General features: G+C 68.0%; 50 protein-coding genes, 1 tRNA gene and 2 pseudogenes (1 of these 53 cut by a window edge). 25 read left to right on the top strand and 28 right to left on the bottom strand.

What is annotated here, in order from left to right; all coding sequences use genetic code 11:
* Positions 1-356 precede the first annotated feature (356 nt).
* From L942_RS29385 to L942_RS29405, 5 genes are all read right to left on the bottom strand, one after another.
* A complete protein-coding gene (locus L942_RS29385) occupies positions 357-1,133 on the bottom strand; it encodes an SDR family NAD(P)-dependent oxidoreductase (protein WP_051166332.1) in 777 nt (258 codons plus the stop codon).
* 123 nt (positions 1,134-1,256) lie between these two features.
* Positions 1,257-1,559, bottom strand: coding sequence for a hypothetical protein (locus L942_RS44515; RefSeq protein ID WP_158684553.1), 303 nt, complete (start codon positions 1,557-1,559; stop codon positions 1,257-1,259).
* A 181-nt stretch (positions 1,560-1,740) separates the two neighbouring features.
* Positions 1,741-3,084, bottom strand: a complete 1,344-nt coding sequence (locus L942_RS29395) for an MFS transporter (RefSeq protein ID WP_235079474.1) — start codon at positions 3,082-3,084, stop codon at positions 1,741-1,743.
* A 118-nt stretch (positions 3,085-3,202) separates the two neighbouring features.
* A complete protein-coding gene (locus L942_RS29400) occupies positions 3,203-4,375 on the bottom strand; it encodes an MBL fold metallo-hydrolase (protein WP_235079476.1) in 1,173 nt (390 codons plus the stop codon).
* A gap of 134 nt (positions 4,376-4,509) precedes the next feature.
* The gene (locus tag L942_RS29405; RefSeq protein ID WP_037366851.1) at positions 4,510-5,457 is read right to left on the bottom strand and encodes a LysR substrate-binding domain-containing protein; all 948 of its coding nucleotides are present in this window, start codon (positions 5,455-5,457) and stop codon (positions 4,510-4,512) included.
* Between the two features lie 117 nt (positions 5,458-5,574).
* Here L942_RS29405 and L942_RS29410 point away from each other — a divergent pair, with 117 nt between their 5' ends.
* The 7 genes and pseudogenes from L942_RS29410 to L942_RS46375 form a co-directional block, all read left to right on the top strand.
* Positions 5,575-6,384, top strand: coding sequence for a cyclase family protein (locus L942_RS29410; protein WP_037366853.1), 810 nt, complete (start codon positions 5,575-5,577; stop codon positions 6,382-6,384).
* Between the two features lie 15 nt (positions 6,385-6,399).
* On the top strand, positions 6,400-8,034 hold the full coding sequence (locus tag L942_RS29415; protein WP_037366854.1) for a thiamine pyrophosphate-binding protein: 1,635 nt from the start codon (positions 6,400-6,402) through the stop codon (positions 8,032-8,034).
* Between the two features lie 22 nt (positions 8,035-8,056).
* A complete protein-coding gene (locus L942_RS29420) occupies positions 8,057-9,244 on the top strand; it encodes a thiolase family protein (protein WP_051166333.1) in 1,188 nt (395 codons plus the stop codon).
* A gap of 74 nt (positions 9,245-9,318) precedes the next feature.
* Positions 9,319-9,576 carry a hypothetical protein gene (locus tag L942_RS29425; RefSeq protein WP_037366858.1) on the top strand — a complete coding sequence of 86 codons (258 nt, stop codon included), beginning with the start codon at positions 9,319-9,321 and terminating at the stop codon, positions 9,574-9,576.
* Positions 9,573-11,174 (top strand): ATP-dependent acyl-CoA ligase, encoded by a 1,602-nt coding sequence (locus L942_RS29430; protein WP_037366859.1) that lies wholly within the window; start codon positions 9,573-9,575, stop codon positions 11,172-11,174. Before L942_RS29425 ends, L942_RS29430 begins: the two co-directional genes overlap by 4 nt.
* A gap of 75 nt (positions 11,175-11,249) precedes the next feature.
* Positions 11,250-11,504, top strand: coding sequence for a hypothetical protein (locus tag L942_RS29435; protein ID WP_037366860.1), 255 nt, complete (start codon positions 11,250-11,252; stop codon positions 11,502-11,504).
* Positions 11,505-11,831: 327 nt separating this feature from the next.
* Positions 11,832-11,951: pseudogene (locus tag L942_RS46375) on the top strand (muconolactone Delta-isomerase family protein); the annotation flags it as partial.
* A gap of 92 nt (positions 11,952-12,043) precedes the next feature.
* On the opposite strand, the gene L942_RS44520 reads toward L942_RS46375, so the two are convergent.
* The 5 genes from L942_RS44520 to L942_RS29460 all read right to left on the bottom strand — a co-directional run bounded on the left by L942_RS44520 (position 12,044) and on the right by L942_RS29460 (position 18,122).
* Complete coding sequence (locus tag L942_RS44520; protein ID WP_158684554.1) at positions 12,044-12,193, bottom strand: hypothetical protein; 150 nt, start codon at positions 12,191-12,193, stop codon at positions 12,044-12,046.
* Between the two features lie 484 nt (positions 12,194-12,677).
* Complete coding sequence (gene mhpA / locus L942_RS29445; protein WP_037366861.1) at positions 12,678-14,183, bottom strand: bifunctional 3-(3-hydroxy-phenyl)propionate/3-hydroxycinnamic acid hydroxylase MhpA; 1,506 nt, start codon at positions 14,181-14,183, stop codon at positions 12,678-12,680.
* On the bottom strand, positions 14,180-16,069 hold the full coding sequence (locus L942_RS29450) for an acyl-CoA synthetase (protein ID WP_037366862.1): 1,890 nt from the start codon (positions 16,067-16,069) through the stop codon (positions 14,180-14,182). Before L942_RS29450 ends, mhpA begins: the two co-directional genes overlap by 4 nt.
* Entirely contained in the window at positions 16,066-17,001 is a 936-nt protein-coding gene (locus tag L942_RS29455; RefSeq protein WP_037366863.1) for a fumarylacetoacetate hydrolase family protein, read from the bottom strand. Before L942_RS29455 ends, L942_RS29450 begins: the two co-directional genes overlap by 4 nt.
* Entirely contained in the window at positions 16,998-18,122 is a 1,125-nt protein-coding gene (locus L942_RS29460; RefSeq protein ID WP_037367063.1) for a VOC family protein, read from the bottom strand. The genes L942_RS29455 and L942_RS29460 overlap by 4 nt, the downstream gene beginning before the upstream one ends.
* A 119-nt stretch (positions 18,123-18,241) precedes the next feature.
* Between L942_RS29460 and L942_RS29465 the strand changes: the two genes are divergently transcribed.
* Positions 18,242-18,898 (top strand): TetR/AcrR family transcriptional regulator, encoded by a 657-nt coding sequence (locus L942_RS29465; RefSeq protein WP_037366865.1) that lies wholly within the window; start codon positions 18,242-18,244, stop codon positions 18,896-18,898.
* 362 nt (positions 18,899-19,260) lie between these two features.
* Positions 19,261-19,545, top strand: coding sequence for a hypothetical protein (locus tag L942_RS44525; RefSeq protein WP_158684555.1), 285 nt, complete (start codon positions 19,261-19,263; stop codon positions 19,543-19,545).
* Positions 19,546-19,845: 300 nt separating this feature from the next.
* On the opposite strand, the gene L942_RS44530 is transcribed toward L942_RS44525, so the two are convergent.
* Together L942_RS44530 and L942_RS29470 are read right to left on the bottom strand one after the other, a co-directional pair.
* The gene (locus L942_RS44530) at positions 19,846-20,013 is read right to left on the bottom strand and encodes a hypothetical protein (RefSeq protein WP_158684556.1); all 168 of its coding nucleotides are present in this window, start codon (positions 20,011-20,013) and stop codon (positions 19,846-19,848) included.
* 464 nt (positions 20,014-20,477) lie between these two features.
* Positions 20,478-21,137, bottom strand: a complete 660-nt coding sequence (locus L942_RS29470; protein WP_037367064.1) for a TetR/AcrR family transcriptional regulator — start codon at positions 21,135-21,137, stop codon at positions 20,478-20,480.
* A gap of 111 nt (positions 21,138-21,248) precedes the next feature.
* Here L942_RS29470 and L942_RS29475 point away from each other — a divergent pair, with 111 nt between their 5' ends.
* The 4 genes from L942_RS29475 (at position 21,249) to L942_RS44535 (ending at position 28,332) form a co-directional block, all read left to right on the top strand.
* Positions 21,249-23,927, top strand: coding sequence for an MMPL family transporter (locus L942_RS29475; RefSeq protein WP_037366867.1), 2,679 nt, complete (start codon positions 21,249-21,251; stop codon positions 23,925-23,927).
* Entirely contained in the window at positions 23,927-25,915 is a 1,989-nt protein-coding gene (locus L942_RS29480) for a YhgE/Pip family protein (protein WP_037366869.1), read from the top strand. Before L942_RS29475 ends, L942_RS29480 begins: the two co-directional genes overlap by 1 nt.
* Positions 25,912-26,883, top strand: a complete 972-nt coding sequence (locus L942_RS29485; RefSeq protein WP_037366871.1) for an amidohydrolase family protein — start codon at positions 25,912-25,914, stop codon at positions 26,881-26,883. The genes L942_RS29480 and L942_RS29485 overlap by 4 nt, the downstream gene beginning before the upstream one ends.
* Positions 26,884-27,285: 402 nt before the next feature.
* Positions 27,286-28,332 carry a zinc ribbon domain-containing protein gene (locus L942_RS44535; RefSeq protein WP_158684557.1) on the top strand — a complete coding sequence of 349 codons (1,047 nt, stop codon included), beginning with the start codon at positions 27,286-27,288 and terminating at the stop codon, positions 28,330-28,332.
* A 151-nt stretch (positions 28,333-28,483) separates the two neighbouring features.
* On the opposite strand, the gene L942_RS44540 is transcribed toward L942_RS44535, so the two are convergent.
* The 3 genes and pseudogenes from L942_RS44540 to L942_RS45595 form a co-directional block, all read right to left on the bottom strand.
* Positions 28,484-29,281: a hypothetical protein gene (locus tag L942_RS44540; protein ID WP_158684558.1), complete on the bottom strand. Its 798-nt coding sequence runs from the start codon at positions 29,279-29,281 to the stop codon at positions 28,484-28,486.
* Positions 29,282-29,320: 39 nt separating this feature from the next.
* Complete coding sequence (locus tag L942_RS29500; protein WP_158684559.1) at positions 29,321-29,701, bottom strand: hypothetical protein; 381 nt, start codon at positions 29,699-29,701, stop codon at positions 29,321-29,323.
* A gap of 845 nt (positions 29,702-30,546) precedes the next feature.
* A pseudogene (locus tag L942_RS45595) lies at positions 30,547-30,785 on the bottom strand (IS3 family transposase); the annotation flags it as partial.
* Between the two features lie 113 nt (positions 30,786-30,898).
* Here L942_RS45595 and L942_RS44545 point away from each other — a divergent pair.
* Both L942_RS44545 and L942_RS44550 read left to right on the top strand, forming a co-directional pair.
* Positions 30,899-32,281, top strand: a complete 1,383-nt coding sequence (locus L942_RS44545; protein WP_158684560.1) for a PIN-like domain-containing protein — start codon at positions 30,899-30,901, stop codon at positions 32,279-32,281.
* Positions 32,282-32,454: 173 nt separating this feature from the next.
* On the top strand, positions 32,455-34,011 hold the full coding sequence (locus L942_RS44550) for a hypothetical protein (RefSeq protein WP_158684561.1): 1,557 nt from the start codon (positions 32,455-32,457) through the stop codon (positions 34,009-34,011).
* Positions 34,012-34,173: 162 nt separating this feature from the next.
* Here the strand turns inward: L942_RS44550 and L942_RS46230 are convergent, their stop codons facing one another.
* Together L942_RS46230 and L942_RS29510 are read right to left on the bottom strand one after the other, a co-directional pair.
* Positions 34,174-34,890 (bottom strand): helix-turn-helix domain-containing protein, encoded by a 717-nt coding sequence (locus L942_RS46230; protein ID WP_106965080.1) that lies wholly within the window; start codon positions 34,888-34,890, stop codon positions 34,174-34,176.
* 40 nt (positions 34,891-34,930) lie between these two features.
* Positions 34,931-35,203 (bottom strand): zinc finger protein, encoded by a 273-nt coding sequence (locus L942_RS29510; protein ID WP_051166335.1) that lies wholly within the window; start codon positions 35,201-35,203, stop codon positions 34,931-34,933.
* Between the two features lie 385 nt (positions 35,204-35,588).
* Between L942_RS29510 and L942_RS29515 the strand changes: the two genes are divergently transcribed.
* Complete coding sequence (locus L942_RS29515) at positions 35,589-37,016, top strand: helix-turn-helix transcriptional regulator (RefSeq protein WP_081655284.1); 1,428 nt, start codon at positions 35,589-35,591, stop codon at positions 37,014-37,016.
* Here the strand turns inward: L942_RS29515 and L942_RS29520 are convergent.
* The 3 genes from L942_RS29520 to L942_RS29530 all read right to left on the bottom strand — a co-directional run bounded on the left by L942_RS29520 (position 37,005) and on the right by L942_RS29530 (position 39,415).
* On the bottom strand, positions 37,005-37,355 hold the full coding sequence (locus L942_RS29520) for a hypothetical protein (protein WP_037366874.1): 351 nt from the start codon (positions 37,353-37,355) through the stop codon (positions 37,005-37,007). The genes L942_RS29515 and L942_RS29520 overlap by 12 nt on opposite strands.
* The gene (locus tag L942_RS29525; RefSeq protein ID WP_037367069.1) at positions 37,352-38,896 is read right to left on the bottom strand and encodes a hypothetical protein; all 1,545 of its coding nucleotides are present in this window, start codon (positions 38,894-38,896) and stop codon (positions 37,352-37,354) included. Before L942_RS29525 ends, L942_RS29520 begins: the two co-directional genes overlap by 4 nt.
* Before the next feature lie 138 nt (positions 38,897-39,034).
* The gene (locus tag L942_RS29530; RefSeq protein WP_037366876.1) at positions 39,035-39,415 is read right to left on the bottom strand and encodes a helix-turn-helix domain-containing protein; all 381 of its coding nucleotides are present in this window, start codon (positions 39,413-39,415) and stop codon (positions 39,035-39,037) included.
* Between the two features lie 157 nt (positions 39,416-39,572).
* On the opposite strand from L942_RS29530, the gene L942_RS43250 reads away from it, so the two are divergent.
* From L942_RS43250 to L942_RS43255, 6 genes are all read left to right on the top strand, one after another.
* Positions 39,573-39,749, top strand: coding sequence for a helix-turn-helix domain-containing protein (locus tag L942_RS43250; RefSeq protein ID WP_081655285.1), 177 nt, complete (start codon positions 39,573-39,575; stop codon positions 39,747-39,749).
* Positions 39,749-40,072, top strand: a complete 324-nt coding sequence (locus L942_RS29535) for a WhiB family transcriptional regulator (RefSeq protein WP_037367070.1) — start codon at positions 39,749-39,751, stop codon at positions 40,070-40,072. The genes L942_RS43250 and L942_RS29535 overlap by 1 nt, the downstream gene beginning before the upstream one ends.
* Positions 40,069-40,398: a hypothetical protein gene (locus L942_RS29540; protein WP_037366878.1), complete on the top strand. Its 330-nt coding sequence runs from the start codon at positions 40,069-40,071 to the stop codon at positions 40,396-40,398. The genes L942_RS29535 and L942_RS29540 overlap by 4 nt, the downstream gene beginning before the upstream one ends.
* The gene (locus L942_RS29545) at positions 40,395-41,090 is read left to right on the top strand and encodes a hypothetical protein (RefSeq protein WP_037366881.1); all 696 of its coding nucleotides are present in this window, start codon (positions 40,395-40,397) and stop codon (positions 41,088-41,090) included. Before L942_RS29540 ends, L942_RS29545 begins: the two co-directional genes overlap by 4 nt.
* Complete coding sequence (locus L942_RS29550) at positions 41,083-43,167, top strand: cell division protein FtsK (RefSeq protein WP_051166336.1); 2,085 nt, start codon at positions 41,083-41,085, stop codon at positions 43,165-43,167. Before L942_RS29545 ends, L942_RS29550 begins: the two co-directional genes overlap by 8 nt.
* A gap of 147 nt (positions 43,168-43,314) precedes the next feature.
* Positions 43,315-45,066: a recombinase family protein gene (locus tag L942_RS43255; protein ID WP_081655286.1), complete on the top strand. Its 1,752-nt coding sequence runs from the start codon at positions 43,315-43,317 to the stop codon at positions 45,064-45,066.
* Here the strand turns inward: L942_RS43255 and L942_RS29555 are convergent.
* The 6 genes from L942_RS29555 to xsc all read right to left on the bottom strand — a co-directional run bounded on the left by L942_RS29555 (position 45,048) and on the right by xsc (position 52,122).
* Positions 45,048-45,131 (bottom strand) — tRNA-Leu (locus tag L942_RS29555). The genes L942_RS43255 and L942_RS29555 overlap by 19 nt on opposite strands.
* 259 nt (positions 45,132-45,390) lie before the next feature.
* Complete coding sequence (locus L942_RS29560; RefSeq protein WP_037366884.1) at positions 45,391-46,110, bottom strand: sulfite exporter TauE/SafE family protein; 720 nt, start codon at positions 46,108-46,110, stop codon at positions 45,391-45,393.
* A gap of 31 nt (positions 46,111-46,141) precedes the next feature.
* Positions 46,142-46,888, bottom strand: coding sequence for a sulfite exporter TauE/SafE family protein (locus L942_RS29565; protein WP_037366885.1), 747 nt, complete (start codon positions 46,886-46,888; stop codon positions 46,142-46,144).
* A 204-nt stretch (positions 46,889-47,092) separates the two neighbouring features.
* Positions 47,093-48,454: an amino acid permease gene (locus L942_RS29570; protein ID WP_051166349.1), complete on the bottom strand. Its 1,362-nt coding sequence runs from the start codon at positions 48,452-48,454 to the stop codon at positions 47,093-47,095.
* A 295-nt stretch (positions 48,455-48,749) separates the two neighbouring features.
* Positions 48,750-50,114, bottom strand: a complete 1,365-nt coding sequence (locus L942_RS29575) for an aspartate aminotransferase family protein (RefSeq protein WP_037366891.1) — start codon at positions 50,112-50,114, stop codon at positions 48,750-48,752.
* A 199-nt stretch (positions 50,115-50,313) separates the two neighbouring features.
* The gene (gene xsc, locus L942_RS29580; RefSeq protein ID WP_037366893.1) at positions 50,314-52,122 is read right to left on the bottom strand and encodes a sulfoacetaldehyde acetyltransferase; all 1,809 of its coding nucleotides are present in this window, start codon (positions 52,120-52,122) and stop codon (positions 50,314-50,316) included.
* A gap of 144 nt (positions 52,123-52,266) precedes the next feature.
* Between xsc and L942_RS29585 the strand changes: the two genes are divergently transcribed.
* The 3 genes from L942_RS29585 to L942_RS29595 are packed head-to-tail and all read left to right on the top strand — an operon-like array spanning position 52,267 to position 55,746.
* Positions 52,267-53,112 (top strand): IclR family transcriptional regulator, encoded by an 846-nt coding sequence (locus L942_RS29585; RefSeq protein ID WP_037366896.1) that lies wholly within the window; start codon positions 52,267-52,269, stop codon positions 53,110-53,112.
* Positions 53,113-53,125: 13 nt separating this feature from the next.
* A complete protein-coding gene (locus L942_RS29590; RefSeq protein WP_037366898.1) occupies positions 53,126-54,070 on the top strand; it encodes an AAA family ATPase in 945 nt (314 codons plus the stop codon).
* A complete protein-coding gene (locus tag L942_RS29595) occupies positions 54,067-55,746 on the top strand; it encodes a cobaltochelatase CobT-related protein (RefSeq protein WP_037366901.1) in 1,680 nt (559 codons plus the stop codon). Before L942_RS29590 ends, L942_RS29595 begins: the two co-directional genes overlap by 4 nt.
* Here L942_RS29595 and L942_RS29600 read toward each other — a convergent pair.
* Entirely contained in the window at positions 55,743-57,182 is a 1,440-nt protein-coding gene (locus L942_RS29600) for a sodium:solute symporter family protein (protein ID WP_037366902.1), read from the bottom strand. The two genes, L942_RS29595 and L942_RS29600, sit on opposite strands and share 4 nt — an antisense overlap.
* Positions 57,176-57,208, bottom strand: partial view of a DUF3311 domain-containing protein gene (locus L942_RS29605; protein ID WP_037366905.1) — the 3' portion only. 207 nt of this gene lie beyond the right edge of the window; 33 of the gene's 240 nt are visible here — the last part of the coding sequence; its start codon lies beyond the right edge, outside the window; its stop codon occupies positions 57,176-57,178. The genes L942_RS29600 and L942_RS29605 overlap by 7 nt, the downstream gene beginning before the upstream one ends.

Raw genomic sequence — 57,208 nt, forward strand, 5'->3', positions numbered from 1 at the left:
CGCCGTGGCACTCGTCGGCGGCGTCGTGACTGTCCGGTACGCGATCGAGACCAAAGGCCAGGTACTCGAACAGCTGTCACCGTGAATCCGTTGTGGACGGTGCGGGCTTCGGAACGAGGGGACCCGGCGATCAGTCCGCTGGCTGGTGCGTCCTGGTTTGCGCAGGACGGTGTCTTCGCACCTTTGCGCACGAAGTTTTCTGGGGAACCCGGCGTAGAGGTAGCGAACGCTCGGCTCTGCCTCCTTAGGGTGCGGCTTAGACTCCTTTTCTGATGTGCAGGCCCCTCGGTCAATGCGGTGAGTGTCATTGTCGCCTGAGCGCCAGGCCATGCGCCGAATTCCTGCTGCGCCCCGGGTCAGCGCGCGGTGTAACCGCCGTCGACGTACAGCACGGTGCCAGTGGTGTAGGCCGACTCGGCGGAGAGCAACGGCAACACCATGTGCGCGATGTCGGCCGGCGTACCCCAACGGCCGACGGGAATACTGTCGGTGAAAGCATCCGGCGCCGGCGCGCTCGTTTCCGCGGGCGCGGTGTTCATCGGAGTACGGACCGGCCCCGGGGCGATGCAGTTCACGGTGATTCCGGCACCGGCCACCTCGAGGGCGACGGAACGGGTCAGCGCTGCGACAGCGCCTTTGGTGGCCGCGTAGCCACTCCGTTCGGGGGCGCCTGTGGCGCCCAGTACGGAGCCGATGGTGACGATCCGGCCGAACCCGTCGGCGAGCATGCCGGGGAGCACTGCCCGGATCGCGAGCCAGGTGCCGATCACGTTCGTCTCCAGCGCCGCCCGGAGGTCTTCGAGGGACAGGTCAAGCGCTGAACCCCGCGCGAGGCGGCCAGCGGAGGTGACGAGTCCGCTGACGGATCCCCAGCGCCGGGCAGCGTGGTCCACTGCGGCCGCGAGCGATTCGGGATCGGTTGTGTCGCAGGGAAGCACTGCGTGATCCGGCCCGATTCGGGCGAGTGCTTCTTCAGCCGCGCGGCGGTGTGCGGCATCACGCCCGACGGCCACGACCGGTCTGGCCGATCGTGCCACTGCTTGCGCCACGGCGAGGCCGATCCCGCTCGTGCCGCCCGTGACGAGCACAGCACCGTCCTGAAAGGACTTGTTGGAATTCATCCCGTTGAGCATCCGCGTTCGCGGGCCCGTGCGCCAATCTCATGGTCCGTTCAGCGAAACAGGGAGACCGGAATTCCCGGTCCGCGGGAGGATCCCGACACGCGACCGGCTGGTGGCCGCGCGATGATCGATCTGTCAGCCGCCGCGGCCGATCCCGCCATCCGCGTGGCACGACTGAGCCAGCGATTGGCAGTCCGTACAGAGACGGGTGCCGGGATCGACCGTCGGGCGGCTGCACTCGTCGCACACGCCCAGTCCGACGGCGGTGGACAGGAAACCGCACTCGAAGCACAGGATTGCCGGTTCGTCAGAGTTTTCCCGGGTGGTGACTTCGAGGAGGGCCTCTTCTCCGCACCACGGCGATGGGCAGGTGCTGATCGACCGGCTGTCCCCGCGGATGTTGTCGGCGTAGTGCTGGGCGATGTTCCAGCCGTACACCTTCCACCATGGGGTTCCGCAGAAGCGGCAGATGCCTTCTTCGCTGTCCCGGGTGAAGGTCCAGGCCAGTTGCCTGCAGTCGGGACAGTGGATGACGAGCCCGGGCCACTTGTCGAGGGACGGTGGTGGCGCGCTGCGATCGGGTTCGTCGTGTGCGGCTGCGGGAATCGGGAATTCCATGCTATCGCTGCTTGATGTCTTCGCGGCGACGCCGCCGGGCCCGCCCCACTGTCTCGGGCGCGAGGGCGACGGCGAGCACGCTGAGCACCCCGAGCGCGGCCAGGTACAGGGCGACCGGCCAGTATGAGCCTTGCCAGGCCAGCAGCGCGGTCGCGATGAACGGCGCGAAACCTCCGGCGAAGACCCCGGATACTTCGTGTCCCAGCGCCAGTCCGCTGTACCGGACCTTGGTGGTGAACAGTTCGGTGAAGAAGCTCGGCTGAGTCCCGATCATCGCGCCGTGGCAGACGCCGACGGCGACGATCACCGCGACGCACACGAGGAGCGGATTTTTGGTGTTCAGCAGCCAGAAGAACGGGAAGGCCCACAACACGAGCCCGCCGGCGCCGAGGAGGTAGACGGGGCGTCGGCCGATGCGGTCCGACAGTGCCCCGAACCCGACGATGGTCGCCGTTTCGACGATGTTGGCGATGATGACCGCGGTGAGCATCACCCCGGTGCTGATGCCGATCCGGGTGCCGTACGCCAGCGAGAACACCAGGAGCACGTACGAGCCGCCGTTCTCGGCCATCCTCGCGCCGATCACCAGCAGCACCGATCGGTACTGCTCCTTCAGGACCTGCACCACCGGAAGGTGGGGACGCTGTTCGGCCGATTTCTTGGCCTGTTCGAATTCCGGGGTTTCGGCGATCCGGGTGCGGATGAGCAGGCCGACGGTGACCAGGACGATGCTCAGCAGGAACGGAAGACGCCATCCCCAGGCCATGAAGGCGTCCTGGGGGAGTGCGCCGAACGCGGCGAACACGGCGGCGGAGACGACGAATCCCAGTGTCACCCCGGTCTGGCTGAAGGCCGAATAGAATCCGCGGCGTTTGCTGGTGCTTTGTTCGCTGATCAGCAGGACCGCGCCGCCCCATTCGCCGCCGACCGCGATTCCCTGTGCGATGCGGACGATCACCAGCAGCACCGGAGCCAGCATGCCGACCTGGTGGTAGGTGGGAAGGACGCCGATGAGAGCGGTGCTGGCACCCATGATGACGAGCGTGATGACCAGCATCGCCTTGCGCCCGACCCGATCGCCGAAATGGCCGAAGATCACGCCGCCGACGGGGCGTGCGACGAAACCGACCGCGAAGGTCGCGAACGCGGCCAGGGTTCCGATCGTCGGGTTTGTCGCGGGGAAGAACAGCTTGTTGAGCACGAGCGCGGCCGCGGTGCCGTAGAGGAAGAAGTCGTACCATTCGAGCGCGCTGCCGATGAGGCTGGCGGCCGCGACCCGGCGGATCGACCGGGCCCGGCCAGTTTGTTGCTCGGCCGGCACGGCTGGTGTTTTGCTGCGAGACACGCGTTCCTCCTTGAGGGGAAGGGTTCTGCCGCTGTGGTGGTGCGGAGTGCCGACGACCTCGTTGCGGCGGTGGGGCGGCGCCCGGCGGGACCGAAAGCGAAGACGGGTGCGGAAACTGTCAGCGAGCGAGCGGGCCGATGCCGAGGATGTCCAGATCGCGTCCGACGACGAGCTTTCCGGAATACCCTCGCTGCGCTCGCAGCCAGGTGTGCTCCGGCCGGTTCCCGGGCACGAGGTGGTTGAGCACGAGCGTCGGCACACCGGCCGCCTCGGCGATGGCGCCGACCTGTTCGATCGTGGTGTGCGCGTTGATCAGGTGATGGAACCGGGCTTCCGCGGAAGTGTCTCGCGGCTGCGGGAAAAGCTGTTCGGCCCACGCGCGGTCCATCACCTCGTGCACCAGAATGTCGGCGCCGCGCGCGAGTTCGATCAGGTTGTCGCTCGGTCCGGTGTCCCCGGAGAAGACGACGGACCCGTCGTCGGTGTCGAACCGGAACGCGAGGGCAGGGAAGACCGGTGCGTGCTGGACCAGCGTGGCGGACACGCGGATCCGGTCGTCCTCGTAGAAGGGGACCGGGCTCATGCGGGGGTGCGGATTGCCGTTCGGATCGGCCAGGAAGCGTTCCGGGATGGGCACGTCGTGCCCGGAGAACAGGGCCGAGGGCGGAGGCTTGCGGCTGTCGAAGACCCGGTCGTTGATGTCGGTGGCGAATGCGCGGACCATCAGCGCGATCATCTCGGCGGTGCCGGGAGTCGGATTGTCCGGTGCGGTCACCGGGGGAGCGGGAGGGGAACCGAACAGCGGCGGCAGTGCGCCCCGGTTGCCGGGCCCCCACACTTGCACCGGCTCGGGAACGCGTTGCAGGCCGTTGGACACGCCCTCGATCAGCACGTTGTCGAGGTCGATCGTGTGGTCGGAATGCAGGTGGGTCAGGAAAATCGCGCGGAGTGCGTTCAGCGGCCCGTCGGTGTCGTGGGACCAGTCGCCGAGCCGGGCGTCCCGGATCTGGCGGCCCGCCTGGTGCCCGGCGTCGACGAGATAGAACCGGTCGCCGACGGACACCGCGGAGGCGGTGCCTGCCCTGGTGGTGCCTGGCCACCACGGCGGTCCGCCGGAGGTGCCGAGCAGGATCAGCCGGGTGCGGTGGCCGTTTCCCCATTGGCGCGCACCGCCGGGTGCGGCTTCGGCCGGCCGGGCGGTCACGCCGGCGATCGCGGCCGCGCCGACGCCGGTGACCAGTGAGCGTCGGGTGAGGCCGCGGCGCAGGGCGGCCGACAGGAGGTCTCGCATCGTCTACTCCCCGGGTGCGGAGCCGGCCGGCGGAATCCGGCCTTGACTGGCCATCCTGAACGCACGGGGCGACGGGGGCTAATGCCGTTCTCGTCCGGGCTATAGCCGAGGGGCTATGGAAGGGCCCGGAGCGCTCACGACTCCAGGCCGAGTTCGACGGTGATGTCCCGCGCGGTGCGCTGGACCTGGTTGAGGAGTTCGCGCGCGTTCTCGCTCGCGGCGGCGTCCGCGAGAGACGCGAGCCCGATCGGCGCGGCCACGGCGGCCAGCGGAGCCGACAGCACCGCGAGCTGGTCGTCCCGCTTCGCGATGAGCAGCGGCAGCGGGGCGATGGCGTCGGTGGCCAGCAGGATCTCGCGAATGGTGAGGAAGGTGCTGCATTCGATGAGGTCGGCGGGCAGCGGGAGGTCCCGGGAGCTGAACTCGGTGTCGAGGGCGAGGCGCAGCTGGGTGCCGGGGCCGGGGAGGATCCACGGGTAGTTGACCAAGGCCTCCATGGCGGGTTCCGGGGAGCGGGCGGCGGGATGGCCGCGCCGCACCGCGAGCCGGACCGGTTCGTCGTAGAGGGGCAGCTGCCGCAGATCCGCGGCGGCCGAGAGGTCCTCGGTGAGCCTGCCGACGACGAAGTCCGCCTCGTTCCGGCGCAAGGCTTTGATCAGGTCGTCGGCCGTTCCCTCGACGACGGTCACCAGCGTTTGCGGCCGGGCGCGTTTGAACTCCGCCAGCGCGCGCGGAAGCAGCCCGGACGAGCCCGCGAGGTTGGTGCCCACGTGCACGGGCCGGCCGCCGCCCCGCCGGAGGTGTTCGATGTTTTCGCTGACCCGGCGCAGATTCGCGAGCACGGCGCGGGCGTGCTCGAGCACCATGTCGCCGAACTGCGTCGTCCGCACGCCCCGCGGGCCGCGGGTGAACAGCGCGACTCCGAGAACGTCCTCGACCTCGCGCAGGCTGCGCGTGACCACGGGCTGAGTGACGTGCAGCGCTCGCGCGGCGGCGACGAGACTGCCCTCTTCGGCGATGGTGGTGATCAGGACGAGATGGCGGATCTTGAACCGTCCGTCGAGAAGCTTGTCGAGACTCACCGGGGCTCCTCTCGGTCGCGCGCAGCCTAACCAGCCGTCGAGGTATGTGCCAACGGACATGGCTTGGCAGAAGTTGGCATTGGCCAGGCATGGCAGTCGGGACGCACCATGATTCCCATGCCGCCTCTCCCCGCCGCCGGATCGCCGCCGGCCTCGCTCGCGCAACTCTTCGGCCGCGGCCAGGTCGACGTTGTCGACCTCACGGCCACGCTGTCCGAAGCGACGCCCGTGCTCCCGCTTCCTCCGGAAATGGCCGCGATCCCGCCCTTCCGGCTGGAGCGGCTCGCCCACTACGACGACCCCGCGGAGATCTCGCTGCAGCACGCCATCCACACCGGCGAGCATGTGGGCACGCATTTCGACGCGCCCCGGCATTGGTGGAGCGGCCGCGACGGGGAGGACGTCGCCGGAGTTCCCGTCCGTCGGCTGGTCGCCCCCGCGGTCGTGCTGGACGCCGCCGAGGCGTGCCGGCGGGACCCGGACTTCCTGCTCGAGGTCGAGCACGTCCGATCCTGGCAGGACCGGCACGGCCCGCTGCCCGACGGCGGCTGGCTGTTGTTCCGCACCGGCTGGGACGCCCGGTCCCACAGCCAGGAACTGTTCCTCAACGCGGATCGCGAAGGCCCGCACACGCCGGGCGTGTCGCCGGAATGCGCCCGGTGGCTGGCCGAGGAGACGGGCATCGCCGGTTTCGGCGTGGAAACGGTCGGCACCGACGCCGGGCAGGCGTTCCGGTTCGACCCGCCCTTCCCCGCGCACCGTTACCTGCTGGGCACCGGCAAGTACGGCGTGACGCAGCTGCAGAACCTGGCGCTGCTGCCCGCCACCGGCGCGGTGCTCGTGGTGGCCCCCTTGAAGATCGCGGGCGGGTCCGGCAGTCCGGCCCGCGTGCTGGCCCTGGTCCCGACGTCCGCCGCCTTCGGCTGAACGGAGAACTCTTCGATGTACGTCCGCGACATCATCGGACAAACCCTGCACCAGCTCGGCGTGCGGACGGCGTTCGGCGTGATCGGAAGCGGCAACTTCCACTACACCAACGCTTTCGTGGCCGCAGGCGGTCGTTTCGTGGCGGCCCGGCACGAGGGCGGCGCCGCGAGCATGGCCGACGCCTACGCCCGGATGAGCAACGAAGTCGCCGTGCTTTCCCTGCACCAGGGATGCGGCTACACCAACGCGTTGACCGGCATCACCGAAGCGGCCAAGAGCCGGACGCCGTTGCTCGTGGTCACCGCCGAGGCCACCGAACCGACCTCGAACTTCTTTGTGGACCAAGCCCGCATCGCCGAGAGCGTGGGCGCGGCCGCCATGCGAGTGAGGTCGGCGGAAACTGCGGCGGAGGACGTGGTGCGAGCCTACGAGACGTGCGCGGCGGAGCGGCGCACCGTGGTGCTCAACGTCCCGATCGACGTGCAGGACATGGCTTTCTCCGGCAAGGCGGCGACCGTGCGGCGAGTTCCCGCGGGCTTCCCCCGCCCGGCGAACGTCGAGGCGTTCGCGGACCGGTTGCGGTCGGCGCGGCGGCCGGTGTTCGTGGCGGGCCGAGGCGCGCGAACGCCGGGCGCGCCGCACGCGATCGCGGAACTCGCCCGCCACACCGGCGCGCTGCTCGCGACCTCCGCCGTGTCCCGCGGCATGTTCCGCGATGACCCGTGGAACATCGACGTGGCAGGCGGATTCTCCACGCCCTTGGCCGCGGAACTGATTTCCGGCGCGGACCTGATCGTCGGCTTCGGCTGCGCGCTGAACATGTGGACCATGCGGCACGGAAAACTCATCGCCGACGACGCGACGGTGGTCCAGGTGGACGTCGACCGGTCAGCCATCGGCCGCACCCGCGACGTCAACCTCGGGGTGTGGGGCGGCACAGCCGAAACCGCTCGCGACACGCTCGCCGCGCTGCGCCGGGACGGCGTCCCCGTGCGTCCCGGGTACCGCGCTCAGCACCTCGCCGACCGCATCAAGCGCGAAGGCAGCTGGACCGATGTCCCCTTCGCCGACCAGAGCGGGTCCGGCCGGGTCGACCCGAGGGCCATGACCGCCGAGCTCAACCGGTTGCTGCCCCCGGCTCGCGTCGTCTCGGTCGATTCCGGGAACTTCCTCGGCTATCCCAGCATGTACCTCGACGTGCCCGACGAGTACGGGTTCTGTTTCACCCAGGCCTTCCAGTCCGTCGGGCTGGGCCTCGCGACCGCCGTCGGCGCGGCCCTCGCCCGGCCGGAACGGATTCCCGTGGCCGCTTGCGGCGACGGCGGTTTCCTGATGGGCGTCTCGGAGCTGGAAACCGCGGTACGACTGCGGATTCCGCTGCTGGTCGTGGTCTACAACGACGCGATGTACGGCGCCGAGGTGCACCACTTCGGCGAAGCCGAGGACCTGTCGGGCGTCACCTTCCCGGACGTGGACATCGCGGCTGTGGCGCGCGGCTACGGATGCCGCGCGCTCACCGTGCGCCGCGTCGAGGATCTGCTGCCCGTCAAGGAATGGCTCGACGACGAAGCTGCCGTCCCGCTCGTGATCGACGCGAAGGTGACTTCGCAGGAGGCGTCGTGGTGGCTTGCCGAGGCATTCGGCCACTGAGCACATCGGAAGGACTTACGCGATGACGAAACACAGTCCAGCGCAATCCGGTCCCGGCCGCGGGGGAAGCGGTGTGTCGGTGGCCGGCGCGGCCGAGACCCCCTACACGCGGCATGCTCCCGCCGGGACGACGACCGCGGGGCTTCTGGCGCGCGCGGTGCTGACCGCGGTGCGCGGCGCGGGCTTCGGACTCCGCGACGTCGACGGTCTGGGAGTAGCCAGCTTCACCCTCGGCCATGACCACGCCATCGACCTCGGGTGGCGGATGGGGCTGAGGCTCGGCTGGCTGATGCAGGACACCAACGGTGGCGCCTCCGCAGGCGGCCTGCTGCAGCACGCGGTGCGCGCGATCCAGGCCGGCGACGCTTCGGTGATCGTGCTCGTCGCCGGCGACCACATGGACAAAGCGGCACACGAAACGCTGGTGCGGAGTTACAACTCGGCGACCGCCGACCATCTCACCCCGCTGCCGATGTCCGGGCCGAACGCGTTGTTCGCGATGCTCACGTCGCGGCAGATGGACCAGCTGGGCTTGACCCGGGAAGACTACGGACGGCTCGTCGTCGCGCAGCGGCGCTGGGCGGAACGCAATCCCGGTGCGGTGTACCGGGATCCGTTGACGCTGGAGGACTATCTCGCCGCGCCGCCCGTCGCGGACCCGCTGCACCGCTACGACTGCGTTCCTCCGGTCAGCGGAGCGAACGCGGTGGTCGTCGCGGCGGACGACCGGTGGGGCAACACTCCCCGTGCGCGCGTCCTGTCGGTCACCGCGTCGTACAACTCCGACGACCAGCTGGGCTCCGGGCTGCACACCGGATTGGTCCACTGCGCGCCCCAGGCTTGGGACCGGGCCGGGGTCGGACCAGCGGACCTGGACGTCGTCAGCTGTTACGACGACTACCCGGCGGTCGTCCTCGCCCAGTTGCGCGATCTCGGCGTCATCCCCGCCGGCGCCGACGTGCCGGGCTTCCTCCGGGAGCTCGCGCAGGACCGGACGGTACCGGTGAACACCTCGGGCGGTCAGCTGTCGGCCGGGCAGGCCGGCGCCGGGGGAGGGATGCACGGATTGGTGGAAGTAGTCCGGCAGCTCACCGGAGAGGCCGGCCAGCGGCAGGTGCGGGCGCGGCTGGGCGCGGTGAGCGGGTACGGCATGGTGCTGTACCGGCACGGCGCCTGCGCCAACGTGACGGTATTGGAGGCAGCGGCGTGATCATGGTGCAGCGATGCCGGAACTGCGGGCGGCGTTACTTCCCCGCTCGATTGCTCTGCGCGGAGTGCGACGACATGGACTTCACGACGGTCGAACTCGCCCGTGCGCGCGTGGAAACGTCCACAGTGGTGCACGTCGGGCAGGCCGCCCGCCTGGTGACACTGGCCGACGACGACCTGGTGCTGATCGGGGCGCTGCACGGAGAAGCCGAACCCGGCGACCACGTGCCGCTGCACTCCCGGCCCGTTCCCGGCGACGGCCCGATCGCCGTGGTGCCCGGAACGGAACCGGCCTCGCCCGAGCACGCTCTCCGGAAGGAGTCCTCCCGATGACCGACGTGCCCGCCACCGCGGACCGGCCGCTCAGCCGCGCTACTGTGCCGGCCATGCTCGCGGATCGGGCCGCCACGGGAGCCGATCGCCCGCTGCTTGTCGTCGGCGAGCGTTCGTTCACGGCGGCGCAGGTCCGTGACCGCGTCGCACGGGCAGCGGCCGCACTGCGAGCCCGCGGCGTGCAGCCCGGCGACCGCGTGCTGCTGTTTTCCGGAAACCGTGTGGAACTGCTCGACCTGATCCTCGGCTGCGCCTGGGCCGGCGCGATCGCGGTGCCGGTCAACACCGCGTGGAAAGGGCAGCAACTGCACCATGCCCTGGCCAACTCCGGCGCCCGCTTGCTCGCGGCGGAAGCGGAACTGGCCGAGAGGCTGTCGGACCTGCCCGACGTCGCGGAAGTCCAGGAAGTCTGGATCATCGACGGCGATCCCCCGGCGCTTCCCGTGCGGGCCGCGCGCCTGCCGGATTACGCCAGCGAGTCGCATCCGGTCGAGCCCGCGCACCCGGTTCGTCCCGGCGACACCGCCGCGCTCCTGTACACCTCCGGCACCACCGGGGTGTCCAAAGGCGTGCTGTGTCCCCACGCCCAGTTCTACTGGTGGGGGTTCAACGTCAGCCGTCAGCTGGGAATCACGCCGGACGACGTGCTCTTCACCTGCCTGCCGCTCTTTCACACCAACGCGCTCAACGCGTTCAGCCAAGCCCTCGTCAGCGGCGCGACTTACGTGCTGGGAGACCGGTTTTCGGCCTCCCGATACTGGTCGCAGGCGGCGGCCCGCGGCGCGACGGTCGGCTACCTTCTCGGCGCGATGGTCTCCATCCTGGCCGGGCGACCCCCGTCGGCGGACGACCGCGCGCATCGAATGCGCATCGCGCTTTCCCCGGCGACGCCCGCGTCCCTGCTGGCCGAATTCCGTTCGCGATTCGGCGTAACGCTGCTCGACGGATGGGGTTCCACCGAGACGAACGCGGTTTTCGCGAGCACGCCCGCCGAACAGCGGCCGGGGTACTGCGGCCGGCTGCAGCCCGGGTTCCAGGCCCGCGTCGTCGACGAGCTTGGGGCGGAGGTCCCGCCGTCCGTGCCGGGCGAACTGCTGATCCGCAGCACCCAGCCCTACGCGTTCGCGACCGGGTACTACCGGATGCCGGACAAAACCGCCGAGGCTTGGACCGACCTGTGGTTCCACACCGGAGACCGGGTCGTCGTCGAGGAGAACGGCTGGATGCGCTTCGTGGACCGGATCAAGGACGTGATCCGGCGGCGGGGAGAGAACATCTCCTCGGCCGAGGTCGAAGACGTCCTGCGGCAACATCCGAGCGTTCGCGACGCCGCGGTGTGGGCGGTCGATTCCGAACTCGGCGAGGACGACGTCATGGCGGGACTGATCCTCGAACCCGGGACCGCACCGGCCTACCCGGACATCGTCCGGTTCTGCGAGCCGAGACTGGCTTACTTCGCGGTCCCGCGGTACTTCATCCGCCTCGATGAATTCCCGGTCACGGAGAACGGAAAGGTCCGCAAGGCCGACCTGAGGCGGCTCGGTCCGGCGGCCGCCGAGTGGGACCTGGAAGCCGCCGGTTACCGCCTCCAGCGGTGAGAGCGGCCGCGAAGGGGTTGCGATCTCGAAGACCCGTGTTCGCGGGGAGCGTTCGCCGCCGAGGACTCGATCGCCGTGATCGGGCCGGGCGTGCACCTGTTGAACGCGCACACCGGCAAGGGACAGCAGTTAGATTCGGTGGGTGTCCCGGGCTTCGAGGGCTTTCGCATTCCCGACGGTCGGGCTGAGTCAGAGCCGGAATTGCGCGAAGAGCTTCACGTGGGTCTGGTGATGCTGTCTCACGCTCGGCACGGCGTGGTGCTCAGCGGAGCCGCCGAGCGGCTCTCCGAGCGCGGCAAGCCGTACCAACCTGACGTGAGCAGGCGGTAGGACCGGGCGACCTCAACGCGCCCCCTGCAGCGCAGGAACTGGAAGTCCACATCAGCGCCACACGTTGCCGCTGGGCGAGCCGTCACACCTCGCCCGAAGGTGCCCGGGTGAGGATGGGAGCGGAGAAAACGGGGCAGCGCGGGGCTGGTCGCCATAGTGACGTTCGGCCATTCGTTCGCTCTCATGGACGTAAGCCTGCCGCCCGGTCTGGATCCGGCGGAGCGTGACGACATGATCGCGCGGGAGGAGGCCCACAGCTAGAAGCTGTTATGGGAGGGCAAGAGGCCGCACCTGTGGCGGATCGCGGGCTAGCACGCCAACTTCTCCGTCCTCGACCTCGCCGACCACGACGAGCTGCACGCGCTGCTGTCTGGGCTGCCGCTGTTCCCGTACATGGACATCGCGGTCGTGCCGCTGGTAGTGCACCCGTCGAAGATCGGCGGCTGAGCCTCCGTCCGCACCCGACAAAAAAGGCGGTGCCGAGTGGCATGGGGTTCGGCAAGTCGTGATCACGGGCACGGGGTGCGGCAGTGTGCTCGTCAGCTCAGCGGGATGTGCGCTTCGATGTCTGGTTTGATCCGGGTGCCGGCGCTGTTGAGAACTCCGGCCAGCATCGTGTAGTGGCCGGCGAGCATCATCGTCTCGATCGCTCCGGCTGTTCCGTACCGGCCGGAGAGAGAGTCGTCCACTGCGCTTCGGAGAGTGCGTGATCACGCACCACGAAATCGACGGCTTCCAGGAGTTCGGCATCCGGCCCCGGCCACTCGCCCAGGTCGGCGGTGGTGATCCGGCGGAGCTCCTCGGCGGAAATCCCGCAGTCCCGGCCGATTTTCGTGTGGTGGGCCCGTTCATAGGGGCTGCGGCAGTGCCAGGAGGTGCGGAGGACGACCAGTTCCCGTTCGCGGGAGGGGGAGATTCCTTTCGGTGAGGAAGCTGAGGCCGAATGGCTGGCAGCGCACGGCGAGTGCCGGGTGGTGCAGGATCGTGAGGCCGACGTTCACGGCCCCGCCGGTCACCTCGCCGAGTTGGTCGAGTGCTTCGGGAGCGAGGTGGGGCAGGACGAGGTCGTCGGTGATCCGCGTCGCGTGAGTTGTTCCCGCAACGGGGTCCTTCCTGTCGATCGTCGGTTCCGGGCGCCGTCGACCGGTGCGGCCGCGCTGTCGCGGCCACGTTTCAAGGGGTTGCGTGGTAAGGAGGTATCGCCGCGCAGAGGGCGGTCAGGTCGCGGCCGGCGCTGTGGACTGTCGCATCGGGACGGACGACAGCGGCGTGGGCGAAGCCGCGGCGCAACCAGCGGTGCAGGGCGCTCCCGGGTAGGGCCATCACGAGCACGGCACCGCGTTGTTCGATGTCGGCGCGCTGTGCGGGCGACGGTTCGGCGGTGCTGATGAACGCGAATCGGCCGGCTGTCACGTCGTCGAGCCGTCGCCCGCCGCCGATCGGTGCGTTGGGGCATTGCCGGCCGGCCAGGGAATGCCGGAGGAGCGGGCGTGCCACCAGCGCGGAGCGGTGCAGGGCCGGGGTTGCGGTTTCGAGCACGCGCTTGCGCAGGCCGGGCACGAGGTGCAGGCGCGGTGCGGCGACGCGGCGGAGGAGGTTGCCGAGTTCGCCGCCTTCGGTCATCGCCGTGCCCATCAGCTTGGCGAGCCGGATCATGGTGGTGGCGTGTGGTTTGCGTTCGGTCTCGTAGCTGGCGAGGACGGTTTCGGGGAGCGTGCCGTCGAGCACGCCGGCGAGTTTCCAGGCGAGGTTCATGGCGTCGCGCATCCCGGCGCCCATGCCCTGGCCGATGAACGGCGGGGTGAGGTGGGCGGCGTCGCCGAGGAGGAAGACCCGCCGGTCGCGCCAGCGGTCGGCGACCTGGGCGCGGAAGGTGTATTCGGCGACGCGGACGATCTCGAGGCGGTCGGCCGGTGTCTCCCCGGTCCATGGCTTGAGCAGGGGGACCAGTGCGGCCGGTTCGCGGTAGTCGTCTGCTGTTTCGCCGTCTGTCAGCTGGAATTCCCAGCGGTAGCGGTTCTTTCCGATGCGCATGTAGGTGGCGGCGCGGGTCGGGTCGGAGACCTGGTGCACCCCTTCCCAGGCGTCGAGTTCGGCGTCGGTGCGGATGTCGGCGACGAGCCAGCGCTGGGTGCACCCGAGGTCGCGCATGACGGCGCCGATCGAGGTCCGGGTCAGGCTGTTCGCTCCGTCGCAGCCGAGTACGTAACGCGCGAGCACCGAGTCCGGTCGACCGGACTCGGTGAACGCGACCCGCACGCCGCCGACCTCCGGGGCGAGCGAAGTGACCTCGGCGCCGCCGCGCAGCGTGACCACGCTGTGCCGCTTGAGGCCCGAGCGCAGGAGCGCTTCCAGTTCGGGCTGGTGGAACATGCTGGCCTCGGGGTAGCCGTGCCTGCCGTGCGCCGCGTCGCGCCGGAACTCCGCGAGCACGCGCATGTCCCGGTCCACGAGCCGCAACCCGTTACAGCGCCAGGAAATCCCCGAGAACTCCGCGAAGAGGCCGAGCCGGCCGAGGATGCGGCAGATCTCGTCGTCGAGGTGGACGGCGCGGGGCTGGGGGTAGATCGTTTCCCACCGGTCGAGGACGAGGGACTCGACGCCGTACTGGGCTAGCAGAGTGGCGGCGGTGAGGCCGGTCGGGCCCGCGCCGACGATGACCACGGGTACCTCGGTCACGAGGCACCTGCCAGGCGCCAGTCGATCGCGTAGCGGCCGAGGACCGCCTTGACCGCCGGCTCGTCGGCGTCGCCCGAAGTCCGCACCACCGCGATGACCGAGCCGTCGTCGATCTCGGCGTCGACGTCGAGGACGCCGGGCAGGCCGGCCAGCGCTTCGGTGAGCTCGCGCCGGGTGGCGTCGGCGCGCAGCGCGGGTTTGTACGGCTTGCCCAAGTCGGTGAGCGGCAGGGCATCGAACACCGTGACGGTCTTCGGCGCGGCGGCGGGCTCGGGGACCTGGTCGCGGGCCCAGTCGGCCAGGTCCTGCTCGGCGACCGTCGAGCCGGGAGCGAGCGTCACGTAGGCGACGGGGACCTCGCCGGAGTGGGCGTCCGGCCGCCCCACCGCGCCCGCGGCGGTGACCGCGGGATGGGCGAGCAGGGCGTCCTCGACGATCGCGGGGTCGATGTTGTGGCCACCGCGGATGATGAGGTCTTTGGCGCGGCCGGCGAGGTAGACGAACCCGTCGGGGTCGAGGCGGGCGAGGTCGCCGGTGTCGAGCCAGCCGTCGACGAGCTTGCCGAGGCCGTCGAGGACGTGGCCGTGCTCGTCCTGGCCGGTGACGTAGCCGGGGAACACCGCGGGCCCGCTGATCGCGAGCACGCCGGTGTGGCCGGGCGGGAGGTCTTCCCAGGTGCCGTCCTCGCGGACGCGGACGGTTTTCATCCGCTGGTAGGGCAACCGCTGGCCGACCGAGCCGGGCCGAGGCGCGTCGGGGAAGCTGCGCGCGCTGGCGCAGGTCGCTTCGGTCAGGCCGTAGCCTTCGACGAGCGTGATGCCGGTGCGGGCCTGGAAGTTTTCGCGGACGGCGGCCGGCAGGGGCGAGGCCCCGACCATGGCGAAGCGCAAGCTGCTGATGTCCGCGTCGACCGGGCACTGCGCGAGCACCGCGTACACGGTGGGGACCGCGCTCATCGTCGCGATCCGGTGGTGCTCGACGATTTTCCAGAACTCGCCGTAGAGCGGGACGTCGCGATAGCCCAGCGGCCCTGCCCATACCGTGGCCTGTCCCCTGAACAGCGGCGTGAGCAGGGTGACGACCAGCGCGTTGACGTGGAACAGCGGCAGCGCGGCGAAGAGCGTCGCGTTGTCGTCGAGCAGCGAGTTGGCGGCCAGCGTCCAGGCGTCGGCGATCTCGATGGCGTGCGTGTGCGCGGCCAGCTTCGGCGCGCCGGTGGTGCCGCCGGTCGGGAAGAACGCGGCCAGGTCTTCCGGGCGGGGCGGTTCGCCGATGAACACCGCGGAGTCTTGCCCGGCCGCCAGCTTGCCGAGGTAGCCGACGCGGATCCCGGGCAGGCTCGGCAGGTCCGGGGCCGGCTCGGCGGCGCCGGTGGGCCGCAGGACCAGGAGGGAGTCGACGTGTCCGTCCTGGGCGAGGGCGTGTGCGGTTTCCCAGACGGCGGGGGACAGCTCGGGACCGGCGGTGACGAGGACCCGCGCGCCGGATCGGCGGAGGAGCTGGGCGAGGTGCTGGTGTGAAAGGCCGCCGTTGAGGGGCGCCGCGATCCCGGCGAGCTGCGCGGCGAGGGTGGCGGGCACCAGTTCGGCGGTGTTGGGCGACATCAGCGCGACCGCGTCGCGTCGGCGGATGCCGATTTCGTGCAGCAGGTTCGCGTATCGGTGGACGTCGCCGAGCAGCCCGGCGAAGGTGCGCTGCTCGGCTTCTCGCCAGCGCGCGGCGTCCGGCAGCACAGTGAGCGCGGTGCGATCCGGCCAGGTGGCGGCGGCGCGAACCAACAGGGCGTAGGTCGACGCGGGAAGTCCGCGTGCCGCCAGCGGCACGGCTTCGATTGCGGAGAGGTCGGTGGGGCCGGCGTACTTCGGCCACTGCAGATCCGCGTTCATCGGGCATGCCTCACCGTCGTGCGCTGGGTGCCCAGATCGATCGCGCCATCGTCGGTGGCCACTCCGGCCTCCATGACGTCGCCGTCCTGGAGGTACCGGGGATTTCGTGCCTGGCCGCGGAAAAACAGCTTCCACTTGAGTGCCGGCGGCAGGAGCGAGCCGATGATCTCCACCGGTTTCGGCGGGGCGGACAACGCCGTGCCCACGGGGGTGCCGGTCAGGACGAGGTCGCCCGGGTCCAGCCGCTGGAAGCGGGCCAGCGCCCGGAGGGCCTCGGCGGGACGGTGGATCATGTCGGCGACCGTCCGGTCCTGCCGGGTTTCGCCGTTGACGCTCAGTCTCAGCCGCAGGTCGGCGAATCGCTTGAGCTCGTCGGCGTCGAGCAGGACCAGCGCGGGTCCGGTGGGGGTGAACGTCGGGTAGGACTTGGCCTCGTAGAACTGGGTCTGGGGCAGCTGGATGTCCCGCGCGGAGACGTCGTTGGCCACCACCAGTCCCGCGACGTACTGCGAGAGGTCGTCGCCGATCTCGGTGCCGACCGGGATTTCCGTGCCGATGACGAGGCCGATCTCGACTTCGTAGTCCAGGAGCCGCACGTGGGCGGGCCGCACCACGTCGTCGTGCGGGCCGCTGATCGAGCCGGACGACTTGCGGAAGAACGTCAGCGGCACGGTGTCCGGGTTCCCGCCGGTGTCCTCGACGTGCGAGGCGAAGTTGGTCATCTGGGCGACCACTCGGCACGGGGCGGTGACCGGCGAGACGAGCTCAAGCGTCTCCACGCCGACCGCGCGGCCGCTGGCCGCCGCCGCGTCGAGAGCTTTCCGGTCGGCCAGCAGTTGTGCGGTGGTCGCGGCCCGGGTGGCCACTCTGGCCGCTCCGGCGGGGGTAGCGACCCACCAGGCGTCGGCGGTACGGAGGACGGAAATGCTCATGACACAGCTACTTTCAGCAGGCCGCGCAGGCGGTCGAAGTCGAATTCGTTTTCCTCGCGCAGCGCGCCGACGATGGCGCGCAGCTCCCCGAACGCTTCCCGGCCGGGTTTGACGCCGAGGAAGTCCTTGGTGGCGGGCGGGCCCCACTGGGCCAGTCCCGACGCGGTCATCGGCGCCCAGCCGGGCTCGAGCGAACAGTCGAACAGGTCGCCGTCGCTGAAGTGCTCGACGAGGAATCCGTCGGGGTCGCGCCAGTAGTCGAACAGCTGGCTGCCCTGGACGTGCCTGCCGATGCCCCACGAGCGCCGGTAGCCCCGCTCGAGCAGGTACTCGCCGCCGGCGGCGAGCGAATCGAGGTCGGGCACTTGGTAGGCCGAGTGCACGTACCGGTCCGCCGGTCCGAGCACCATCGCGAGGGTGTGGTGGTCGGTCGGGGTGCCACCGCGGTCGCAGCGGATGAAGCTCATCACCGGGCCACGTCCGCGCTGGCCCGGGTAGTAGAGGAAGTCGCTCACGATCAGGCCCAGGTGGGCCAGGTACCAGTCGAGCGTTTCGCGGTACCTCCGCGTCTGCAGCACGACATGGCCGAGCCGCTGCACCTTGACCGGCTCCCGCCGCGCCCGCTGGGGCGTGTTCACTCGCCGGACCTCGTGCCCGAAGTTGAAGGTCAGCGGCACCTGCCCCGGCAACGCCGGGAGCTCGTGCGTGCCGGACACGACCCGCACCCGGGCGCCGCTCGGGTCGCGCAGGTCCACGGTGGCCCCGCCGAGGCTCTCCGGCAGGCGGACGACCTGGTGCCCGGTCCTCTCCGCCAGCCGAAGCACGTCCGCCGGGTCGGCGGCCCGGAACGCCGGTCCGGTGAACCGCGAGCGCGGGCCGCGGCGGATCAGGACGCAGGGTGCGCCGGGTTCGGTGCCGCGCAGCTGCAGTTCGTCCGCAGTGCGCAGCGACGTGGTGAACCCGAAGGCGTGGGCGAACAGTTCGGCCTTGGCCAGGTCGGGCTTCTCGAACTCCAGCCACGCCAGGTCGTGCACCTTGATGACCGGATTGCGCGCCCTCCCCGGGTGTTCGCCGGGCAACGCGCCTTGCTCGCTGTGCAGGTCGGCGTGGGGATCGGTCATCGCCCCTCCCATCTTGTTGACGATATCGTCACCTGCGAGCATATCGTCAGTCCAGAGATTCTGACGATTTCCTCATTTCTGAGACGGTCCGCTAAGGTGGCTCCCGGGAGGTGCGGGGCATGACCGAGGAGACAGCCGGCGACCGGTCGGCGCGGCGCAAGGCGCGGACTCGCGCGGCACTGCTCCGGGCGGCCCAGGGGTTCATCGCGGCTGGGAACACGAACGTCCCGATCCTGGAGATCACGCAGGCCGCCGACGTCGGGATGGGGTCGTTCTACAACCACTTCGAGAGCAAGGAGCAGCTCTACCAGGCTGCGGTCGAGGACGCGCTGGACCGCTACGGCGCCTTGCTCGACGAACTGACCGCGGGTCTGGAGGATCCGGCGCTGGCGTTCGCGCAGAGCTTCCGGTTGAGCGGCCGCCTGCACCGGCTGCGTCCCGAGCTGAGCCGGGTGCTGCTGAACAACGGGCTCGCCCTGGCCACAGCCGAGCGCGGGCTGGCCCCCCGGGCGCGCCGGGACATCGAGGCCGCAATCGACGCCGGCCGGTTCACGGTGCGCGACCCTGAGCTCGCCATGGTCACGGTGGCCGGCGCCATGTTGTGTCTCGGCCAGCTGCTGCACGACCAGCCCGGTCGCGACGCTGCGGAGGCGACCGACCAGGTCGCCGAGGATCTGCTGCGCATGCTCGGCCTGTCCGCCGACGAAGCCCGCGAACTCTGCCGGCGTCCCTTGCCCGACGTCGGTGCGGCCGGTTCCCGCGACTCCGCCGCGTAGCTCAAGTTCGCTCATCCGTCTGAACGGTGTTCTGTCGAGCCCTCTGGGGGCGGGAATGAGAGCGACGATGTTGGCCGGGGTCGGCTTGGTGCTGGTTCTGGCGACGGCAGCTTGCGGTCAGGCCGCGGGCGTGGCCTACCGGCATCGCCTCGGCGGTGGACGCACGGCCCAGGAGCTGGCGCGCTCCCTGGTGGCAAAGACCGGCCGGAAGACATCGCGCTCACCTACGGCTTCTCCGCGGCCGCTCAGCACCTGACCGGGAAGCGCGAGGTGCGCTATTCCGGTTGGGACAGCGCGATTTCGACGACGACGACCGTCCCCGGCGAACCCGCTGAGGTCCGGGTCGTCGACAAACCGGGTACGTGAAACTGCCGAATGCGGCGCGTGCGCGCGTGGGCGGCAAGACCTGGGTCAAGGTCACCGCCGACAGCAAAGCCGGCAAGGTGGTCAGCGCCTACCTGGACGCGGCCGAGCTGGGCGATCCCAGTCTGCTGATCGCACAGAACCAGAAGTCCGGCAAGGTCGTCGAGACCGGAGGGGGTCACCCGCTGGGGTGCCGAAGTCGGCATCCAGGCGCCGCCCGCCGGTCAAGCCAGCCAACTCTGAGCCGCTTCCATCCGACATCACAGAGAGGCGCACCGGGATGAAATCACTCCCACTCCGGTGTGTGCTGACGGCGACCGTCGGGCTCCTCGCGACCGGATTGCTCGGTGGCTGCAGCACGGACCTCGTCGGCACCACGGCCGGCAGCGGAGCAACATCGGCGAATACGGCACCATCCGGCCGCGCGGGACAGTTCACGGTTGCCGCGGACAAGGCGGGGAATCATCAGTGGGCCGCCGCCTCGACGGCCACGATCAAGCCCGGTGTGCAGACCTGCACCAAGGGTTCAGCCAGTGCGCGGCGAACTGCGTCTTCGTCGACGGAGCAGGCGCCGTTTATCTCGGTCAAGCCGCGCACTGCGCCAGTACCGGCGACGGCAACGAGAACAACGGCTGCAGTGCGGGCAGTCTCCCGCTCGAGACGGCGGCGACCTTCAACCGTGGCGGCTCACCGGCGGCCAGCAGCACGGTCATCGGGACCGGACGGCTGGCGTACAGCAGCTGGCTGGCCATGCGCAAGATCGGCGAGAAAGACCAGAACGCCTGTGCCTACAACGATTTCGCGCTGGGTGAAGGTCGCGGAGAAGGGCTACGGCAAGGTCGCTCCGAGCCTGCCGTACTGGGGCGGCCCGGTCGACGTCAACACCACGGGCGCCCAGCCCGGCGACCGCGTCTACGGCAATTCCAGTCTCCGCATGGGGATCTCCGTGCTTTCCTCGCAGAGGCCAGCTCACGCAGAGTCAGTCTGGGCCCACGCCCTGGCCGCTCCTGCTCCCGGAGTGCCCGGCGACAGCGGCAGCGCCTTTCTCGATCCTGCCGGGAACGCCCTCGGCACTCTGTCCACGCTGGGCCTGTCCCTGCCCGGCGTCAACAACAATTCGCGACATCGGACACGAACCGCTTACGCCCAGGCGCATTCCGGCATCGCGGGGCTCAAGCTCGTCCTCGGCGCCAGCCGTTCACCGCGAACCGCTGAGCTACCGGCCCGGAGCGATCAAGGCCGTGAAGAGCCGGGGGAGCACGTCGGTCAGATACCGGCTGTCGGCCTTGTCGGGGAGTCCGTCGAGGATCGCGCGTTCCAGCATGGTCTCGTAGAGGGCCACGATCGTGACGACGGCACTGCGCTGATCGACGGTCAGCCGCATGTCCAGCCGGTCGAGCAGGTTCTGCAGGATTTCCGCGAGCGCGTCGTGGAACCGGCCCTCGGCGGCAGCGGTCGGCTCGCGCAGTTCCGGTTGCCGCATGGCCTGGGCACGGAACTCGGCGTTGAGCAGATACCACGTCTCGTCGGCGGCGAGGGACTCCAGGAACAGCAGGCCGGCTTTCTGCAGTACCTCGTCGACGGAACCGGGCGCGGCCTCCTCGGCCGCCCGTTCGACGGCGGCGCGCAGCCGCTCGGCGCGCTCCCGCATCTCCGCTTCGTAGATCGCCAGGAACAGCTCTTCCTTGCTGGCGAAGTTCGAGTAGAACGCGCCGCGGGTGAAGCCGGCGCGTTCGCAGATCAGCTCGACCGGGGCATCGCGGATGCCCAGCTCGGTGAACACGTCGTAGGCCGCCGCCATGACCCGCCGCCGGGTCTCCGCGCGCCGCCGGGTCATGCCCTTCGGGGTGCTGAGACCCGCGCTGGTGGTCGCCATGCCGTTCACCTTACTTTCCCCGCCTCACCCAGCGGAGTGACGGGATGCACTATGCATCGGATACATGCTGTATTACGATACACGACGTATCCAACCTGGTCAGGAGTCTTCGTGTCGTCGTTCCTCTACCGGCTGGGCCGCGCCGCCGCCCGTGCCCGGGTGCTCGTGCTGGCGCTGTGGGTGGTGGTGCTGGCGGTCGCCGGCGGGGCGGCACTGGTGTTCAACCACGGGACCGACGACGCGTTCGCCATCCCCGGCTCCGAGTCGCAGGACGCGCTCGACCACCTCGGCCGGGTTTTCCCGGAGGTCAGCGGCACGTCGGCCCAGCTGGTCCTGGTCGTCCCGGACGGTACGAAGGCCGACACCCCGCAGAACCGCGTGGCGGTCGCGCGGGCGGTGACCCGGATCGGCAAGCTGGACCAGGTCGCCACCGTCGTGAACCCGTTCGACAAGAACGTCGACGGCGCGGTGTCGAACGACGACCGGGCCGCCTTGATCGCCGTGCCGCTGAAGGTGCAGCTCGCACAGGTCGACCCGACCACGAAGACCCAGCTCTCCGCGATCGCCGCGAATCTGGCGACCGCCACCGGCGCGAAGGTCTACACCGGGGGCGACGCGTTCTCCAACCGGGTCCCGAAGCTCAGTCCCACCGAAGGCATCGGCCTGCTCATCGCGCTGCTGGTCCTGGTGCTGATGTTCCGGTCCCTGATCGCCGCGGTCATGCCCCTGATCACGGCGGTTCTCGGCGTCGGCGTCGCCGTCGGGCTCATCTTTCTCGCCACGGTGGTCACGCCCATTTCCTCGACCGCGCCGATGCTGGCGGTGATGATCGGGCTCGCGGTCGGCATCGATTACGCCCTGTTCCTCCTGTCGCGGCACCGCGACCAGCTCGGCGAAGGGCTCGACGTGGAGGAGTCGATCGCCCGGGCCACCGCTACCGCCGGGTCGGCGGTCATCTTCGCCGGGCTCACGGTCGTGATCGCCCTGCTCGGCCTGGCCGTGGCGGGGATCCCGTTCCTGACCACGATGGGCGTCGCCGCCGCGGTCGCTGTGGCCCTGGCGGTCGCGATCGCCGTCACGCTGGTGCCTGCCCTGATGTCCTTCGCGGGCAAGCGGTTGCGGACGCGCACCCCGAAACCGCGGAAGACCCGGCCCCGCCGCAAGCCCCAGATCGCGCGTTGGTGGGTGCGCACCGCGACGAAGGCGCCCCTGGTCACCGTGCTGGTCGTGGTCGCCGGGCTGGCCGTGTGCGCGATCCCCGCGACTTCGCTGCGACTAGCGCTGCCGGACAACGGAACCGAGGAACACGGCAGCCCGGCCCGCGACACCTACGAGGTGGTCAGCGAACACTTCGGGCCCGGCTACAACGGCCCGCTCATCGTCACCGCCGACATCATCACCAGCACCGACCCGATCGGCCTGGTGAACAAGATCGCCGACGAGATCCGCCGCGTCCCCGGCGTCGCTTCCGTTCCCCTGTCCACCCCGAACCCCAAGGGCGACACCGGAATCATCCAGGTCGTCCCGACGACCGCGCCGGACTCCGCGCAGACCGACGAACTCGTGGCCCGGCTGCGCGGCCTGGAGCAGCACTTCCGGGACAGCTACGGGACGCAGACCGCGGTCACCGGCATCACCGCTGTCGGCATCGACGTCTCCGCCCAGCTCGGCAGCGCCCTGCTGCCGTTCGGGATCCTCGTCGTCGGGCTCTCGCTGATCCTGCTGGCCATGGTGTTCCGGTCGATCTGGGTGCCGATCAAGGCCACCGCCGGCTACTTGCTCTCGGTCGCCGCGGCCTTCGGGGCGACGTCGTTCGTGTTCGTGCAAGGACACCTCGCGGACGCCTTGAACGTGACCCACACCGGCAGCGTGATCAGCTTCCTGCCGATCATCCTGATGGGTGTCCTTTTCGGACTCGCGATGGACTACGAGGTCTTCCTCGTCTCGCGGATTCGCGAAGACTTCGTCCATCACGGCGATCCGCACCACGCGATCGAATCCGGCTTCGTCTCCGCCTCGCGGGTGGTGGTCGCGGCGGCGGTGATCATGTTCGCGGTGTTCGCCGCGTTCGTGCCCGAAGGCAGCGCCACCATCAAGCCGATCGCGTTCAGCCTCGCCGTCGGGGTCTTCGTCGACGCTTTCATCGTGCGGATGACCCTGGTGCCCGCGGTCCTGGCGCTGCTGGGCCGCCGCGCGTGGGGGCTGCCGCCGAAGCTCGACCGGATGCTGCCGGTGTTCGACGCCGAAGGCGACGCTCTCGTGCACGAACTGCGGCTCGCCGACTGGCCCGGCGTCGACGAGGCGGTCAGCGCTCGCGGCCTGCGGCTGGAGGACGACCGGGGCCATCCGGTGTATCACGACGTCGACCTGCACGTCCCCCGCGGCGGCGTGCTGGTGCTGCACGGTGCGGGTGCCTGCGGCAAGACCGCGCTGGCGTACACCCTCGCCGGGCGCGTCACCAAGTTCACCGGCGACCTCAAGGTGCTCGGCCGCGTCCTGCCCCAGCACACGCACGCCCTGCGCCGCGACGTCGCCGTCATCGCGGGCCGGGACACCCAGGACCCCGCCCGGCAGATCGTCGCCGCCCCCGACGCCGGACTCGTCGTGGTCGACGACGTCGACCTCGTGCTGCGCCCGGACATCCGCGACCACCTCCGCCGCCTCATCGCCGAACGGGGGACCACCACCTTCGTATTGACCTGCCAGGACCCCGAGCGCATCGCGGACCTGCTGCCCCCGGCCGCGCACCTGCATTCGCTCACCGCCGATCAGCCCGCCGAGGTCTTCTGATGCTCAAGCCCTTCGCCAACTCCGCCCGCGCCCTCGCCACGGGCCCGCTGACCTGGCGCACCTGGACCGGCCTGATCGCCGTCCCGCTCATCATCATGGGCCTGCTCACCTGGGCGTTCTGGACGCCGGAGCACAACCACGGCACCGCCAAGGCCGCCGTGGTCAACAACGACGAAGCCGTCCAGGTCAACGGCCAGACCATCCCGCTCGGCCGGCAGCTCGCCGGGTACCTCACCCACAGCGAAGATTCGGCCTACGACTGGGTGCTCACCGACGCCGACGACGCCTCCGCCGGCCTCGCCGACGGCAGCTACGCGGCCACGGTGACGATCCCGAAGGACTTCTCCGCCCGCGCCACCTCGGCCGCCACCGCCAAACCCCTCGACGCCCGCCAGGCCCAGGTGCAGGTGCAGACGACCGACGCCGCCGGCGTCAGCGACCCCGGCCTGGCGGACCACATCGCCCAAGCCACGCAACGGACGTTGAACCAGCAGGTCGTCCAGACCTATCTGGACAACGTGTACGTCGGCTTCACGACCCTGCACCAGAAGGTCGGCCAGGCCGCGGACGGCGCGGCGCAGCTCGCCGACGGCACCCGTCAGCTGGACGACGCCGCCGGGCAGCTGCGCACCGGGGCCGACCAGCTCGCCGCCGGAACCGCCCAACTCGCCACCGGCTCCGGCAAACTCGCTTCCGGGCTCACCCAAGCCGAGCGCGACACCGCGCGGCTGCCCGCGCTGACCCGGCAGCTGGCCGACGGCGCCGACCAGGTCGCCGACGGCAACGAACAGCTCGCCGGCGTCGTCGTGCCGCTGGCCAACCGGATCATCGCCGCCATCGACACCCTCCCCTCGGCGAGCAGCGCGGCCCGGCAGTTCCAGCAGCTCGCCGGCCAGTGCGCCGCCACCGGCGGTTCGGCCTCGTTCTGCGCCGACCTGCGCCGAACCGCGGACCGGTTCACCACCGACGCGCAGAAGATCGACAACGCCACATCCGCCGTCCGCGCCAACGCCGTCAAGGCCCGCGACTCCATTCAGGCGCTCGCGACCGGAGCCCGCAAGGTCGCCGACGGCAACGCCCAGCTCGCCGCAAAATCCAAGGAGCTGGCCGCCGGGATCGCGTCCGCCGCGAGCGGCGCGCGGCAGCTCGACAGCGGCATCCGGCAAGCCAACTCCGGCGCGCAAAAGCTCGCTTCCGGCACCGGACAGCTGAAGGGCGGGACCAAGAAGGTCGACGACGGCGCCGGGCAACTCGCCACCCAGCTGAACCAGGGCCGTGACCAGGTGCCCAGCTACTCCGACGCCGAACGCGCGCACCTCAAGACCGTCGCCGCCGACCCGAGCACCGCTTCGACCGACGGCACCCCGATCGGCACCCTGGGCTTGACGCTGTTCGCCGCGCTCGCGCTGTGGGCGCTGGCCTTGGCCACCTACATCGTCACCCGGGCCGTGCCGGACGGCGTCCTGACCGCTCGCGAGCCGACCTGGCGAATCATCGTGCGGGCCGCCATCCCCGGCGCGACGGCAGCCGCCCTCGCGGCGCTCGCCATCACCGCGATCGCCGTCCCCGTCCTGAAACTCGGCGTCGCCGGCACCCTCGGCTTCCTGCTGATCGCGCTGCTGGCCGCCTCCGCGTTCGTCGCGCTCAACCAGGCCGCCACGGCGATCTTCGGCCGAGCCGGAAGGATCGCGTCGCTGGCCGTGCTGGTCCTGGCGGGCGCGACCGGCGTCGTCTCGACGTTGCCCGGCCCGCTGTACGCGCTCGCCGACTACCTCCCGACCCACGGCGCCGTCCTGGCCCTGCGCGCCGCGGCCACCGACGGCACCGGCCTCACGACCGGGGTCGCCCAGCTCGCCGCGTGGCTGGTCGTCGGCACCCTCGTCTCGATCCTGATCACCGACCGCCGCCGCTACCTGTCGAGCAGGAGCGTCCGGCTCCGTCCCGTCAGGCCCTCGATCCCCTTCGCCGGAAAGGAAAACCTCGCATGAGCCGCGCCCAGCGCATCGACACCCATCAGCATCTCGTGCCGCCCGATTACGCGAAGTGGATGCACGAGAAGGGCGTCCGGCCCGGCGGGGTGGACCTGCCCGCGTGGTCGCCGTCGGCCTCGCTGAAGTTCATGGACGGCCACGGGATCCGCACCGGCATCCTGTCGCTGTCGACGCCCGGGGTGCACTTCGGCGACGACGCCGAGGCGCGCCGCTGGGCACGGGACGTCAACGAGTACACCGCTTCCGTGGTCGCGGACCGCCCGGACCGGTTCGGGTTCTTCGCCACCCTGACCCTGCCCGACGTCGACGGCGCGCTCGCCGAGGCCGAGTACGCCCTCGACACTCTGCACGCCGACGGGATCGTGCTGCTGGCCAACAACGACGGCCGCTACCTGGGCGACCCCGGGTTCGCCCCGCTGCTGCAGTTCCTGCACGACCGGCAGGCCGTGGTGTTCATCCACCCGGGCGAGCTGCCCGCCCCGGAAGTGCCCGGCATCCCGACGTTCACCGCGGACTTCCTGCTCGACACCACCCGCACGGCGATCAGCCTCATCCTGTCCGGTGCGATGGCGAAATACCCCGGGATCAAGTTCATCCTCGCCCACGCCGGTGGGTTCGTGCCCTACATCTCCTACCGCATCCTGCTCACGATGATGAGCACCAGGAACAAGGCCCAGCAGGCGTGGACGCTGCTCGACCAGAAGCACCAGGTGCCCAAACAACTAGCCGTGCTGCGCCAGTTCTACTACGACATCGCGCTGTCAGCGTCACCCGCGGCCCTGCCGAGCCTGCTCGAAGTGGCAGACCCGGACCACATCACCTACGGCAGCGACTACCCGTTCGCCCCGCCGCCCGCGGTGAGCTTCCTGAACAAGACCTACGAGAAGTACCCGCTCGACGACAAGCTGCGGGCCGCGATCGACCGCGGCAACTCCGAGGACCTCTTTCCCCGCCTGAAAAGCTGACCGCGGACAGCGAACCGGCGGCTGGGCACGAAGCCCGAGCTTCGGCGACGAAGAACGGAGCCACGCTCGCGACGTCGGCGAAGTCGAGAACGCGATTGAGACGGGCTTCCTCGAAGCGGTCATGCCCGTGCTGCTTTCAGGAGGATCTTGGTGGCCCGGCATTGTGCGTGCCGAATGGTCCGTCCATACAGGTCAGGGGTCATCGGCGGGTGACTGATCGCGGCTCGTGCTCGCTCGCTTCGCCTATCTCGCCGTCGCTCACGCCTTCGCCGTATTGGATCTACTGCCGATGAGCAACCGCGAGAAGGACATCGAAATTCTCGCTCTGCGCAATCAACTCGCCATCCTGCAACGACAACTGGGCGATCAACGCCCCCGGCTACGAGCCTAGAACCGGGCGCTGTGGGCGGCGCTGCTCGTGCCGCTGGCCCTTGCGGCACTGCGCCTGCTCGTCAACATCTGCTGCAGACTGCGGCAGGTCTGCTTCCGGCGGACCGGCCGGAGGGCGACCGCAGCCCGCGGGAGATACGGGAGGGCCTTCGCGACCGGGATCTGAAGATCTTCTGCGGTCGCGAGACTCGCGAACTCCGGCCAGCCGCTGCGCGAGAAGTCGTCTGCCCCGGAAGGCCGCCGGGGCAGCTTGCGCTCGACCTGGACTGCAGCCCCCTCGCCGACGCGCCGTCGGAGCACCGGACCGAGCCCGCCGAGGAGCACGAGAACCTGTTCCCCGAAGCCGACGAGCGACCGGTGTCATCAGGCCATGACCATTACGCGTTTCGCGGACGAGTCCGGTGCGATCACTGCAAGCGCAAGATGGAGGGGACGCCGCGGGACACGCGGATCTACTACCGCTGCGCCGCCCGGACGCTTGTCCCTGGCTCACCGGCTCTGGCTGATCACCCGAAGAACATCTATCTGCCGGAAGCGGCGTTGCTAGGTCCGTTGAACAGCTACATCCACGATGCGTTCTCGGAGGATCAACGTGACGCAACTGTGGACGCAATGCTGGGCGTCGCTGGCGACGTGAACGTCAACCCGCAGCGCACCGCGGATGCTCAGCGGCGGCTGACTCAAGCGAAGACTCGATTGGCGAGGCTTACGCAGGCCATCGAGGCCGGTGCGGACCTGGAAGCGCTGATCGAACCCCTGAACCGCGCGAGGGAGGAACGCGACGCGGCGGCAGAGGAGCTGGCGAGGACTCCGGCTGGTTCAGAGCTGGGGAGAGCGGACGTTGAGGCGCTGGTCGACTCGCTGGCGGACGCCGGGAGACAGGTGATCAGCGCGAGCCCGGCCCGGCTGCAAGAGCTATACGAGGAGATCGGCCTGGAACTGGTCTATAACGCGAAAGAGCGGATGGTCGATGTGACCATCCGCCCACCCCGTAGGGTTAGTACGCGTGTCCGAGGGGCGAGTTGCTCACTATTCACACGCCTCCACCTGACCCAGTGAACGACACAGCTTTCCCTCAGAAGCCGGCCCGTCGGTTTGGCGCTGGCTTACCGTCGGCGAGCAGATGACTCTGCGGCCGTAGCGCGCGTTGGTTGATGGCGGTGGTCCACATGCCAGTGAGTCGAGTGCGTCCGGATAGCAGGCTCGTCGGTCAGACTCCTGCGGTTATGTCATTGGCGCAGCGTCGTATGTCGTCCGAGTTCGTGTAACCCGCAGCCGCCAACAGTTCCTCCAGGAAGGGCTGAAGAATCACAGGCAGAGGAGCGTTGCACGAGACCCCGTTGAGCGAACGGCTGCCATATCCGTCTGGTCCGCAACTCGGTCGTGGATCCGTCATCCGTTTCGTTGGCAAGGCGGTCGACGTGGCCAGGTCGGTCCACCAGATACTTCCCCCCTGGTCGTGGCTCACGGCCAGGGCGTTGACGCCGATGCGCCAGTCGAGGCGCCGCCACCGCTCGAACCTCCGATGTCGATGGACGCTGCGATAGGCCTCGGACCGCACGACGTCATGAAGCCGACCGAGCACCGAGAGCGTCTCGTCAAGAGGCAGGGTCGTCGACGGAGGAACCGCGAGGTTCCACATCAACTCTATTAACCCCGTCGGATAAAAACTGATCCAGCTGGATGCGTTGGCTAGACCGGGGACGGGCTGGCAATATCGGACCAGATCTGGCCCGCTGTAGTCGGCACTTTCCGTGAATAGGTCCGCCAGTTGATCTGCGACGATGTCGTGAGCGGCGCTCATGAAGTCAACCGGCAATCGATGACCGGCAGAATCGCTCGGAGCGACAGCGACGAATAGGCAAAACGAGTAGTACTGGTGCACAGGGCTACGCTGCCGCCCAGTGATCGGGCGGTGGTCCGGTCGAACCTGCCGATTGAGCCACCGGCCGACGGGGCCAAGTTTCGTCAGGAGCCACCCGATGACGGGCCCCTCGATGCTCGTCATGTCAGCGCTCGCTCGATCTCGAAGACGGTCATGTCAGTCCTATTTTGCCAGTACCAAACGTAGGACACTCCACATGATGCCGCCGATGCCGATGATCTCGAAGGAGATCGCGGTGGTAAGCAGCCGAGCAACCTTTATGTTCCGCTTGCGCGCTGACTCGACCGCGGTTAGTTGAGTCCGCGCGATCTCTCTGTGTGCGTGAACCTCCGGAGCTTTCCACGCCTGGTCGTCAAGAAGGGGCCGCAAGTTCCTGAGCACCACCACCTCGACGCCGCGCGGCAAGTTCGTCGCAATACCCAAGATCGCAGCGAGCGCGAGAGATGCGGCGGCCAGGCACAGCGGTAGCTTCGTACTCCCCGGAAGGACGAAGTTTTGGGCCTTGGTCGCGAGGGCCGCCAGCCCGAGCAACAGTGTGACCAAGGTGCCAGACGAGCTGATCACTGCCAGGCCCCGCGACTGCACCGAGGACGCGGGGCCTCCGCTTTCTCCGCTTCCTTGGTGATCAAAGCGGCGATCATTGGGCCGGCCAGCGCAGCCGCTGAGATGCCGGCCGACCGTGACTCGTCGTTCGCCATGACAGTATCTAGCCTCGACGGTGGTCCTCGCTGATCCCTCGTGTCTCAACACGGCTCCGACCCGCGTCCTTCTCGATGACCCGTTCTGTCCCTATCGTCGGATACACAAACGGCTCCTCCGAAGACGCGTTCGACAGCCCCGTCTGCTGTGGGGCGTCGGCGGTTGGCGGGTTTTCGTCACCCATGGCCACACTCCTGCTAGATGTTCTGAACTGCCCACGGACGCAGGCCAGCTCGGAAGTTGTACTCTCTTCGTCAAGCCCATCATGCTGCCGGCGGAACACGGAGGCCGACACGCCGAAACAAGCCACGGGGTACGGCGATAGCGGCAGCCGGTTTGTCGTTCAGGTCGCCCGCTCGGTTCAGACCGTAGTGGCCGCGGTGCCTAGCGTCGGTTGACGTCACCCTCGATCACGGATCTGGCCGCACTCGCACATTTCCCCGGAGGAGGCCATGCCCGGTTCGCAGCGGGCCGGGGTGACGACGATCCCGCCGGCGATCGCCGTCAGTGCATATGGGTGAAGCAGCGCAGCCGATTCCGTCTGCTTCCGGCCAGCGGGGCCAGGACCGGACTGATGGCGCGAATCGTCCGCGGCGACGTCCTCCCCCTGAAACAAGCGCGCGCGGCGGGACTCCAATCCGACGAGTGAGCTGCACCTGTCGACCTTGCCTTAAGCCTCCGAACAGGTGTGCGGCGTTGATCAAATGCGCGTCGTCGTAGTCCTGTTGCAGACCGGGGCTACGCGCCATCGGCAGCAGGCCTGCCGGGAGGTGCCCAAGACCCTGCACGTCACCGCTACCGGCACCCGCACAGGGGCGCCGGCCGCGGCCAGTTCACGCCACTAGCGGGAAGGCTATTTTCCCGGGAGATTGTCCTGCGCGAGGTAGGCCGCTGCCTTGCGGAAGACCTCGTTCTCCTGCTCCAACACGGAGTTGGACCCTGCGAGCTAGAAGACGGTATCAAGTCGATGCAGAAATGAATCCAATAAGTGACGCTAGCCTGAAGTGTAACTGTCGATGAAGGAACTTCGATGCTTTACCTATGACCCGTGAGCACTTGGATGACATCAGCGCCATCCCTTCCGCCAAGCTTCCCGCCACCGACAGGGCTCGCGGCATATACAGTGACTTTGAAGCGTATAAGACGCCGACAGATTCAGATTACGCGGCTCTGCTGAAGGAGGGCCTCATCAGTGTCGATGCGAACGTCCTTCTAAATGTGTATAGGTACACGGATCAAGCACGATCGGATTTGCTTGAAGTCTTGGCTAACCTTGGTGAAAACCTGTGGGTCTCTCACCAGGTTATTCGGGAGTTTTGGAGACATAGGGAATCGACCCTTCGTGAACGCAAAGATACAACTAGGACCGTCGGCGAACTGGCTACTGAAAAAAACAAATCTGTCCAGGTCATTCGATCCTGGGGTAATCGGGTGTTCCTGGCTCAGGGTGATCTAGACCGGATGATCAGTATCATATCCGATGCTTTTGGAAAAGTGTCCGAAGAAATTGAGAGGCACGACGATGGCCAGTCCGAAAAGGCTCGCAGTAGTACACATGAAGACTTGGTTCTAGGGGAACTGGAGCGGACTTTAGATGGGCATATTGGCGAGCCGTTGGAGAAACCCGAATACGATGAGGCCGTAAAAGAGGGCCTGCGCCGAGTCGAGCTTCAGATTCCTCCTGGATACAAGGATAAAGCAAAATCGCAGGGTGAACGAGCTGCAGGCGACTACCTAGTCTGGACGCAACTTGTACGCGAAGCGAAGCGTCGACAGCGTGATGTGGTATTTGTAACAAATGATCTAAAAGAGGACTGGTGGCGTATCGAGCCAGGTGAGCTGCGCCGGGGCCCTCGTCCAGAGCTAAGCAACGAGATGCGTGAGCTTGCAGGCGTGAGTTTATTCCTCATGCGACCAGGCTCGTTGCTTGAGCACGCGAGTCGCGTGCTTCAGGTTGAAGTCCAAGCGCAATCGGTAAAAGACGTTAACCGTGTAGACGAACTCCTCTCCCAGGGGGAAGGGGTTGAAAGTGAGTTCGGGGGCTGGACAACCGTTGGGCTGTCAGCTGTTCTGAGCAAGCTCCACTCCGAGGCACCTGTACAGGCGGCAGCAATAGCAGAAGCTGCACTTGGTGGGGACGGGTACATTAGCAGGTCTGAAGTCTATAAGATCGGTAGATACTCGCAGGATCGCAAATTGATAGGGTTTACGCGTCCGGTCAATAGAATCACGGACGAGATGCGCGATATGGGATTTGTGGCATCCGAGGCGGTGCAGATACTCGACACCGACTACGGGACTGATGCACCAGGGTTCGGCTGGGCGAGCGGGTTTAGGATCAACGAAGCGGTTTTGCCGCTTTTTTCAAGTCTGCACTCAAATTTGCTGATCAATATTCGATCGACCGAACCGATGGAAGAATGAAAGGAAACCTTGCGCGACTTCGCATATCTTTCCCGTAAGGCTCTCAGCTCGTTAGCGATTTTTATTGCCGTGGTAGGGTGATGGACTTGGGAGACATTGATTACCGGCGGCTTATGAGAACCGGTAATGCTATCACAAGGATACTTTGAGTGCTGCGCAATACTGGAGTGTAATTGAGCGAGGCGAGTGGCAATGAACAAGTCAATTCAGGTGAGAATAGTGGAGGGGGTCCCGATAAGGTAAATGAAGAGCCCCTGAAGGGAAGCGGGCTCGTCAAAAAACAGAGATGGAAGGATAGGCGATCAGTCCACTCGCTGAAAAAGCTAGCGGATCACGAACCGGGTGGACTACATCAAGAGTTTGAGAAGCGTGAGAATGATCGCACGAGGCTGCCTGTTGGCGAGACGGCCCACTTCGGGGCAGTTATGTTCGCAGAAGCGTTCACTCCATCCACTGTTTCGCGCCTATATGAAAGTCTCGAAGACGGGGATCGGCGACGACATGGAGTAAGTGCGCGTGAGCAGCTACGACTGAATCGGCAAGGCCAGTTTTCCGGGTGGCAGAACCTAGGCTACGTAAGGAGGCCAGGTCAGTTTTCTTTGAATGGTAAACATGACCCGAATTTGCCCGAATTCGTAGATGCCGCATGGGTTAAGCTGCACTATCTGACAGCATCGCTTTCTATTGTTGTCACGACTTTTACTATAAAAGAAAACCACGGCGATCTTTCGGGTGTTCTTCGAACCGACTACCGTGACGAATCGGGTCCCGCTCGCATCAGAGTTTTTGGATTTGCAGGCCCAATACGGTCGCGCATCCCTTTTTCTCGACCTAAGCGGTTTCGTGTCGAATCCAATATTCGCAGTGCGTTTGATGCCAAGCGAGAAGCCGCCTTCGGGAAAGTAGAAGCAATGGAATCGGCGTGTCATCGCTGGCTTTCGAAGGAGTATCCGGGGAGGTTCGCGCAATACGACCGGAAAACAAGGCCGACAATAAGAGTATTTCTCATAGGCGGCGAGAGGCCATTTCAGGATAAGGGGGGCTGGTTGTCAGAATTAGATCTCGACCGAGTGTACGGATCCTGGGAATCAGTTAACCAGCCGGGCTGGTTTCTTTCTGAGTATAGAGGTATCGGATCGGAGACGCGCAGCATCGTAACTGTTGCAGCGAGACGCGACGACGTGCAAGTGGCGAATACTCAAGACCCGACTAGCGTCTGGTCTGTGACCCAAAAGTTTCACGACAGTCACTCGCCGCTAGCTGTAAAAGTTACCTTGGCGTCTTTACTTTCAATCTACGATGATCGATTAGGGGAAATACGAGACAATGCTCAATCTCAAAAGTTTCCACGGCGGCCAGTAAAGGAGGCGAAGCGACTAGAAGAGTACTTGATGGGAGACGGACTGGATGCCTCTGTGGTTATTCAGGATATACTGGAAATTACGAAGGATGTGACAAAATTCCGAGGTGACACTCCTGAGTATCGAGAGCGGGTTCCGGAGGTGATAAAAGCCCGGCTACCGCGAGCTGCAGGGGAGCTCGGCTCGTCTATGCGCGATTCGATTCGGCACCGCGCGACCTCGCTGGAGAATTATACTAAATCAATCACCGAGAACTTCCGGGCTTCCGCTGAGCTTCGTCAAGCCATAACGAACGCGAGACTTCAACGCGCGGCGGCCGCTTTGTCAATTCTCGCACTGGTGGCAGCCGTGCTCGCCCTTGTTAAGTAAGGCCTGGCTAACTGAGCAGCGGCCTGGCAAGTAATGATGTGGAATAACGTGGTTTGATTTAAGATTGTTACCCCCTGGGCAGGGTCATCGGATCCACTGGGTGGAGGGTTGTGTTGATCGAGGAAGCATGATATGTGCTGCAGCAAGAATAAGTCGGTCGATCTATATTTGCGGATGTGCGATCTTGCGCAGTATTTTGATATCTGTTTCACAGTGCGATGGTGGAGTATCTTGGTCTGCGATTAGGATGCCAGCGTCCCGCTGACTGTAATATATGACAATTCCGCCATCCGGCATGCTATATCGATCGAAGGCGGTGATGAGGCCGCTGCGCCAGGCAAGCTCTGCTTGAACGATTCGCAGCGTCAACAGTTGGGATCCTGATGTGGCCGACCGCGGGAGCGAATGCAGCTGTCGTCGGAGCGTCGCGACGCTAGTGTCGTCGGCATCGAACGCTCGGTCTGAGATGAACGCTTCGATCGGGGTGGAGCACGGCTCGGGCCGCTGGTGGATGACGTGGAGCAGTTCGGGGATTACGAGCGGGTTCCATGTCACTACGCTATGAGCAGCTAGTCCATGGGTTAAAAGGGCTGTTGTACGCGCCGGCGATAGCGGCGCGCCATGGACTACCCAAGACTCTCCTGGTGTGCCGCTAGCCAGGCGGAGGATGTCGCGTTTCGCATGACCCGTCGCTCCGATCGCACCGAGGATGCATGCAACATCGCTGATGTTTGGTATGCGACGCGCCTGCTCCCAGCTGGAGAGCACCGCAGGTGCAATGCCGATCCGGCGCGCGAGTTCACGGAGTCCGAAGTTTGCTTCGATCCGCGCACTGCGGAGGGTGGTGCCGAGGATGCGTGTGCGAGGACTGGACGGCATGGCGGTTCTGCTTCGTTCCTGCTTGTAGTGGGTGAAAGCCCTATTTGGGGCGCGACCGTGGCAGCCCGGGATGGTCCGGCCGGATCGGGATCCCGCGGGCGCGGCGGTACTGGTAGTCGCAGTAGACGCACGTGAGCAGGGCGCCGTTGGGGGCGCGCGTGTCACGTGGCCGGAAACCGGCAGGCGCGGTGAGGCCGCACAGCATGGTTACGTCGTCTCCGGGGTCCGGGACGGAATCGAGCGCGGAGCGGTGCCATACGCCTTCTATGACTGGGTGTACGTGGTCGAGGTCGATGAAGATCAGCGCTTGCATGAGGGTCTCCGTACCAGTGGTCGAGGTGTCTCGGAGCTGTCACAGCGTGCCGGGAGGGCGTGGGGCGGCGTGACACGACGAAAGCGGTTGTGCGCTGGGGGAACACGGTTGTGACGGCTGTGACGTGTCCCGTGGTGCGTCCGCCGGTGCGCCCGAGGCGGTCAGTTCGGGCCATTGGCAGCCGCTGCGAGTGGCGTCACAGCGGTTCGTGTCGATGGGGATCGAACATGTCTTGTGCTGGCGTGGGCTGTTGAAATCATTCAAGTCCAGCGACGGACGCGAGACCACGGCGTGCGTGTGGCAAGGCTGTGGCACTTGTACCGCTGACCTGTGTCTGCATTTGCTATTGTCCGACTTGACAGGTCGGGAGGGGTGAAGCAGGGCGATGGGCAAGCGTCGGGAAGCGCTGATTTTGGCTCGTGAGGATGCTGGCCACACCCAGGAGACGCTTGCTGCGGTGCTTAGTGTCGACCGGACGACCGTTGCACGCTGGGAATCCGGCGGGCATCGTCCGCTGCCTCACCAGTGGCCGGAGCTGGGGCGGGTGCTTGGGCGGCCGGTCGCGGAGGTGCGGGCATTCTTCGGCGAAGGCTCGTTCGAGGCGGAGGGGTCCGCGCTTGCGTCGGCATTTGCCTGGCTGGACCGGTCGGCGGGGTGGGCTTCCGGAACTGCTCGGCGAGCGGCGCGACCAAAAGCGAGGCGCGGGGGCCTGTCCGGTCGTCGGTCGGCGGAGGCCGAGGTGCTGCGGCGGTACTACGGCACGTTGTACGGCGAGCACTGCTACTTCGCTGCGGAGGTCGATGGCGACGGGGTCGCCACGAGTGTGCTGACCAGGCCGGGCTGGACTGATCTCCGCTGCTCGTTGGACGTCGGTGGGGACGCGCTCAAGCTTGATCTGCATGCGGATGCGCCGGTGCGACGTGCGGCACCGGACGTCGCCGTGTCCCGGCTATCGGAGGCCGAGAAAGCGGACGTCCGCATTGCCGACCGCCCGCTGTATCGGCTGCTTGACGTCGACGTGCGCGCTGGCCAGGTGGGCGGAACGGTCGGCACGGCATCGTTTATGGATTACGCGTTGGGGCCTGACCTGCTCGAACGGGAGTTGGCGGCCGGTGAGATGTGGCTGCGGAGCGATCTGCTGCCGGATCTCCCGAGCGTTCTCGACGTGCATAACCGCCTTTGCGCTGGTGGGGTACTGGCACTGACAGCGATCGCGCGGCCGGCGGATCCCGCCCGCGGTGGGGCTGACTATCTCCTGCTCGTCCAGGAGCGATCAAACCACGTGGTCAACGGGTCGGGCCGGCTCGCTGTGATCCCGAAGGGGTTCCACGGGCCGCTTGCGGACCAGCGCGGCGACGCGCGGATCGGTGCGACGCTCCGGCGTGAGCTTGAGGAAGAGTTGTTCGGCCGGGACGACGTCGACACCACGGCAGAGGTGCAGCGCGCAGCAGACCCGATGCACCCGGCGCGGCTGTCGGAGCCGATGCGGTGGCTGACGGCAGAGCCGAGCCGCATGCGGATGGAGTGCACGGGCTTTGGGTTCAACCTGGTCAGCGGCAACTACGAGTTTGCGGCGGTCGTCGTGATCGAAGACGAGGAGTTTTGGCCGCGCTTCGGCGGCGTTGTCGAGGCAAACTGGGAAGTCTCAGGCATGCGGCAGTACTCGTCGCTCGACCGGGAGCTGGTCGGCGAGCTGATCACCGACGAGAAGTGGACGAACGAAGGCCTGTTCGCGTTCCTGCTGGGCCTGCGCCGATTGTCGGAAATCGGCGGCGCAAGGGTGTCGTTGCCGTCGATCGACTTACATGGCTGAAGGCCACCGGACGGTCAGCACGACGGAGTCGGCGAGCGCTTCCCAGGAGTGGTCGACGCCTGGACCCCACATGACGTAATCGCCTTGGTGTGACATGGTTTTCGTGCCGCCGGTGACGTCGATGCGGAACTGGCCGGAGATGAGCATGACGAGCGTGGTGCGCTGGTCGTCGGCCGTCCACTCGGGACGCTTGTCTCCTGCGGGGTGGTTGGCCCACTTGACTTCTACGTCGTTCGTGGCTCGAACTCCGTGCGAGGGGTCAAGGAAGTGGCCGACCAGCCAGCCGCGGTTGCCTGCGGCGTCTTCGTTGGCATTGCCGCTGGTCCAACCCTCGGTCACTCGCTGATCTCCCACTCGATCGTTGGCAGGCGCACCCGGTCTCCGCCGATTTCCGCGAGGCGTCGAAGTCCTTGCGTCATGGCGAACAAACCTTCGTTGCTCCACGCTACATCAGTCAGCAGTTCGGTCAGAAGCTCGATGTCCGTGGTCGAATACTGGCGCAGCATCGAGGATTCCCAGTTCGCGGCGACGACTCCGCCGTACTGGTTCCAGAACTCTTCGTCCTCGATGACGATGAGGCTGGCGAACTCGAAGTTGCCGCTCACCAAGTTCAGCCCGAACCCGGTCGTCTCCATACGGAGGCGGCCGGGTTTTTGCATGAGCCACCGCATCGGCTCCGACATCAGCGTCGGGTGCATCGGGTCTGCGGTCAGCGAGTCGGCGACGGTGTTATCGATGTCGGGGCGGCCGAACAGTTCCTCTTCCATCTCGCGGCGGAGGGTCGCGCCGATCTGCGCGTCGCGGCGGACGTCGGTGAGGGGCTGGTGGAAGCCCTTCGGGATGACGGCCAGGCGGCGCGCGGCGTTCAGGACGTTGCCCGAGCGTTCTTGGACTAGCAGGACGTAGTCGGCTTCTCCGCGGAATGGGTCGGTGGGGCGGGCAATGGCGGTGAGGGCTAGTGCGCCGCCGGCGCAGAGGCGGTCGCTGACGTTGAGGACGGACGCGAGGTCGGGGAGGTAGCGGTCTCGCAACGGGAGCTTGAGCGGTCCGCCAGCGATGATGGCGTCGACCAGTTCGCCCTCCAGCAGGTCCAGCGTCAAGGCGTAGTGGACGAAGTGCGTGGTGCCGAAGGATCCGGCGAGCTGGTGTTCAGCAATATCGAGGGCAAGCGCGCGGTACAGGGGGCTGTTCACGAGGCGGGTGTTCATGGCCAGCGACTCGGCGAGGCGGTGAACTGCTGCGGTTGCAGCGCGCTCGTCGAGGGCCAGGTCTGCCTCGGGTTGCGCGGTGGCGACCTGGAATCGGTCTGATGCGGGCCGCAGCTCGCAGTCGAGGTCTAGCCAGTTCGCGCAGGTCAGGACGCTGGTGTTCACGAGTTCGGTGCTGACTCGGGCGGTGTAAAGGCCGTGGTCGCCGGTCCGGGTGCCGTAGTAGGTGGCGAGTGCGTCGGCGGTGTCGCGTTGGGTGACCCAGCTACGGCGGGTGCTGCGGTCGCGCAGGGCTTGGGTGTCCAGTTGTGCGGCTTTGGCGGCGACTGCGCGGCGGGCGGTTCCGGGCGACCAGTGTGCGTGCTGGTCGATCCATTCGAGCGCGGACGCGATGTTCGGGTCGTCGTCCAGGCGGGGATCTCCGGGTGTCTCGGCCGGTGCGGTGCCGGTCAGCTCGGCGAAGCGGGCGCGCTCGGCGTCACCGATTTGCTCGTACGCGCGGTCGAGCACCTGTTGCATCTCCGACCGCGGGCGCAGGTCCGGCTTTTGGTGCCAGGACGCGACCGTGCGGACGCCGATGCCTAGGTGTGCGGCGAAACCCTCGTTGCTCATTCGGAGAGCGGCTTGCAGCGCTGATGCGGTGCGGCCCGTCCATTCGTCGGCCGGATTCATCGGCGCGCGCATTCCGAATTCGAAGCTGCATTAGTCGTGCACTGCTCATGCACTGGCGATGCATGGGAACGGTCGCCGTTTCGGCCTTGAATTCGGGGTATGGAAATCACCTGGTTCATCAGCCCGAAGCGCAAGCCGTCAGCGCTTCTTCTGCACGTGGTCGACGACGGTCGCCAGGCTGGTCTGGACGTCGTCCAGCCGGTCGAAGATCTCGTCCAGGCGCTGTTCGAGCGCGTCGAGACGGGTCGAGAGTTCGCTACCGTCGTCGGCCGGCTCGTCGGGGTGCGGCGGCGTGCGGTTCTGCAGCACGGCCTGCAAATGCTGCGGGTGCCAGCCGAGCGTGGTCGAGAGTGCTTCGAGCGTGCGCGCGCTCCGTCGGCGCTCGACCGTGTGGTGCTGCAGCTCGCGCACGATCGCCTGCGACACGTGCGACCGCTCCGCCAGCTCTCGCTGTCGCCAGCCGAGTTCGTGCACGCGCATGTCGATCGCCTTCGCGACCGCCGCCCAATCCTCCGACACCTATTCCTCCGCGCTCCGCCTCAGCGCCGAGATTAGCGCGTCATTGCGCTTTTCTCGCGCCGCGTAGCGGGTGTTCCGCGGCGCGTCGGATATCTATGCCCTTCGGGCAGCTGAAATCAACAACATAGTCTTGAAATCATCAGATTGGCCTTTTCTTATGAACTCGAATGTCACTTTTCACACGCCGGATGAAGCGGCTTGGCTGCTCGGCGTCTCGCGGGGCGCGGTCAGCCGGGCCATCCGGAGTCGCAAGCTGCGGGTGGTCCGTCGCCGGGAAGGGCTGCGGATCCCGTCCACCGAGCTGACGCGCGTCCTCCGCGGAGGTGCGGCGTGATGGACGAACTCACCTTGATCGGGATTGCTTGGCGGCTCGACGCGCTCCGTTGGGTGCCGTCCGATGTGCTCTACGACGTCGTGACCAGGGATGGACTCTGTATGTGGCCACCGGACGGTGACCCGCCGCCCGCCTCGTCGGACGCGGAACTTGCCGCGCGGATGTGCGGCGGATGTCCGGTCCGGGACATGTGCCTGGAACTGGAGTTGCGGACGGCCGGTGCGGCGACGGTTGGGGTCTGGGGCGGGATGACTGACGACGATCGGCGGGCGTTGCACCCGCATTGGCTGCGCCGCGGCGAGCGGGCCGGGGGTGCGCTATGAACGGACTGACCGTGACACCGACGCAGCTCGTGGCCGGAGTCGGCGTGCTGCTGGTGCTGTTTTGGGTGTGGCGTGCGGGTGCGCGCCGGGCGAAGGCGGCTGCGGAGAAGGCGCGGTCTGGGGCGCGACTGGTGTCGTTGGCTGGGCGGGTCGTGTTCAACGCGGCGCTGATCGTGGCGGTTCAGTGGGTGGTGATCGCTCACCAGGGCGGGACGTGGGTCTTGCTGGCGGTGTTGGGGTTGCCTGCGCTGTTTGCGGCGCACGCGCTGACTCGGGCGCTGACTGTGACGACGGTCGACACCTCGAAGCGGGGTGGTCGGCGATGAGTCGGGCGCAGAAGTTGGCGCAGGACGCGGCTGAGGCTGCGGAGGTTCGGGCGTACCAGACGGATCCGGACGTGGTGGCGCTGCGGATTGAGCGGGTGCGGCGACAGGTCGACTGGATGGCGTGGTCTGGAATCGTGCTCGGGCTGGGCTTCACGATGACAAACGTGCAGACCTTCGCGTCGGCGGATACGGCGGTGTGGTCGTTGCCGTGGCTGGCGGCGTGGGTGTTGGATCCGACGGTTTCGTTGGTGCTGCTCGCGATTCTCCGGGCGGAACAGGTGACGGCGCGGTACCAGGTTCGGACGGGGCCGTGGGTGCGGCGGGCGAAGTGGTTCACGCTGGCGGCGACGTATGTCATGAACACCTGGACGTCGTTCATGGCCGGTGAGGCTGCGGCGATCGTGTTGCACTCCGTTCCGCCGTTGGTGGTGTTTGTGGCGGTGGAGGCTGTCACTGATCTTCGGGACAAGCTGACCGATGCCGTACTCGTTGCTGCTGGTGAGCGTCGAGTCGTTCGTCCGGTTGAGAGCGGGCGGCGGAAGCTCTTCGCGGACTACCTCGCCGAGGCGCGGGCGGCTTGGGCACCGGGAGTGGAGATCACGCCGGCGTGGGTTCGGCAGGAGACCGGGTGTTCGCGCGGGTTGTCGCCGCGATTGGCTCGGGCGTTGCGCGCGGAGGTGGCCAATGGCTGACGACGCGCTGGTCAAGGCGGACCCGATACTCGACGGGGAACTGGTGGATGACACGTTGCCCCAGCCTCGGCCGCGAAAGCGGTTCGAGTCTTGGTGGCTCCGATCCCGGTGGGTGCCGACTTGGTTGAAGGACCGGAGCCAGGCACGGCAAGCCGCGAAGGACTTTGTTGCGGGTGTGCTGCGCTCGCCGTTCCGTTGTCTAGGTGCGGTGGCGCGTGGGCTGGTCGCTGCTGCGCGGTGGTGGCGAGCTTGGGTGACAGTCCGGGATTTCCGGGAGGCGGCGGAGCAGTCGGAGAAGTTGGCGGACAAGTTTGCCGATATCCGGGCGCTGACGTTGTTTCGGTGGAAGGTCACCGGTGCGGTTGCAGCTGGAGCAGCTGCGGCCACGCTGGTGGCTCACCTGGTTTACGGAGCCGTTGCTCTTTGGGTTGCTGGCGGAGTGCTCGCGGTTGCGCTGGCCGTGCTCGGGCGACAGCGCGAAGGGAGTCCAGGGCGGAAAGCGGTGCTCGCCGGGCCGCGGACGTTGCGCTGGACGATGGATCCGCAAGTACTGGTCGACGCGTTCCGGGACGCGAAGCTGGTCGGCAAGGACGAGACGTTGCGGCTGGTCGAGCGCGCGACGCGGATGGGAGACGGCTGGGCGATCACCGTGGATCTTCCCGCTACGCGGAAGGCCGCGGACGTGATCAAAAACCGTGAGGCGCTGGCGTCGGCGCTTGCGGTCGACGAGGTGCAGCTGATCGTGGAGCGGGTGCGCGGCAATGGCGGGCATGCTGGCCGGGTCGCGATGTGGGTTGCCGATGAAGATCCGTACGCATCTCCGCCACGGCGGACACCGTTGCTCGATGCGGCGCGGTGGGACGCGTGGCGGCCGGTCCCGTTCGGACGGGATGCGCGGGACCGGCGGGTGGATCTTCCGTTGGTGTGGACGTCGCTGCTGGTGGGTGCGATTCCGCGGCAGGGCAAGACATTCGCGGCGCGGTTGGCTGCGGCCGGGCTGGTGCTTGACCCGTTCACGCGGCTGTACGTGGCGGATTTCAAGGCTGGTAAGGACTGGGACGCGGCTGGGCGTGTGGCGCATCGGTTCATGTCGGGCGATGAGCCAGAGCATGTGTTGGCGCTGGTCGGCTGGCTGGTGGAGCTGGTCGGCGAAGTGCAAGGCCGGTTCCGGCGGATGCGGGAGCTGGACGACGAGACCTGTCCGGAGTCGAAGGTGACGCCGGCAATGTCGCGGGACCGTGCGTTGGACATGCCGATTACGGCGATTTTCGTGGACGAGGTGCAGGTTCCGCTGGAGGACCGGACTCCGGTCAAGGTCGAGGGCAAGACGTTGACCGCAGGCGAGTATGTCGGCGAGTTGTTGACGTGGCTGGCGAAGAAGGGGCCGGCTGCCGGGATTGTGCTGGTGTTGGCGACGCAGCGGCCGGATTCGAAGACCATCCCGTCCGGGCTGCGGGCCGTGCTGGGGTCGCGGTTTGCGTTGCGGGTCATGGACTGGCGCGACAGCAACATCGTGCTCGGCGAGCAGATGAACACGCGTGGGTATGACAGCAGTCGGCTGCTCGCGTCGCACAAGGGGGTTGGGATTCTTCGGCCGGACGGCGATGCGCAGGCTGGCGGGGACGTGCTGGCGCTGACTGTGCGGACGTACTACATGCCGAATGAGGATTGGCAGACGATCTGTCGCCGCGGACGTGAGCTGCGTGAAGCTGAGGGAACTCTGACCGGGCACGCGGCCGGGACGGACTTGGCGCTGGAGAACACCTTGAAGATGCTCGGGCAGGCGGAGGTCACAACGCCTGCCGTGCTGCCGGAGCCGCTCGCTTCCCTCGCTGCCTACCTGGACGGCGACGAGCGGGAGTTCATCCCGACGGCTGAGCTGGTCGAGGCGTTGGCGGTAGACGCGAAGGAGTTCGCGCAGCTGATGGCGGACCTTGGTTGCCAGGGCACACGCGGACGTGTGCAAGCCGAGGACGGGCGCGTTCGGCAGGTCCGTGGGTACCTGCGGGCTGAAATCAGTGCATCGATCGAGCAGGAGCGAACGCGAGCCGACGCAAGCGGGGGTGGTGCATCATGACGCGCCGCGACCGCTCACCGAGTGAGGTCCAGGTTATCCTGCCAGGTAAGGCACCGACACTGACCGTGCCTGCGGCGCGAGCGCTGTTGGCGATTCTGATCGAACTGACTGCGGTTCCGGACGCGGAACCAGTCGAGGGGGTGCAGCATGACGGCTGATTTCATCAGCGATCCGTGGGTAACGCTGGATGAGATTCTGGGTGTCCAGGCGGTCGAGCCGGTTGACGAGGGCATCGGGCCGGTCGCGTTCTACGGGCGGTGCTCGACGGAGGACAACCAGGACCCGGAGACGTCGTTGGGCTGGCAACTCGGTAACGCGCGGAAGTTCGTGGAGCCGTTCGGCGGGCGCGTGACCACCGAGTATTTCGATGTAGGCCAGTCGCGGTCAGTCCCGTGGGAGCGGAGGAATGAGGCTTCTCGGCTGCTGGCTGCGCTCAAGGATCCGCGGCGCGGGTGGGATGCGATCGTGGTCGGCGAGGGCACGCGATGCTGGTTCGGCAACCAGTTCTCGCTGATCGCGCCACGGTTCGCGGCCTACGGCGTGGACCTGTGGGTGCCAGAGCTGGGTGGGAAGTTCGATCCTCGGAATCCATCGCACAAGATGCTGATGAGCGTGCTCGGCGGGATGAGCGAGTCGGAGCGGCAGCACGTTCAGGCTCGGGTGCGGGCGGCGATGGACACACAGGTGATCAACGAGGGCCGCCATCAGGGTGGCCGGGCACCATACGGGTACGTGGTGGTAGATGGCGGGCCGCATCCGAATCCGCGGAAGGCGGCGGAGGGCTTCCGGCTGCGATTGCTGGCTGTGGACGAGTTCGCCGCCGACGTGGTCCGGCGGATCTTCGCCGCCTACTTGGACGGCTGGGGCGACCGGGCGATCGCCAATGAGCTGAACCGGCTCGGGATTCCGTGCCCGTCGGCGCACAAGCCAGAGCAGAACAGGCATCGGTTCGCGGACGGCTGGCAGGGCAGCACGGTGCGGTCGATCGTGGAGAACCCGCGGTACACCGGTTACGCGTTCTTCGGGCGTTGGACGCGGCAGGAGATGCTGTTGGACCCGGAGGACGTGGCGGCCGGGAATGTCGTGCGGTTCCGGCGGGCAGCACCGGACCGCGTTGTCCGCTCGCGCAAGCCTGCTCATCCGGAAATCATCTCGGTGGAGGACTTCACGCGGGCTCAGCTGCTGCGCCGTTCCAAGGCCGCTGGCGGCCTGCGGACCGCGCGGAAGACGGAGCGGTCTGCGCGCGCGGTCAAGCACCCGTACTTGTTCCGAGGCTTGATCCGCTGTGCGGCGTGCGGACGGAAGATGGAGGGCAGCCCGCGCAAGCACGGCATGTACTACCGATGCCCGGCGCGGACGCTCGCTCCGGGCTCACCAGCCTTGGCGACTCACCCGCCGACGATCTACCTGAGGGAAGAGCCGCTGCGGGATGCGGTGAACGGCTGGATTGGGGAGCTGTTCGACCCGAGGAACGTCGACCGGACGGTCAAGCGCCTGGTGGAGGCACAGCCCGCAGCGAGGTCGGGAAGCGATGGTGCGGCGCGCCGTCGGCTGGATGAGGCCGAGGTCAAGCTTCGGCGGTTCCAGGACGCGATCGCGGCCGGCGTCGATCCGGCGGCGGTCGTGGAGGGCATGAACGAGGCGCAAGCGGATAGAGCAGTGGCACAGGCTGAGTTGGTGACCGCAGGGGAACCCGCCGGGCTGAGCGAGGCCGAGGTCTACGCGATGATCGATTCGCTCGGGAATATCGGCGCGGCGCTGACCGACTCGGAGCCGGGGAAGCTGGCCCAGCTGTACCGGGACCTTGCTCTTGACCTGCGGTTCGACCATGAAAAAGAGGCCGTCGATCTGACGGCCTCTCCACGGGTGAATAATGTGTGTGTCCGAGGGGGGACTTGAACCCCCACGTCCGTTAAGGACACTAGCACCTCAAGCTAGCGCGTCTGCCATTCCGCCACTCGGACTTGCTGATGAAGAGAGTATACGACGGCAGAACACGTCGTTTCGGGGGGGTATGGAACCGTGCCGAGGGCTCGCATGAGATGATCATCTGTTTTCGACATTCGGAATCCCGGTCGAATATCCGCAGGTCACCGGCCTGCCTGGGCGGGGCAAGGCATACGGATCCCGCGACCGGAGCGGGCCTGGTGCTGATCTTGCCAGGCTCGGCCTGGCGGGACGGGCGTCCGCGGCTGAGAACCCCGGGGGAGCGAGACACCTGGGTCAAGCGCCGATCATCGTCACCAAGCCGGATACCACGATCAACCCCACGATCGCCCGGTCGAATACCGTCCGCGGGACTTTTCCGATGAGGCGTCCGCCGAGGATGTTGCCTGCCAGGGCGGCCGCGACCAGGAGCGGGAGCTGGGGGCCCAGGTTCGCGGTGGCGAATTGCCCGGCGGTGATCAGGAGCAGCAGGGACAGGCAGTTGGTCACCACGAAATAGCCTGCCAGGTCGCCGACGAAGGTTCGGGGCGGGACTTTTGCCGAGGCGAGCAGGACGGCCGGCGGTGCGCCGTTCAGGGAGGTCGTGGTGGAGAGGTAGCCGCCCAGCAGGCCGGCGATCGTTTGTTTGACCGGGGTGGCCGGGTGGGGCTCGCGGGCGGGGCGGAGGAGCAGGCGAAGGCCGGAAAGCACTACTACGGCGCCGGCCAGGATGCGGAGGGCGTGGGGTGGCAGCAGGTGCAACGTGAGGGCTCCGGCGGCGGCCCCGGGGAGGCTTGCGGCGCCCAGGACAGCGACTCTGCGCCAGGCGATGTGCTCGCGTTCGCGGTGGAGCACGGCGAGTCTCGTGATCATGGTGGCGATCAGGTTGATGACCACCACTTGCGGCAGCGGGAAGCCGATGAGCAGCAGCAGGGGAGTGCCCACCAAAGAGGCGCCGAATCCGGTCAGGCCGCCGATGAAGCCGGCGAAGGCTACGGCTAACGCGCCCAGGATCATGCGGCTGCCTCGCCGGACGAGGGGCACGGCCTCATGCGACGACCGCCTGGCCTACCAGCGCCAGGGAAAGCACGGCGAGGATTCCCAGGACGATCCGGCGGACATCGCCGCGGGCGTGGCGATACAGCCAGGTTCCGGCCGCCACTCCGGCGAGCGCGACGGGGAGGAACAGGGCGGTTTGCAGGAGGACCTCGCTGCTCAGCAGGCCGCCGGTGCCTGCGGTGGCCACGGTCATCGAGTCGGCGGCCAGGAAGAAGACGACCAGGCTCGCGCGGTTCACCGCCATCGGCAGCGGGGACGCCAGGTACATCAGGACTACTGGCGGCCCGCCCATTCCGCACGCGCCGTTCAGGACGCCGAAGGCCGTGCCCATGCCCGCGCAGGCGGGGCGGCCGGGCAGGCGATGGGTTCGGTGGCTGAGGGCCAGGGCTAGCGCGGAGATTCCGACGACCAAACCCACAGTCAGTCTTGTCGCGCGCTCCGGCAGGGCCGCCAGGAACCAGATGCCGATCGGCAGTCCCAGGAGGGCTCCGGCGAGCAGCCAGCGGATGGAGGGGCGGTTGGCGTCCGGCCAGGATTTGGGCAGCAGGCTCACGCTGGAGGCTATTTCCAGCAGAAGCGTGCTCGGGATGACGGCCGGCGGCGGGAGCACCAGGCAGAGGCAGCTCACCCACACCAGGGACGCGCCGAAGCCGGAGTAGCCGCGGATCAGGCCTCCGGCGAGCAAAGCGGCGACAGCGAAAGCCATCGCCGCGGGGGACAACTGCCAGAAGGTCATCGGCGGGCTGGGGAACGGCTCGGCATCGGACCTCCACGGCGCAGGCGGGACCGGTCTACCTTGCGGCACGGCTGGCCGCGGCGGTAGGTCCAGAATCGCAGCATCGCGGGGTGCCAGACGGAGGCACGAGCCAAAGGCGGAAGCGGGTCCAGCCGGGAGCTGCCGGAGAACGGCAGAGCCCGGCTGGACCCAACGGGAGGCCGATCAGGGGGAAGCGATCCCCGCCTCGCCCCGGGAAGCGTTCTTCTCCGCGACCGCCTCGGGCCCGGGACGGCGCTTCCGGAACTGGTACGCGATCAGGATCAACGCCAGGGTCACCGCGCTCAGCCAGAACTGCGAGCGGGTCGTCGGGAGGAACGCCATGGCCAAGATGACCGCTGCCATCAACGCGATGGTGGCGTAGCTCAGCCACGGGAACAGCCACATCTTCAGGCTCAGCGCGCCCGGGTCGGTGTTCTGCAGGCGCTTCCGCAGGCGGACCTGGGCCAGCGCGATGGCCAGGTACACGAAGAGCGCGACCGCGCCGTAGGAGTTCACCAGGAACTGGAAGATGAGATTCGGCGAGGTGTACGCGGCGATGACGGAGACGTAGCCGATGACGGTCCCGGCGATGATGGCCCGGCGGGGGACGCCGCTGCGGGACAGTTTCGTGAACATCTTCGGGGCGTCGCCGTTGCGGGTCAGGGCGAACAGCATCCGCGAGGACGTGTACAGCGCCGAGTTCAGGCAGGAAAGCACTGCCGTCAGCACGATGGCGTTCATGATCGTCGCGACCGCCGGGACGCCCAGGACGTCCAGGACCGCGGCGTACGGGCTGACGGCGGTGTCCGGCGAGTTCCAGGCCTTCACCGCGACCACGACGAAGACCGAGCCGACGTAGAACAGCACGACGCGGAACACGATGGAGCGCATGGCCTTGGCGATCGCGCGCCGGGGCTCGGCGGACTCGGCGGCGGCGATGGTGACGATCTCGGCGCCGGTGTAGAAGCCGACGCACGGGACGACCGCGGCCAGGACCGCGCCGATGCCCATCGGGGCGAAACCGCCGTGGGAGACCAGGTTGCCGACGCCGCCGTGGGCTCCGGGCCAGACGCCGAACAGGTACAGGGCGCCGACCACCAGGAACACCAGGATCGCGATGACCTTGATGGACGAGAACCAGTACTCGAACTCGCCGTACGACCGCGCGGAGACCAGGTTCGTGGCGGTGAGCAGCAGGAGCAGCCCGAGGCTGAGCACCCACAGCGGCACGTTCGGCAGCCACAGCTGCAGGATCCGGCCGCCGGCGACCGCCTCGACGGCCACCACGATCACGAAGAAGTACCAGTACATCCACCCGACGGTGAAGCCCGCCCGGTTGCCCATCGCCTCCCTGGCGTAGACGTAGAACGAGCCGAGCGCGGGCCGCGCGACGGTCATTTCGGCCAGCATCCGCATGATGAGCACGGTGATCAGCCCGGCGATCAGGAACGAGACCACCGCCGCGGGCCCGGCCGACTGGATGACCACGCCGCTTCCGACGAACAGGCCGGCGCCGATCACGCCGCCCAGCGCGATCAGATTCATGTGGCGTTGCTTGAGGCCCGGCTTGAGGCCGCTGTCAGCGGCTGTTTCCGGTGCAGAACCCACGTCTCCTCCTTCCGGCGGCGCCGGGGGACCTCGATGTCCCCGCGCCGGCCGCCGCCGCGATGTCGCTGAGAGCTGCTGTGTGGTTCCCGTCACCGTAAGAAGGAACAGGCCCCGCCGCGAGAGCCAGATGCTAGCCATGCTCCGGTACCAGAACGGCCTGATCCCGGACAGCAGGACGGGCGCCGGGCACCCTCGGAACAAAGGGGTACCCAGCGCCCGCTGTCGCTATCCGTCAGGGCTGGATCGCCTTCTCCACGTCGGTGAGCATGCCGTCGACGCCGTGCAGGAGCTCGTCCAGCACGTCCGTGTCGGCCACCAGCGGCGGCGAGATCATCAGCATGGTCGCGCCCCGGTCGTCGCCGCGGAGGATGACCCCGGTGCGGCGGAACGACTCCGGCAGGACCTCCCGCAGGACGGTCAGCGACTCCTGGTCGGTCAGCTCGCGGCCGCCGTCGCGGTCGGCCATCAGCTCGATCGCGTAGAAGAAGCCGGTGCCGCGGACGTCCTTGACGCACCGGTGCGCGTCCTTCAGCGACTCCAGCGCGGCGTGCAGCTTCGGGCCCTCGGCGAGGACGTGCTCGGGGACTTTCTCGTCGCGCATCGCGCTGATGTTGGCTACCGCGACGGCGGTCGACACCGGGTGGCCGCCCCACGTGGCGCCGTGGGTGAAGACGCCGCCCTTCGGGGAGTCGTACAGCTCGGTGACCAGCTGTTCCCGCACGATCACGCCGCCGAGCGGGGCGTAGCCCGACGTGGAGCCCTTGGCGAAGGTGATCAGGTCCGGGACCACGCCGGTGAGGCCGTGGCCGAAGAAGTGGCCGAGGCGGCCGAACGAGCAGATGACCTCGTCCGAAACGAGCAGGATGCCGTACTTGTCGCACAGCGCCCGCAGGGCCGGCCAATAGCCCTCCGGCGGAACGAGCGCGCCCCGGCCGTTCTGGACCGGCTCGGCGAAGACCGCGGCGACCGTCTCCGGGCCTTCCTCGAGGATGACCGCCTCGATCGCGCGGACGCAGTCCAGCTGGTCGGCCGGACCGCAGTCGCCGGTGAACCCGAGGGTGTTCGGGACGTGCCGGACACCCGGCAGCAGCGGGCCGAACGGCTCCTTGATCTTCGGCAGCCCGGTCACCGACAGCGCGCCCATTGTCGTTCCGTGGTAAGCCATTTCGCGGCTGATGATCTTCGTCCGCTCGGGCGCGCCCTGGCTGCGGTGGTACTGCCGGACGAACTTCAGCGCGGTCTCCACCGCCTCCGAGCCGGAGTTCACGAAGAACGTGGTGCCCAGATCGCCGGGGGCGAGGTCGGCGATGATCCGGGCCGCTTCGATCGACGGCGGGTGCGCCGAGCCCCAGTTGCTGGCGTAGGCGAGGGTGCCGGCCTGCTCGGCCGCGGCCTTGGCGATGTCCGCGCGGCCGTGGCCCATGTTGACGCAGAACAGCCCGGCGAGGCCGTCGAGGTGGCGGCGGCCCTCGGTGTCGATCAGGTAGCTGCCCTCGCCGCGGACGAACACCGGGAATTCGCTCTGCCAGGTGTCCTTGCGCGTGAAGTGCGGCCCGAGGTGTCGGCGGGCAGTGGCCCGCAGCTCCGTGACGTTCACCTGGCGACCTCCTGTGTGTTGCGAGAACGGGAATGTGTCGACGATCGCAATCTTTCTGGCCCTCGCCCAGAGCCAGAAAGCGCCGGTTCACTGGGGCCAGATCCGGGCCTCGAAGCGAAAACCCGGACGCGAAAGAGCCGGACGCGAAAAAACCGGCCGGGCGCGGGGCCCGGCCGGTTCTCGGTTCGCGAAGCGGCGGTTACACGTAGTCCTGGTACTTCTCCAGGAACCGCACCGGCTTCTTGAGCGCGTCGCGGCGGAACGGGTCGCCCAGCTCGCGGGTGCACATGATCTCGATGACCGTCGTGCGGCCCTCGTTCATCTGCGCGTCGACGGCCTTCTTCAGCGCCGGGCCGACGTCCTCGAGCTTGTCCACGACGATGCCGTCCGCGCCCATCGCCTGCGCGATCCCGGCGAAGCTTTCGCTTTCCAGTTCGCCCGCGACGAACCGGCGGTCGTAGAAGTCGACCTGGTTCTTCTTTTCCGCGCCCCACTGGCGGTTGTGGAACACGACGGCGGTGACCGGGATGTCGTGCCGGACCGCGGTCATGATCTCGCCCATGCTCATGCCCCACGCGCCGTCGCCGGCGTACGCGATCGCCGGCCGGTCCATCGCGGCGGCCTTGGCGCCGATGATGGTCGGCAGCGCGTATCCGCAGTTGCCGAAGGACATCGGCGCGAAGAACGACCGCGGCTCCTCGAAGCGCAGGTAGCTGTGCGCCACGGAGTTGATGTTGCCGATGTCGGTGGAGACCATCACCCGCGGCGGCATGGCCTTCTCGAGTTCGCGCAGGACCTGGCGCGGGTGCAGCCAGTTGCCCTCCTCCTGCTCCTGCTCGGCGATCATGTCGAGGGAGTAGGGGTCCTTCTCGTGGGTCCACGCGGAGAGTTCTTCCTCCCACGCGTCCTTCTCGGCCTTGGTGCGCGCGGCGCGCTCGCCGCGGGTGGCGTCGCAGGCGAGGGTGCGGTCGGCGAGCCGGTCGGTCAGCGCCGCCGCGGCGGCCTTCGCATCGCCGCAGATGCCGACGGTGATCTTCTTGACCAGGCCGAGCATCTTGTGGTCGGCGTCGATCTGGATGATCTTCGCGTTCTTGGGCCAGTAGTCCATGCCGTGCTGCGGCAGGGTGCCGAACGGGCCGAGCCGGGTGCCGAGCGCGATCACCACGTCCGCCTGCGAGATGAGCTTCATCGCGGCCTTCGAGCCCTGGTAGCCGAGCGGGCCGCACCACTGCGGGTGGCTGGCCGGGAAGCTGTCGTTGTGCTGGTAGCTGTTCACCACCGGCGCGCCGAGACGTTCGGCGAGCGCCTTGCACTCCTCGACGCCGTCGGACATCACCACGCCGCCGCCGGAGATGATGACCGGGAACTCGGCGGTGGCCAGCAGCTCGGCGGCCTGGGCGAGGCTCTTCTCGCCGCCCGGGCCGCGGTCGAGCCGCTGCGGCTCCGGGATCTCGGTCTCGATCTCGCCGTAGAAGAAGTCGCGCGGGATGTTCAGCTGCGTCGGGCCGATCTCCGACAGCGCCCGGTCGAAGGCCCGCGCGGTGTACTCGGCCATCCGGTTCGGGTTGTTGACGTGCGCCTGGTACTTGGTGAACTCCTGGAACATCGGCAGCTGGTTGGCCTCCTGGAAGCCGCCCAGCCCGGTGCCCATCGTGCCCGCCTCCGGCGTGATCATCACGACCGGGCTGTGCGCCCAGTACGCCGCGGCGATCGCGGTGACGCAGTTGCTGATGCCCGGGCCGTTCTGCCCGATGACCACGCCGTGGCGGCCGCTGACCCGGGCGTAGCCGTCGGCCATGTGCGCGGCGCCCTGCTCGTGCACGACCGGGACGAGCCGGATGCCGGCCGGCGCGAAGATGTCCATCGCGTCCATGAACGCCGAGCCCATGATGCCGAAGATGTCGGTGACGCCGTTGGCCACCAGCGTCTCGACGAAGGCCTCCGACGGGGTCATCTTCGCCGTCCCGCTGACGACGGTGCGGCCGTCGCCCGTCTTCCTCTCCGCCATGGTGAACTCCTTCGCCGCTGAAAGTCTTGGTTTTCGGTACGTGGTGTTCGTGAAAGCTGAACGCGATGGACGATAGGACGCCGCGAGCGGGAGGTCAACCGGCAGTTGCTGGAAAACGAGACAGGATGTGCTAGTTTTCGGAACGTGAGTGAGTTGCGGAAGACCAGCGCCGTGGAACTCGTGCGCGAGCCGGACGGCGCGGGCCTCGACGGAGACACCCCGACCATGCGGCTGTTCTCGCTGCTCGAGCTGATCGCGGCGAAGGACCAGCTGGTGACGCTGCAGAGCCTGGTCGAGGAGACCGGCCTGCCGAAGCCGACGCTGCACCGGATGCTGCAGCAGCTGGAAGGCGCCGGCCTGCTCGTGCGCCAGGCCGACGGGCGGCATTACGGCACCGGCGACCGGCTGCGCCGCCTCGCGGAGAACCTGCTGCTCAACGCCACCCATCACGGCGCGCGCCGCGCGGTGCTCAACCACCTCGTCGACGAGCTGGGGGAGAGCTGCAACATCACCGCGCTGTCCGGCAGCGAGATCGTCTACCTCGACCGCGTCGAGACGCCCGAGCCGCTGCGGTTCTACCTCCGGCCCGGTTCGCGCGTGCCGATCCACTGCTCGGCCAGCGGCAAGATCATCCTGTCGCAGATGAGCCCGGCGCAGCGGCGCAAGCTGCTCGCGCACGCGCCGCTCAAGCGGTACACCCCGAAGACGGTCACCGATCTCGACGCGCTCGAAGAGGAGTTCGCCCGGATCCGGCGCGACGGATTCGCCCTCGACGACGAGGAATTCCTGCCCGGGCTCGTGTGCGTGGCGGTGCTGGTGCCCAGCCGCACCGGACGCTCCAACCTGGCGGTGGCGGTGCAGGCCCCGGTCATGCGGCTCACCGCCGACAAGGCTTTGCAGGCGCTTCCCGCGTTGCAGCGGGCCGCCGAAGCGATCAAGGAGGTCGAGGCCGAGGGTTCGGCCGACGACGCCGACAGCATCCCGTCCTGACGGAGGTCTTCCGATGAACCCGTTGTGCCCCGACGGCCCCGACGCCCGGATCGCCGTGCGCGACGCGTTCGGCCTCGACTCCGACCTGGTCGTCCCGGCCTTCTCCGAGCCGGACGAGCACGTGCCCGAGATCGATCCCGCCTACCGGTTCAACCCGGACGTGACGCTCGCCCTGCTGGCCGGCTTCGCGCACAACCGGCGCGTGCTCGTGCAGGGCCTGCACGGCACCGGCAAGTCCACGCACGTCGAACAGGTCGCCGCGCGGCTGAACTGGCCGTGCCTGCGGGTGAATCTCGACGGGCACCTCAGCCGGCTCGACCTCGTCGGCAAGGACGCGGTGGTGCTGCGCGACGGCAAGCAGGTCACCGAATTCCGCGAGGGCATCCTGCCGTGGTCGCTGCGGCGGCCGACCGCGCTGATCCTCGACGAGTACGACGCGGGACGGCCGGACGTCATGTTCGTCATCCAGCGGCTGCTCGAACGGGACGGCAAATTCACGCTCATCGACAGCAACACCGTGCTGCGCCCGCACCCGGGCTTCCGGCTGTTCGCCACCGCCAACACCGTCGGGCTGGGCAATCTCAACGGCCTTTACCACGGCGTCCAGCGGCTCAACCACGCGCAGATCGACCGGTGGAACATCGTCGCCGCGCTCGATTACCTGGCCCCGGAAGAGGAAGCCGCGATCGTGCGGGCGCGCGTGCCCCGGCTGTCCGGGCAGTTCGTCGAGGCGATGGTGGCGGTGGCCGGGCTGACCCGCGAGGGGTTCCGGGCCGGGGACCTGTCCGCGCTGATGTCGCCGCGCACGGTCATCACGTGGGCGGAGAACTGCGAGATCTTCGGCGATCCGGCGCTCGCGTTCCGGTTGACCTTCCTCAACAAATGCGACGAGGCCGAACGGCCGGTCGTCGCCGAGTACTTCCAGCGCTGCTTCGACCTGGAGCTGGCCGCGGCGTGAGCGCGCCCGAGACCCGGCGCCGCCAGCAGGTGGAGGAGCTGTCCGCGGCGGCCATCCGGGCGGTCGCCGGGACGCCTGACGCGCATTTCCGGGGCGGGCGCCTGCATCGCGGCACGCGCCCGGTGCCGATGCCCGCGCCGCATTTGCGGGCCGAGGACGAGGATGTGCCGTCCTTCCGCGGCGCGGCGGACGGCATGGCGCTGCACTTGAGCCGGTCCGATCGGGAACTGCACAAGCGGTTGCGGCCGGACGGCGGGGTCGAGCGGCTGCTGTTCGAGCTGCTGGAGCAGTTCCGGGTGGAGTCGTTGGTCCCGGCCGGTTTTCCTGGCGTGACAGCGAATTTGCGGCGGCGGCACGAACGCTGGTCGCTGTCGGCGCACCGCAATGGACTGACCGAGACCGCGCGCGGCGTGCTGATCTACACCGTCGCGCAGGTCGCCCGGGCGCGGATCACCGGCGAGCCGGTCGTGGAAGAGACCGAGGATCTGATCGAGGCGACCCGGGCGGCGCTCGCGCCGAGGCTCGGCGCGCACTTGGCCGGGCTGCGGCGGAATCGGGCTGATCAGGCCGCGTTCGCCGAGCATGCGCGGGCGCTGGCCGAGGCGGTCGCCGAACTGCTCGAGCCGGACAAGCCGGAAGACGCGGAGGACGAAGAAAACCCTGCGGAATACGCGCTGCTGCTGGATTTCGATGACGAAACCGGCAGCGAGGAAGGCGGCACCGCGGGCCTCGGCGACCATCACGGACCGGTCGCGGCCGGGTCGTATCGGGTTTTCACCACCGCCTACGACCGCGAGGACCGGGCGGGACCGTTGGTGCGGCCGGAATTGCTGCGGGAGTTGCGCGAGCAGCTGGACGCGCGGGTGGCGAAGCAGGGCGTCAACGTCGCTCGGCTCGCGCGGGAACTCACCGCGGTGCTCGCCGAGCCGGAACGGTCCGGCTGGGACGGTGCGCAGGAGGAAGGCCGGATCGACGGCCGGGCCCTCGCGCGGCTGATCGCGACGCCCGCGGACCACCGGGTGTTCCGGGTCGAGCGGACCGAACCGGTCGCCGACGTCCTCGTCACCTTCCTGATCGACTGTTCGGGTTCGATGAAGGCGCATCGGGAAACCGTTGCGGTGCTGGTCGATCTGTTCGCTCGCGCGCTTGATCTCGCCGGTGCGCGGTGCGAGATCCTCGGCTTCACCACGGGTGCCTGGCACGGCGGCCGGGCGCGGCGGGATTGGCTGCGCGCCGGGCGGCCGACACAGCCAGGGCGGCTCAACGAGCGCCGGCATCTGGTGTTCAAGGACGCGGCGACGCCCTGGCGGCGCGCTCGGCGGGAGGTCGCCGCGTTGCTGAAGGCCGACTTGTTCCGCGAAGGCATCGACGGCGAGGCGTTGGCGTGGGCGGCGGAGCGGGCGCGGGCGTGCGATGTCCGGCGGCGGTTGGTTTTCGTGTTGTCGGACGGGAGTCCGATGGACGGGGCGACCGCGTTGGCCAATGAGGAGCGTTATCTCGACCGTCATCTGGTGCAGGTGGCGGATGGGTTGGAGCGGAGCGATACGGAGGTGTACGGCATCGGGGTCGGCCTCGATCTCAGTGCGTATTACCGCCGGAGCCTGGCCCTGGACGCCGCGGAAGGCACGGGATTCCGTGCCTTCCGCGAGATCCTCGACCTGATCGCCCGCCGCTAGCCGGTCGGCTGCGCGATCGGCGCGGCCGCGGCTGGTCCGGTGCGTTCCCGGGCGATCGGGGAACGCCGCTCGCCGGGAGAGAGCAGGCTCCAGCCGAACACGATGACCAGGTTGACTCCCATCGACACCAGACCGGTGTTGAGGCCGCCGAGCGTCACGCCGGTGACGTACAGGACGACCGCGGTCACCACGCCGACCACCATGCCGGTCGCGATCGCGGCCGTGCGGACCCGCCGGGCGAACAGGATCGCCAGCCAGCCCGGCACGACCTGGGCCAGCAGGTTGTAGGTCAGGTTCAGCACGGTGAGCATCAGCGTCGAGGCGGTCAGCGTGAGCACGGCGGCGAGCACCAGGAACACCGCGACCGCCACGACCGTCCAGCGGCGCTGTGCCGCGGGCCGGACGTTCGGGGCCAGGTTCCGGCTGACCATGCCGCCGATCGCCAGCGCCGTGGCGGACAGCACCAGGACGCCGGACAGCGCGGCGCCGGCGGCCACGAGGCCCAGAACCGGTTCCGGGAGAAGGCCTTTCGCGGTCACCATGAAGACCGTGTTCGGGTTCTTCAGGCCGGGGTGCTGCTTGAGCCCGTAGTACGCGGCGAAGACGAGGAACGGGTAGATCAGCATGTACAGCGGCATCCACACCGTCGAACTCTTCACCGCCCGCTCCGAACGCGCCGGGAACACGTACGCGCCGCCGAAGCCGAGGTAGAAAACCACGCTCTGGAACAGGATCGTGGTCATCGCGAACCACAGTTCCTGCCCGCCCATCGTGGTTTGCGCCCGCGCCAGCGCCTCCGGCCCGGTCACCCCGGACGTCCCGCCGGCGACCAGCACCGCGGCGAGGCCGACGAGCACCACGCCGAGCAGCATGAACACGTCCTTGAGGATCGACACGAACGCGGGGGAGCGGATGCCGGACACGGCGATGTAGGCGAACGCGATGATCCCGGCCAGCAGCACGCACTGCACCGGCGTCAGTTTCAGGCCGAGGTTGCTCAGCACCACCTGCAGGCCGATGAACTGGTACTGGCCCCACGGCACGAGCGCGATCAGCATGGTCACGCACGTGATCAGTTCCAGCGTCCGGCTGCCGTAGTGGCGGCCGAAGACGTCCGGGACGGTCATCGCGTCGTGTTTGCGCGCCGCGCGCCAGACCAGCGGAGCGAGGAAATAGCCCAGTGCGTAGGCGAGCAGGATGTAGCCGAGGAACCAGATCCCGTAGCTCGCGCCGTGCGCGTAGATCCCGCTCGGGAAACCGATCATCGTGCCGATGCTGTACACCTCGCCGACCGCCAGGAAGTACAGCAGCCACGGCGGGAACGAGCGGCCGCCGACCAGGAACTCGGAGATCCCGCCGCCGCGCGACGAGCGGCCGGCCCAGAGCGCCAGCAGGATCGACAGTCCCATCACGACCGCGACGATGAGAATCAGCATTCCCGGTCCTCCTTCGCCGCGGGGGT

This window comes from Amycolatopsis orientalis DSM 43388 (assembly GCF_000411975.1).
Classification (GTDB): Bacteria; Actinomycetota; Actinomycetes; order Mycobacteriales; family Pseudonocardiaceae; genus Amycolatopsis; species Amycolatopsis orientalis_D.

Excerpts from the sequence above, each read along its gene's own strand:
- L942_RS29385 (WP_051166332.1), bottom strand. The coding sequence starts at position 1,133 with ATGCTCAACGGGATGAATTCCAACAAGTCCTTTCAGGACGGTGCTGTG.
- L942_RS29400 (WP_235079476.1), bottom strand. The coding sequence starts at position 4,375 with ATGCGAGACCTCCTGTCGGCCGCCCTGCGCCGCGGCCTCACCCGACGC.
- L942_RS29410 (WP_037366853.1), top strand. The coding sequence starts at position 5,575 with ATGCCGCCTCTCCCCGCCGCCGGATCGCCGCCGGCCTCGCTCGCGCAA.
- L942_RS29415 (WP_037366854.1), top strand. The coding sequence starts at position 6,400 with ATGTACGTCCGCGACATCATCGGACAAACCCTGCACCAGCTCGGCGTG.
- L942_RS29420 (WP_051166333.1), top strand. The coding sequence starts at position 8,057 with ATGACGAAACACAGTCCAGCGCAATCCGGTCCCGGCCGCGGGGGAAGC.
- L942_RS29425 (WP_037366858.1), top strand. The coding sequence starts at position 9,319 with ATGGACTTCACGACGGTCGAACTCGCCCGTGCGCGCGTGGAAACGTCC.
- L942_RS29430 (WP_037366859.1), top strand. The coding sequence starts at position 9,573 with ATGACCGACGTGCCCGCCACCGCGGACCGGCCGCTCAGCCGCGCTACT.
- L942_RS29450 (WP_037366862.1), bottom strand. The coding sequence starts at position 16,069 with ATGAACGCGGATCTGCAGTGGCCGAAGTACGCCGGCCCCACCGACCTC.
- L942_RS29455 (WP_037366863.1), bottom strand. The coding sequence starts at position 17,001 with ATGAGCATTTCCGTCCTCCGTACCGCCGACGCCTGGTGGGTCGCTACC.
- L942_RS29460 (WP_037367063.1), bottom strand. The coding sequence starts at position 18,122 with ATGACCGATCCCCACGCCGACCTGCACAGCGAGCAAGGCGCGTTGCCC.
- L942_RS29465 (WP_037366865.1), top strand. The coding sequence starts at position 18,242 with ATGACCGAGGAGACAGCCGGCGACCGGTCGGCGCGGCGCAAGGCGCGG.
- L942_RS44530 (WP_158684556.1), bottom strand. The coding sequence starts at position 20,013 with ATGGCCAGCCAGCTGCTGTACGCCAGCCGTCCGGTCCCGATGACCGTG.
- L942_RS29470 (WP_037367064.1), bottom strand. The coding sequence starts at position 21,137 with ATGGCGACCACCAGCGCGGGTCTCAGCACCCCGAAGGGCATGACCCGG.
- L942_RS29480 (WP_037366869.1), top strand. The coding sequence starts at position 23,927 with ATGCTCAAGCCCTTCGCCAACTCCGCCCGCGCCCTCGCCACGGGCCCG.
- L942_RS29485 (WP_037366871.1), top strand. The coding sequence starts at position 25,912 with ATGAGCCGCGCCCAGCGCATCGACACCCATCAGCATCTCGTGCCGCCC.
- L942_RS44540 (WP_158684558.1), bottom strand. The coding sequence starts at position 29,281 with ATGACGAGCATCGAGGGGCCCGTCATCGGGTGGCTCCTGACGAAACTT.
- L942_RS44545 (WP_158684560.1), top strand. The coding sequence starts at position 30,899 with ATGACCCGTGAGCACTTGGATGACATCAGCGCCATCCCTTCCGCCAAG.
- L942_RS46230 (WP_106965080.1), bottom strand. The coding sequence starts at position 34,890 with ATGCCGTCCAGTCCTCGCACACGCATCCTCGGCACCACCCTCCGCAGT.
- L942_RS29510 (WP_051166335.1), bottom strand. The coding sequence starts at position 35,203 with ATGCAAGCGCTGATCTTCATCGACCTCGACCACGTACACCCAGTCATA.
- L942_RS29515 (WP_081655284.1), top strand. The coding sequence starts at position 35,589 with ATGGGCAAGCGTCGGGAAGCGCTGATTTTGGCTCGTGAGGATGCTGGC.
- L942_RS29525 (WP_037367069.1), bottom strand. The coding sequence starts at position 38,896 with ATGAATCCGGCCGACGAATGGACGGGCCGCACCGCATCAGCGCTGCAA.
- L942_RS43250 (WP_081655285.1), top strand. The coding sequence starts at position 39,573 with ATGAACTCGAATGTCACTTTTCACACGCCGGATGAAGCGGCTTGGCTG.
- L942_RS29535 (WP_037367070.1), top strand. The coding sequence starts at position 39,749 with ATGGACGAACTCACCTTGATCGGGATTGCTTGGCGGCTCGACGCGCTC.
- L942_RS29540 (WP_037366878.1), top strand. The coding sequence starts at position 40,069 with ATGAACGGACTGACCGTGACACCGACGCAGCTCGTGGCCGGAGTCGGC.
- L942_RS29545 (WP_037366881.1), top strand. The coding sequence starts at position 40,395 with ATGAGTCGGGCGCAGAAGTTGGCGCAGGACGCGGCTGAGGCTGCGGAG.
- L942_RS29550 (WP_051166336.1), top strand. The coding sequence starts at position 41,083 with ATGGCTGACGACGCGCTGGTCAAGGCGGACCCGATACTCGACGGGGAA.
- L942_RS43255 (WP_081655286.1), top strand. The coding sequence starts at position 43,315 with ATGACGGCTGATTTCATCAGCGATCCGTGGGTAACGCTGGATGAGATT.
- L942_RS29560 (WP_037366884.1), bottom strand. The coding sequence starts at position 46,110 with ATGATCCTGGGCGCGTTAGCCGTAGCCTTCGCCGGCTTCATCGGCGGC.
- L942_RS29565 (WP_037366885.1), bottom strand. The coding sequence starts at position 46,888 with ATGACCTTCTGGCAGTTGTCCCCCGCGGCGATGGCTTTCGCTGTCGCC.
- L942_RS29570 (WP_051166349.1), bottom strand. The coding sequence starts at position 48,454 with ATGAATCTGATCGCGCTGGGCGGCGTGATCGGCGCCGGCCTGTTCGTC.
- xsc (WP_037366893.1), bottom strand. The coding sequence starts at position 52,122 with ATGGCGGAGAGGAAGACGGGCGACGGCCGCACCGTCGTCAGCGGGACG.
- L942_RS29590 (WP_037366898.1), top strand. The coding sequence starts at position 53,126 with ATGAACCCGTTGTGCCCCGACGGCCCCGACGCCCGGATCGCCGTGCGC.
- L942_RS29600 (WP_037366902.1), bottom strand. The coding sequence starts at position 57,182 with ATGCTGATTCTCATCGTCGCGGTCGTGATGGGACTGTCGATCCTGCTG.